Annotated in this window: 39 protein-coding genes and 1 tRNA gene; 21 read left to right on the forward strand and 19 right to left on the reverse strand. The window is 59.7% G+C overall.

Features of this window, described 5'->3' with window-relative positions:
* The 7 genes from VN623_RS10735 to VN623_RS10765 all read left to right on the forward strand — a co-directional run.
* Window positions 1-1,183: chemotaxis protein CheA (locus VN623_RS10735; protein WP_325570912.1), on the forward strand; the 1,183-nt coding region annotated here is incomplete at its 5' end.
* A 2-nt stretch (window positions 1,184-1,185) separates the two neighbouring features.
* Window positions 1,186-1,656: a chemotaxis protein CheW gene (locus tag VN623_RS10740; protein ID WP_414653207.1), complete on the forward strand. Its 471-nt coding sequence runs from the start codon at window positions 1,186-1,188 to the stop codon at window positions 1,654-1,656.
* Window positions 1,653-2,543, forward strand: a complete 891-nt coding sequence (locus tag VN623_RS10745; RefSeq protein WP_325570916.1) for a protein-glutamate O-methyltransferase CheR — start codon at window positions 1,653-1,655, stop codon at window positions 2,541-2,543. The genes VN623_RS10740 and VN623_RS10745 overlap by 4 nt, the downstream gene beginning before the upstream one ends.
* Window positions 2,540-3,589, forward strand: a complete 1,050-nt coding sequence (locus VN623_RS10750; protein WP_325570918.1) for a chemotaxis response regulator protein-glutamate methylesterase — start codon at window positions 2,540-2,542, stop codon at window positions 3,587-3,589. Before VN623_RS10745 ends, VN623_RS10750 begins: the two co-directional genes overlap by 4 nt.
* Window positions 3,590-3,599: 10 nt before the next feature.
* The gene (locus tag VN623_RS10755; RefSeq protein ID WP_325570920.1) at window positions 3,600-3,989 is read left to right on the forward strand and encodes a response regulator; all 390 of its coding nucleotides are present in this window, start codon (window positions 3,600-3,602) and stop codon (window positions 3,987-3,989) included.
* A complete protein-coding gene (locus VN623_RS10760) occupies window positions 3,986-4,534 on the forward strand; it encodes a chemotaxis protein CheD (RefSeq protein WP_325570922.1) in 549 nt (182 codons plus the stop codon). The genes VN623_RS10755 and VN623_RS10760 overlap by 4 nt, the downstream gene beginning before the upstream one ends.
* 31 nt (window positions 4,535-4,565) lie before the next feature.
* Entirely contained in the window at window positions 4,566-4,970 is a 405-nt protein-coding gene (locus VN623_RS10765; protein WP_325570924.1) for a hypothetical protein, read from the forward strand.
* Between the two features lie 7 nt (window positions 4,971-4,977).
* On the opposite strand, the gene VN623_RS10770 is transcribed toward VN623_RS10765, so the two are convergent.
* From VN623_RS10770 to VN623_RS10805, 8 genes are all read right to left on the reverse strand, one after another.
* Complete coding sequence (locus VN623_RS10770; protein WP_325570926.1) at window positions 4,978-5,538, reverse strand: hypothetical protein; 561 nt, start codon at window positions 5,536-5,538, stop codon at window positions 4,978-4,980.
* Window positions 5,535-5,981: a flagellar basal body-associated protein FliL gene (locus VN623_RS10775; protein WP_325570981.1), complete on the reverse strand. Its 447-nt coding sequence runs from the start codon at window positions 5,979-5,981 to the stop codon at window positions 5,535-5,537. Before VN623_RS10775 ends, VN623_RS10770 begins: the two co-directional genes overlap by 4 nt.
* A gap of 5 nt (window positions 5,982-5,986) precedes the next feature.
* Window positions 5,987-6,481, reverse strand: coding sequence for a hypothetical protein (locus VN623_RS10780; protein WP_325570928.1), 495 nt, complete (start codon window positions 6,479-6,481; stop codon window positions 5,987-5,989).
* 1 nt (window position 6,482) lies between these two features.
* Complete coding sequence (locus VN623_RS10785; protein ID WP_325570930.1) at window positions 6,483-6,833, reverse strand: rod-binding protein; 351 nt, start codon at window positions 6,831-6,833, stop codon at window positions 6,483-6,485.
* Window positions 6,834-6,864: 31 nt separating this feature from the next.
* Complete coding sequence (locus VN623_RS10790) at window positions 6,865-7,281, reverse strand: hypothetical protein (protein ID WP_325570932.1); 417 nt, start codon at window positions 7,279-7,281, stop codon at window positions 6,865-6,867.
* Window positions 7,274-8,038 (reverse strand): flagellar biosynthetic protein FliR, encoded by a 765-nt coding sequence (locus VN623_RS10795; protein WP_325570934.1) that lies wholly within the window; start codon window positions 8,036-8,038, stop codon window positions 7,274-7,276. The genes VN623_RS10790 and VN623_RS10795 overlap by 8 nt, the downstream gene beginning before the upstream one ends.
* A complete protein-coding gene (gene flhA, locus VN623_RS10800; protein ID WP_325570936.1) occupies window positions 8,035-10,128 on the reverse strand; it encodes a flagellar biosynthesis protein FlhA in 2,094 nt (697 codons plus the stop codon). The genes VN623_RS10795 and flhA overlap by 4 nt, the downstream gene beginning before the upstream one ends.
* 190 nt (window positions 10,129-10,318) lie before the next feature.
* Entirely contained in the window at window positions 10,319-11,671 is a 1,353-nt protein-coding gene (locus VN623_RS10805) for a UDP-glucose/GDP-mannose dehydrogenase family protein (protein WP_325570938.1), read from the reverse strand.
* A gap of 159 nt (window positions 11,672-11,830) precedes the next feature.
* On the opposite strand from VN623_RS10805, the gene VN623_RS10810 reads away from it, so the two are divergent.
* The 3 genes from VN623_RS10810 to VN623_RS10820 all read left to right on the forward strand — a co-directional run bounded on the left by VN623_RS10810 (window position 11,831) and on the right by VN623_RS10820 (window position 14,832).
* Window positions 11,831-12,547 carry a type 1 glutamine amidotransferase gene (locus VN623_RS10810; RefSeq protein WP_325570940.1) on the forward strand — a complete coding sequence of 239 codons (717 nt, stop codon included), beginning with the start codon at window positions 11,831-11,833 and terminating at the stop codon, window positions 12,545-12,547.
* Window positions 12,548-12,738: 191 nt separating this feature from the next.
* The gene (locus VN623_RS10815) at window positions 12,739-13,266 is read left to right on the forward strand and encodes a DNA starvation/stationary phase protection protein (protein WP_325570983.1); all 528 of its coding nucleotides are present in this window, start codon (window positions 12,739-12,741) and stop codon (window positions 13,264-13,266) included.
* 42 nt (window positions 13,267-13,308) lie between these two features.
* Entirely contained in the window at window positions 13,309-14,832 is a 1,524-nt protein-coding gene (locus VN623_RS10820; protein ID WP_325570942.1) for an FAD-dependent oxidoreductase, read from the forward strand.
* Between the two features lie 22 nt (window positions 14,833-14,854).
* Here VN623_RS10820 and cobF read toward each other — a convergent pair whose 3' ends face one another.
* Window positions 14,855-15,616 (reverse strand): precorrin-6A synthase (deacetylating), encoded by a 762-nt coding sequence (cobF, locus tag VN623_RS10825; RefSeq protein ID WP_325570944.1) that lies wholly within the window; start codon window positions 15,614-15,616, stop codon window positions 14,855-14,857.
* A gap of 140 nt (window positions 15,617-15,756) precedes the next feature.
* On the opposite strand from cobF, the gene VN623_RS10830 reads away from it, so the two are divergent.
* Together VN623_RS10830 and VN623_RS10835 are read left to right on the forward strand one after the other, a co-directional pair.
* On the forward strand, window positions 15,757-17,190 hold the full coding sequence (locus tag VN623_RS10830) for a DUF6513 domain-containing protein (RefSeq protein ID WP_325570946.1): 1,434 nt from the start codon (window positions 15,757-15,759) through the stop codon (window positions 17,188-17,190).
* Window positions 17,191-17,221: 31 nt separating this feature from the next.
* Window positions 17,222-17,422, forward strand: coding sequence for a hypothetical protein (locus tag VN623_RS10835; protein ID WP_325570948.1), 201 nt, complete (start codon window positions 17,222-17,224; stop codon window positions 17,420-17,422).
* A 21-nt stretch (window positions 17,423-17,443) separates the two neighbouring features.
* Here VN623_RS10835 and VN623_RS10840 read toward each other — a convergent pair whose 3' ends face one another.
* Entirely contained in the window at window positions 17,444-18,118 is a 675-nt protein-coding gene (locus VN623_RS10840) for a Crp/Fnr family transcriptional regulator (RefSeq protein ID WP_325570950.1), read from the reverse strand.
* Window positions 18,119-18,342: 224 nt separating this feature from the next.
* Here VN623_RS10840 and VN623_RS10845 point away from each other — a divergent pair, with 224 nt between their 5' ends.
* The 4 genes from VN623_RS10845 to VN623_RS10860 all read left to right on the forward strand — a co-directional run bounded on the left by VN623_RS10845 (window position 18,343) and on the right by VN623_RS10860 (window position 21,148).
* Window positions 18,343-18,711, forward strand: a complete 369-nt coding sequence (locus VN623_RS10845) for a hypothetical protein (RefSeq protein ID WP_325570951.1) — start codon at window positions 18,343-18,345, stop codon at window positions 18,709-18,711.
* Between the two features lie 615 nt (window positions 18,712-19,326).
* Window positions 19,327-19,521: a hypothetical protein gene (locus tag VN623_RS10850; protein ID WP_325570952.1), complete on the forward strand. Its 195-nt coding sequence runs from the start codon at window positions 19,327-19,329 to the stop codon at window positions 19,519-19,521.
* A gap of 247 nt (window positions 19,522-19,768) precedes the next feature.
* The gene (locus tag VN623_RS10855) at window positions 19,769-20,314 is read left to right on the forward strand and encodes a DMT family transporter (RefSeq protein WP_325570954.1); all 546 of its coding nucleotides are present in this window, start codon (window positions 19,769-19,771) and stop codon (window positions 20,312-20,314) included.
* Window positions 20,315-20,482: 168 nt separating this feature from the next.
* Window positions 20,483-21,148 (forward strand): hypothetical protein, encoded by a 666-nt coding sequence (locus VN623_RS10860; RefSeq protein ID WP_325570956.1) that lies wholly within the window; start codon window positions 20,483-20,485, stop codon window positions 21,146-21,148.
* A gap of 295 nt (window positions 21,149-21,443) precedes the next feature.
* On the opposite strand, the gene VN623_RS10865 is transcribed toward VN623_RS10860, so the two are convergent.
* Window positions 21,444-21,520: transfer RNA gene (locus tag VN623_RS10865), tRNA-Met, on the reverse strand.
* Window positions 21,521-21,862: 342 nt separating this feature from the next.
* Here VN623_RS10865 and pabB point away from each other — a divergent pair.
* The gene (gene pabB, locus VN623_RS10870; RefSeq protein ID WP_325570958.1) at window positions 21,863-23,761 is read left to right on the forward strand and encodes an aminodeoxychorismate synthase component I; all 1,899 of its coding nucleotides are present in this window, start codon (window positions 21,863-21,865) and stop codon (window positions 23,759-23,761) included.
* Window positions 23,762-24,093: 332 nt separating this feature from the next.
* Here the strand turns inward: pabB and VN623_RS10875 are convergent, their stop codons facing one another.
* Together VN623_RS10875 and VN623_RS10880 are read right to left on the reverse strand one after the other, a co-directional pair.
* Window positions 24,094-24,309, reverse strand: coding sequence for a hypothetical protein (locus tag VN623_RS10875; RefSeq protein WP_325570960.1), 216 nt, complete (start codon window positions 24,307-24,309; stop codon window positions 24,094-24,096).
* Between the two features lie 127 nt (window positions 24,310-24,436).
* Entirely contained in the window at window positions 24,437-26,248 is a 1,812-nt protein-coding gene (locus tag VN623_RS10880) for a hypothetical protein (protein ID WP_325570961.1), read from the reverse strand.
* Window positions 26,249-26,818: 570 nt separating this feature from the next.
* Here VN623_RS10880 and VN623_RS10885 point away from each other — a divergent pair.
* Window positions 26,819-27,721, forward strand: coding sequence for an alpha/beta hydrolase (locus VN623_RS10885; RefSeq protein WP_325570962.1), 903 nt, complete (start codon window positions 26,819-26,821; stop codon window positions 27,719-27,721).
* Here VN623_RS10885 and VN623_RS10890 read toward each other — a convergent pair.
* Complete coding sequence (locus VN623_RS10890) at window positions 27,690-28,364, reverse strand: DUF2147 domain-containing protein (RefSeq protein WP_325570964.1); 675 nt, start codon at window positions 28,362-28,364, stop codon at window positions 27,690-27,692. The two genes, VN623_RS10885 and VN623_RS10890, sit on opposite strands and share 32 nt — an antisense overlap.
* A gap of 295 nt (window positions 28,365-28,659) precedes the next feature.
* Between VN623_RS10890 and VN623_RS10895 the strand changes: the two genes are divergently transcribed.
* The 3 genes from VN623_RS10895 to VN623_RS10905 are packed head-to-tail and all read left to right on the forward strand — an operon-like array spanning window position 28,660 to window position 31,638.
* The gene (locus VN623_RS10895; RefSeq protein ID WP_325570966.1) at window positions 28,660-29,790 is read left to right on the forward strand and encodes an ABC transporter permease; all 1,131 of its coding nucleotides are present in this window, start codon (window positions 28,660-28,662) and stop codon (window positions 29,788-29,790) included.
* A complete protein-coding gene (locus VN623_RS10900; RefSeq protein ID WP_325570968.1) occupies window positions 29,787-30,539 on the forward strand; it encodes an ABC transporter ATP-binding protein in 753 nt (250 codons plus the stop codon). The genes VN623_RS10895 and VN623_RS10900 overlap by 4 nt, the downstream gene beginning before the upstream one ends.
* Window positions 30,532-31,638: an HlyD family secretion protein gene (locus VN623_RS10905; RefSeq protein WP_325570970.1), complete on the forward strand. Its 1,107-nt coding sequence runs from the start codon at window positions 30,532-30,534 to the stop codon at window positions 31,636-31,638. The genes VN623_RS10900 and VN623_RS10905 overlap by 8 nt, the downstream gene beginning before the upstream one ends.
* Before the next feature lie 111 nt (window positions 31,639-31,749).
* Here VN623_RS10905 and VN623_RS10910 read toward each other — a convergent pair whose 3' ends face one another.
* The 5 genes from VN623_RS10910 to VN623_RS10930 form a co-directional block, all read right to left on the reverse strand.
* Complete coding sequence (locus tag VN623_RS10910; RefSeq protein ID WP_325570972.1) at window positions 31,750-32,964, reverse strand: tellurite resistance TerB family protein; 1,215 nt, start codon at window positions 32,962-32,964, stop codon at window positions 31,750-31,752.
* Window positions 32,965-33,051: 87 nt separating this feature from the next.
* Window positions 33,052-36,195: an efflux RND transporter permease subunit gene (locus VN623_RS10915; RefSeq protein ID WP_325570974.1), complete on the reverse strand. Its 3,144-nt coding sequence runs from the start codon at window positions 36,193-36,195 to the stop codon at window positions 33,052-33,054.
* A complete protein-coding gene (locus tag VN623_RS10920) occupies window positions 36,195-37,424 on the reverse strand; it encodes an efflux RND transporter periplasmic adaptor subunit (protein ID WP_325570976.1) in 1,230 nt (409 codons plus the stop codon). Before VN623_RS10920 ends, VN623_RS10915 begins: the two co-directional genes overlap by 1 nt.
* A complete protein-coding gene (locus VN623_RS10925; protein ID WP_325570978.1) occupies window positions 37,421-38,062 on the reverse strand; it encodes a TetR/AcrR family transcriptional regulator in 642 nt (213 codons plus the stop codon). Before VN623_RS10925 ends, VN623_RS10920 begins: the two co-directional genes overlap by 4 nt.
* A gap of 305 nt (window positions 38,063-38,367) precedes the next feature.
* Window positions 38,368-40,419: a VWA domain-containing protein gene (locus VN623_RS10930; protein ID WP_325570979.1), complete on the reverse strand. Its 2,052-nt coding sequence runs from the start codon at window positions 40,417-40,419 to the stop codon at window positions 38,368-38,370.
* Window positions 40,420-40,516: the final 97 nt, after the last annotated feature.

Below are 40,516 nucleotides of genomic sequence, written 5' to 3' on the forward strand. Positions count from 1 at the left end.
CGATCGCGTCGATCGGCTGATCAACCTCGTCGGCGAACTTGTAATCAATCAGGCGATGCTGTCGCAGCGCGTGATAGAAGCGAATTTCGCAGGCTCGTCCTCGGTCGTGATCGGCCTTGAGGAACTCGAGCAACTGACGCGCGAGATCCAGGAAAGCGTGATGGCCATCCGCGCCCAGCCGGTGAAGCCACTGTTCCAGCGCATGTCACGCATGGTTCGCGAGGTAGCGGACGCCACCGGCAAGGAAGTCCGCCTGAAAACGGAAGGCGAGGCGACGGAGGTCGACAAGACGGTTGTCGAGCGCTTGGCCGAACCGTTGACGCACATGATCCGCAACGCCGTCGATCATGGAATCGAAGCGCCTGAAGTGCGTCTCGCCGCGGGCAAACCTGCCGAAGGCATGGTCCGCATGACCGCAGCGCACCGCTCCGGTCGCATCGTCATCGAAGTCTCGGACGACGGCGCCGGCATCGATCGCCCGAAGGTTCGCGCCTCGGCGATCAAAAAGGGTTTGATTGCGGCCGATGCACAGCTCTCCGACAACGACATCGACAACCTGCTGTTCCTGCCGGGCTTCTCGACCGCTGCGACGGTATCGAGCATTTCGGGCCGCGGCGTCGGCATGGATGTTGTGAAGCGCTCGATCGTGGCGCTCGGCGGGCGCATCTCGATTTCATCGCGTCCGGGCCTCGGCTCGACATTCTCGATGAGCTTGCCGCTGACGCTCGCCGTTCTCGACGGCATGGCAGTTTCGGTCGCGGGCCAGACGCTGGTCGTGCCGCTGACGGCGATCGTTGAAACATCGAAACCCAAAAAGGGCGAGATTCATTCGCTTGGCGCTGATGGCCGGGTCATGTCGATCCGCAACACGTTCGTCCCGGTCATCGACGTGGGAACGCAACTCGGATTTCGTGACGTCGCGATGGAGCCAGAGCGCGGAGTCGCAATCCTGGTCGAAACGGGCGACGGCACGCGCAACGCCTTGCTCGTCGATTCCATTCAAGATCAACGCCAGGTCGTCATCAAAAGCTTGGAAGCAAATTACGGCACCGTCGCGGGGATCGCGGCCGCCACCATCCTCGGGGACGGGCGCGTCGCGCTCATTCTCGACGTCGATGCGTTGGTAAGCGGCTTGCTCAACGATCCGCTCGCCGGCGAGCTGCGCTATGGAACGGGAGGATAGCCATCGTGCATGACATCGGACACGCAGCCAATTCCGGCGATCGGGAATTTGTTGCCTTTTGCATGGGGTCGCAAGAATTCTGCGTCGACATCATGGGCGTTCGCGAAATTCGCGGCTGGACGCCCGCCACGCCGCTGCCGCACGCGCCGCCGTACGTTCGTGGCGTCATTAATCTTCGGGGTGCCGTCCTCCCCATCATCGATCTCGCGATGCGCTTTGGCCTCGGGCTCACCGAGCCGACGCCGCGTAGCGTCATCATTGTCGTACAGGTTCATCAGCAGGTCGTCGGTCTTCTTGTGGACGCCGTGTCCGACATACTAATGACTTCTGAAGCCTCGATGCAGCCGACGCCCGATGTCGCGTCGGAAATGGCGAAGACCTTCGTCAAGGGCGTCTATGCGGTCGACGGCCGCATGATCAGCATCGTGACGCTCGATTGCGTATTGCCGGTGACGGAGAAGGCGGCCGCATGACCACTGCGGCTCACCGTTCGGCATCAAGCCGTTCGGAAATGCTCGTCACGGGTGAGTTCGCGTTTTCGGCGGCGAACTTTCGCGAGATCGCGGACCTCGTCAAGGCCGAGTCGGGAATTGACTTGGCCGAGTCGAAAGCGACTCTCGTCTATTCGCGCCTTGCGAAACGGCTGAGAGCGCTCGGAATTCCGACGTTCTCGGATTACTGCGACGCGGTTCGCGACGACGCGGCCGAGCGAAGTAGTATGATCGCGGCGCTGACGACGAACGTGACCCGCTTTTTCAGAGAGCAGCATCACTTCGAGCATTTGAGAAAAACGATCCTAGAGCCGCTCGCCGATGCGGCGCGCCGGGGAAATCGCGTCCGGCTGTGGTCGGCGGCCTGTTCGACCGGCCAGGAACCCTATTCGATGGCGCTCACCGTCCTCTCGGCCATTCCCGAGGCGGCCCAGTTGGACGTCCGCATCCTTGCGACCGATCTCAATCCGCACGTCGTCGCGCACGGCATGAAGGGTCTCTATCAGCAGGAAGAGCTGAGCGACGTTCCGCCGAATTTACGTGCGAAGTGGTTCGCGCCCGTCGCAGGGGAAGATCGCGGGGCCCTGAAAATCTCGGACGAGGTTCGCTCACTGGTGTCTTTTCGCGAGCTGAATCTCATGGGCTCATGGCCTTTCAAAGGGCCGTTCGATGCCATTTTCTGCCGCAACGTCGTCATCTACTTCGATCGCGATACGCAAAACATGATCTGGCAACGCCTGACGCGGCTGCTAGCCGACAAAGGCGCGCTCTACATAGGTCATTCCGAACGTGTTTCCGGTCCTGCATCAGCTATGCTGACTGCCGACGGCATCACCAGCTACCGCAAGAGCGGCGGTGTGCGCGCATGAAAAAGATTAGAGTTCTGGTCGTAGATGACTCTTCGACGATGCGCGGCCTGATCTCATCGGCGTTGGCGCGCGATCCCGAAATCGAGGTGGTGGGCGAAGCCGCAGATCCTTTGCAAGCGCGCCAAGCGATCAAGACACTCAATCCCGATGTCGTTACGCTCGACGTCGAAATGCCCAACATGAGCGGTCTTGAGTTTCTCGAAAAAATCATGAGGCTGAGGCCGATGCCCGTCATCATGGTATCGACACTGACGAGCCGCGGCGCCGAAGAAACGATCAAGGCGCTCGAGATCGGTGCGGTCGATTGCATCGAGAAGCCGAGACCAGGCAACGAACACAACTTTGAAGAGTTGCCGTTCAAGGTCAAGATTGCCGCTTCAGCACGCGTTCGGCCACTTCTCAGAGACGATAATCAAAAGCACGCCGCAGACGCGCGGCGGTCGCACGAGGACTATCAATCGGATGGGCGGGTACTCGCGATTGGCGCATCGACGGGAGGAGTCGAGGCTCTCATCGCGCTTTTATCGCAATTTCCGGAAAATTGCCCGCCGGCGGTCATCGCCCAGCACATGCCGCCCTCATTCACACGCAGCTTCGCCAGCCGCCTTGATAGGGTGTGCGCTGCCAAAGTGCAGGAGGCGAGCGAGGGGGTCAAACTTGCGCCCGGCCACATCTATTTGGCGCCCGGAGGATCGCAGCATCTGGAAGTTGCGGGCGGCGGAACCGATTTGCGCTGTCGTCTGAAATCGGGGGACCGGGTTAACGGCCATTGTCCCTCCGTCGACGTGCTTTTCGAATCGGTGACACGTTCGAGCAAAGGCCATGCGGTCGGCGTAATTCTCACAGGCATGGGCCGCGACGGCGCCGCAGGATTGTTATCGATGCGCAAGGCTGGAGCCAAGACATTCGGGCAAAATGAATCGACCTGCATCGTTTATGGAATGCCGAAAGCGGCATTCGATATCGGTGCGGTAGAAAAGCAGCTGCCGCTTGAGCGACTGGCGGCAGCGATCATGGCAGAAACGTCAACAAACAAGAAACACTAGGAGGCGGTCCATGCCCTCAATGCAGCAACTTACGATAATGGTGGTCGACGACACGTCGGTTAGCCGTGCGCTTCTGACGGACGGATTGGATCAGATCGGACTGAAGTCGTTCAGGGTCGCCAAGGACGGCGAAGAAGCGCTGAAGATGATGATGACGACCCCGTGCCACCTCGTCATATCGGACTTCAATATGCCGAAGATCGACGGCATCCAGCTGCTGCGTGCTTTGCGCCAGCATGCCCCGACGAGCAGGGTCGGTTTCATCCTCGTAACCGGCAAGGGCGACAAGGCCTTGATCGACGAGGGCAAGAAATGGGGCCTCAATAATTTCCTTGCTAAGCCTTTCACGGTGCCAGCCCTGAAAACGTGCATCGAGGCCGTCGTCGGGAAATTGACATGAGTGCGGTCGCGACAAAAGAAAATCGCGTCCACATCATCCAAGGTGAATTCTTCGTGGCCAGCGAACAGAACGTCATGGTCACGACGATCCTCGGATCATGTGTTGCGGCCTGCATCCGCGATCCGCTCGCCGGTGTCGGCGGTATCAATCACTTTTTGCTGCCCGGTAATACCAGCCGCGTGAAATCGGATGAAGCCGAACGCATGGGCGTTCATCTGATGGAGCTTCTTGTCAACGGCTTGCTCAAATCCGGAGCACGACGGGAACGTCTCGAGGCAAAGCTCTTTGGCGGCGCAAAAACCGTGCGGGCGCACACCGATATCGGCAAACACAATGTCGAATTTGCCGAGCGTTTCCTCCGCGACGAGGGCATCGCTCATATCGGTGGCAGCACCGGCGGCTTGCAGGGGCGCAGAATTCAGTATTGGCCGGTGTCAGGTCGGGCGCGACAAATCCTGCTCACCGGAACACTTCAGGTCGAACGGCCGGTCGTCGCTCCAGCCGCTGCCGTCGATACGCACGCCGGCGAACTCGAGTTGTTCTAGAAGCAGTCATACGTTCAAGGGAATAGGTGTCATGATCGGTACCGCAGACAACGCCAATGGTTGCAAAGCAGAGCTTGTTGCTGTTCCCGAAGTTCTCACCACGTTGGGCCATGAAGTGCGGGTGCTTTCCGACAGCGTCAATGATCTTCAAGACCTGATCGGCAATCTGGTCGTCGCCGGAGCCTTTGGAGGCTCCCAATCGCTCTATGAATTGCAGAGCCTTGATCGGCTTTCGCAAAGCCTCGATGCCGTTTCGAATTACCTAATCGGTATCTCGAAACTTGCGAAGCCGGAATGGAAGATCGACGTCTCGGAGGCCTTGAAATCGGTCAAACTTGCCGACGTCAGCGAGCGTCTGAGCGGCATCAAGAGCGAGACGTCCGATGCGCAGCAAAACGGCGCCGGCGACTTCGAAGATTTTGCATTGACCGGCTGAGTTGCCGTCAGCCGCCGACGAATTCTCTGGCGGCTGCGAGTGACGCGAAACGCCGCCGCCCGACGAGCGTATCGATCTCGATCGCCCCGTCGGCGTGTTGTAAAAGCTCGCGCCCTGCCAATTTGCCCCCGATAACCGGCTCCGGTAGCGGTGGCGGAGTCGCTGCAGCCTCATTGGTGCGTGCCGATTGGTCGAGCAGCGGCGGCACTCTGTTCGCGCGGGCGTCGGTGATGATACGTACCGAAAGACGGCGGCGTTCGATGAGCGGTAGAAGTTTCATCGCGACGGCGGAAATAAGAATGCTCTGCGCCACCGTCAGCGCCATTAGCCGGTGAATCCATATCGCAGGCGTATCGGATAGCAGCGCCAGATAGCCGGTCGTGAATATGACCGCCGACATAATGCCAAGACCGGCGAAAATTGACAGCGCCGCCATGCCGCCCCGCGCTTTCGACCCGTCGGCATCTGTGTCGGTGAAGGCGTCGTGCTCCTGACGCAGTCCGAAATCGGCCGCCGTGGCCTTGCGAAACATTTTGCCGAAAGCAAAGTCACTATCGAGCGTGGTCATTTGTTCTTCATCATGTCTTGTTTGGAAAGATAGGTCCAACTGTCGATAAACACGTCTTTGATGACGTTGCGGCCAAGCCTCTTATTGACGCCGCTCGCGATATCCGCCGTCAGCACGCGCAGCGCTTGCTTGCGACCGGCTTTCATGTCGCCCGGCGTCGTATCGTAGATGCGCTTGAAAGCTTCGTCGGCGACGAAGGGTTCCGGCTGCACCGTGCTGGCCTTCAGTTCTTCAGTAACGGCTGAGAATTGCAAGCGGGCCACGACGTATCCGAGAACCTGCCCGTCTGACATGACCGGTACGCTGACCATACGCGTCTTCATCATCTGCACATTCGCCTGGGCACCCTTATCCGGGTTCTCACTGGCGCTCTTCTTCCACGTTACGGCGCCGTAAACCCCGCCCATCGTCGACAAGCAAGCCGCGATACTTAAGATGATCATCCGGATCACGGAGCGCTCCGGTAGGGGCCGATGCTACGTGTGTACGTGCCGTCGGATTCGGCGCTCTGTATCGCGTCCGAAAGAATCGAAGCGATTTCTTTGACGGCATCCAAATGCAGCCGAATAACTCTCAGATTGCTGGCAAGTTTTTTGCGGAACGTCTCAAGCCGTGCCTTGAGATCTGCATTGACGTCCGATTTCGGCAGCCGCCGGAGCGCTTGATTGAGATCGACGAGACCTTGGCTCTTTCGATCATTCGACGCCTTGAAATCGAAATCGAGCGACTTTTGCAGGGCTGCGGTCTCTTCTTCGAGATAACCTTCGATGCGCTTGATGACGGAGAGGACCAGCGCGCGCGAGGCATCGGGATGCGGCGCAACGGAACGAGATGGCGGTGCCGTGCGCCGGGCATTGGCGGGGACGACAGCGGCAATGGGGGCTCCGTTCGCGCCGGGCGTATGAGGCGCTTTGGATATTCCCTCGAATGCAGCGACGCTCATTCTATTTCCCCTTGGTCGGTTCAGGTCTCATGATCATCTGTGCGAGGCCGATCGTGCCGGCCTTGGACAGCGACGTCGCCAAGCTATCCACAAGCATCGAGCGCCAGACCGTTCCAGACGTTCCCTTGCCGAACAACGCCTCGGAATCCTTGGGCATAAACTCATCAAGCATCTGGCGTAGGTACATCGCCTCAAATTGTTGGCCGACGTCCTTCGTCTTGCTGTCCGGCTTGCCGGAATTGGAACGATCGGCGGCGAGGTTCGCGAGCTTGCTCGGTGCCGTCTGCTCGATTGACCGGCCGGCAGCCCACGCTGCCGAATCAATACCTGAAGCGGGTAGAATCGAGGACATGGGGGTGGCTTCGCCTGGAAAAGAGATCGTCTCAGGTTGAACGCGGAGACTTACACCGGCCTTGCGCGGCTGTAGCTTCCTGAAATTCCAAGAGCGCTTCGAGTTCCGCCTGTTCGAACTTGCGGGCTTCCTCGGCACGAGCTTTTGCCAGCAACTCGGTGGCACTGCGCTTACGGCGCGCCGCCTCAGTGTATTGCCGGAGCGCGATCTCGCGTTCCCCGGCCAGCCGCTGCAGGCGACGTTCGAGACTGCCGACGCGGCCTGACAGCAACGCGACGAACTGGCCGTGAAATGCCGTCGGCTCCGCCAGGCTGGCAAGGATTTCGTCTTGAGCGGTACGCAGCTCATTCATTTCGCGCGTCAGCTCGCCGACCTTCGCCCGCTCGACCGTCTCGAGATCTTGGAAGACGTCCGCCAGACGGCGAAGTTTTTTCGAGGCTCTAGCCATTTTGTCCGAGGTTTGCGATGGCCTGCATGACGAGAGACGAGAAAATCTCCTGCATCGTACTGTCGATCTGCAAGAGAATGATGAGCCCGCCCAGAACGACGAATGGAGTCGATATAAAATATGACGGAATTTGCGGAACCATCTTGTTCAGGAAGCCGAACGCAAGGTTCACCGTCAGCGAGTAGACAACGAGCGCGGCACCGAGCTGCAATGTCAACTTGAAAGCCGTACCGAATGTCGCGACGATAGTCGCAAGGTCTGGAGGCGTGGCAAACGGCAGCCCCACCTTGAAGACGCCGTAGGAGTTTTGCAGCATGCGGATGACGTTGATGTGCTGATCGGTAATGAAGAACAAAGCAACGGCCGGCAGCGTCACGAACGCCGAAAAGGGTGTTGAGGGATCATTACTATCGATGGCGTGCGAAAAGACCGAGCCGTAGCCGGCGAAATTGGCCATGGCGATCGCCGCAAACTCAAGCGCCAGGAAAAATATCCGCACCAGAAAGCCCAGGAATAGCCCGGCCAGCGTTTCGGTGACGAGCATCGCCAGGAGGTCGCTTGCAGGTGCTCCCGCGGCAGGGCGAACCAGGTCATTGACCAGTGGCGTCAAGGCTAGCGCCACCGCGAGCGAAATGAAAAGCCGCATTTGCATCGGCACACGTTCGCTCGAAATACCCGGTAGCACCATGAAACAAGCGCCGACACGACAAAAGACGATCAATGGTATCAGGATGCTTTCGTGCGTGAACTCGGTCACGAAATGGACCCGAGTGATTGGATCTGGACGCCGCGGCTGATCTCGAGATGCGACAGCACGGGCAGAGTGCCGTAGAGTCGTTCGGTGACGGTGTGAACATAGGGCCGCGTTTCGGCCGCCGTGACCAGAACGAATTGATGGCCGGCATCCATAAGCGGCTGCACCACGCGGCTCAAATCGGCGCCGAACTGCTCGATAAGGCGCGGATCGATATCGAATTCGATGATGTCGCCCTTCGGGTCGCGCTTCAGCGCCTGATGGAAAGCGATCTCCCAACGGTTTCCTAGCCGCACGACCTTGAGATAATTGCCTTCGCTCAGATCACCGCAAATTTGTGACGCTAGGCGCATGCGGACGTGCTCGGCAATCTGCTCGGCTTTGCGCGAGAAGGGCGCGATCTCCGCTACCGCTTCCAGGATGAGATGCAGGTTACGGATCGAAATGCGCTCCGCGAGCAGCATCTTCAGAACGCCCTGAAGGCCCGAATACGAGATTTGCGCTGGGCAAATTTCATCAAGCAGCTTGCGATATTCCGGATCGAGCCGGTCGAGAAGAGCCCGCAGATCGCGGTACGACAGCAGCTGTGCAAGGCTGTTACGGATCACTTCGGCGACATGCGTCAGAAGCACCGATGTATTCTCGACGGGCACGTAGCCGTCGCGTTTCAAGGCGTTCGTAAAAATGTCCGGCACCCAAAGCGCCTTCATGCCGAACGCCGGCTCCCGCGTCTCGTCGCCGGGCGTATCGGGCTTCGGCCCGTCGCCGACGACGACGAGGACATCTCCCAGTCTGAGTTCGGCGCTGGCGACAACCGTTCCGTGCACCTTGATTTGATAGCTCTTCGAGGGAACGGACAAATCTTCCGCAAGCTTGATCTCGGGAACGACAAAGCCGTATTGCTTAGCGAACTTGCGCCGCATCTTCGCAACGCGCTGCGGCAGATCGCTGGAAGCGCGCATCAAGACCGTCGAGATCTGTTTGCCGAAGCAAATTTCGATCTCCGTCGTCTTCAATTGCTCGCGTATCGAAAGTCGCGACTGTTCTTCAGCTGAAACAAACTGGCTTTCGGTCTTCGCGGTCGCGACAGCGCGCGCCGTTGCTGCTCTCTGCCGGGTGATGCTGAAGCTTATGAAGGTCAGAATGCCCGCGATGGCGGCGAAAGGCAGCAAAGGCAGCCCCGGCGCGAGCGCGAGAACCGCCATGACGGAACCGGCAAGCAGCAGCGCCCGAGGATAATTGCCGAACTGAGAGATGATGACGCCTTCGGTCGACCCCTGCGTACCGCCCTTCGACACGAGTAGACCGGCCGCCAACGACACGATCAGCGCCGGCATTTGCGTCACGAGACCGTCGCCTACCGAGAGATTGGTGAAGGTGTCGACCGCCCGCTCGAACGGAAGGTCGTGACGCGTCACGCCTATGATAATGCCGCCGAAAATATTGACGGCCGTGATGATGAGGCCTGCGATCGCGTCGCCGCGCACGAACTTGGAGGCGCCGTCCATCGCGCCAAAGAACTGGCTCTCTTCTTCCAGCTCCCGGCGCCGGCGGATAGCTTCCTTCTCGTCTATGGCGCCCGAAGACAAATCGGCGTCGACGGCCATCTGCTTGCCGGGCAATGAATCGAGCGTGAAGCGCGCACCAACTTCTGCGATACGCGTCGCGCCCTTCGTGATGACGACGAAGTTGACGGTGACGAGAATGATGAAGACGATAATGCCGATGACGAAATCGCCGCCCATAACGAACTGCGCAAAACCTGCGATGACATGACCGGCGGCCGTTGGCCCTTCGGCGCCCTGGGATAGAATAAGGCGCGTCGTGGCGACGTTCAGCGACAGCCGAAGCAGCGTCGCGATCAGAAGCACTGTCGGAAAGGCAGAGAATTCGAGCGGGCGTCGTATCCACAACGCGACCATCAGAATGACCATCGAAAGCGCGATCGAGAACGCCAAGCCGAGGTCGATGAGAAACGCGGGCAGCGGCAGGAACAGGATCATCAGGATCCCGACCACGCCGATGGCAAGGCCAGCATCCCGTTGAACAAAAAGCATCTCGACGGCGCCGTCAGCGGCCTTCGTTGCAGCCATAAAAAGCATTCCCCGCGCGCAATATTTCGGGGAGCTTGCTATTCGAAGCTTGCGCGAGGTATTCGCACGGCGCCGGTAATGACGTTATGCACACCGCCGCGGCCAATCGGCCTCGGGGTCTGGGGCGATGCATACGAGTCCGGTATCGGCAACTCAGTGCGTGGCCGGTTTCGCGATTAAAGCCGCACCATCAATTTTTAAGCCGGGAACGAGGGTTATCGGCATTCTTGGAAGCGAGCTTGCCCCGGCCCATACCCTGATAGCTGAGGCCCAATTCGAGCGCCGCTTCCGGATCGAGAACATTCCTGAGGTCGACCACGGCATTGCCCGCCATGGTGGCCTTGACAGCCTCGAGGTCGAGCGCCCGGAATTCGTTCCACTCGGTTAGGATGACGAGCACGTCGGCGTCGCGTGCCGCCTCTTGCGCGCCTTCGCACCAAATAACGCCGGGAAGCAAGGGCTCGGCCTGCTGACGTCCCTGTGGGTCGCAGGCTCGGACCGTTGCCCCGCGCTCCTGCAGCATCGGCACGATGACGAGGCTCGGCGCGTCGCGCATATCGTCGGTATTGGGCTTGAACGTAACCCCTAGCACCGCGATCGTTTTGTCGCGGACGGACCCGCCGGCGGCGGCCTCGATCCGCACGGCCATCGCCAGCTTGCGCTCGTGATTGACGCGCTCGACCTGCTCAATGATCGAAACCGGAGATTTCGCCTCGCGCGCGGTCCGGATGAGAGCCGATACATCCTTGGGAAAACACGAGCCGCCGTAGCCGGGGCCGGGATGGAGGAACTTGTCGCCGATGCGCCGGTCCTTGCCGATCGCCGAGGCCACCTCTTGCACATCGGCACCGATCGATTCGCAAAGATCCGCAATTTCATTGATGAAGCTGATCTTGAGCGCCAGAAATGCATTGGCGGCATACTTGGCTAGCTCGGCAGACTCCCGATCGACGAACATCACGGTCGAACCGCGCAGCGCCAGTGGCTTATAGAGCCGCTCCATCACTTCCCGTGCCCGCGCCTGGTCGCAACCGACGAGTACGCGATCGGGATGCGTGAAATCCTGAATGGCCGATCCCTCACGCAGGAATTCGGGGTTCGAACAGATCGCGACGTCGGCATCCGGCCGCTTGATCTTGAGACGGCGCTCGATCTCGCGGCTGGTGCCCACCGGCACCGTCGACTTCGTCGTCACGACCGTGAAGCCGTCGAAATGTGGCGCGGCTTCTTCAACGGCCGAGAACACGTAGGAGAGATCGGCATATCCATCGCCGCGTCGCATCGGCGTGCCGACCGCGAGGAAGACGACATCGGCACCCGCGACGGCCGGACCAAGCTCGCCCGTGAACGTCAGGCGGCCGGCTGTCATGTTGCGTTCCATCAGCGCGTCGAGGCCGGGTTCGTAGATCGGCGAGCGACCGGCTTTGAGTTCAGCCGAACGGTTCTCGTCCTTGTCGACGCACGTCACCGTCCAGCCGAACTCCGAAAAGCAGGCCGCCGAAACGAGCCCGACATAGCCCGCCCCGATCATGCAAATCTTCATGTTCATCCCCTCGGCGGCGTGAAAAATCAGATCGTATGCACGACGTTAGCGGTCACTTTCAATTCTTTTCTCGCCCGCTGCCGGCAAGCCACGCCGCATAGCGCTTTCTGTTTGGCTGTGCGACATGTTACGGCCGAATTAGCATTCAGTGAGGGCCGTGTGCGCTTTCTTGTCTTGCAGCATATCGCTTGCGAACATCCCGGCATATTCCGCAAATTTCTTGCAGCTGACGGCATCACCTGGGACGCCGTGTGGCTTGATGCCGGCCATACCATTCCACCGCTTGAACCTTATGACGCACTTTGGGTGATGGGTGGACCGATGGACGTCTGGGATGTTGAGGATCACCCGTGGCTGATCGAGGAAAAGCGCGCCATTCGCCGCTGGGTCAGGGAACTCGACCGGCCCTTTCTCGGTCTATGCCTTGGTCACCAGCTGCTCGCCGATGCATTGGCGGGAACCTGTGGGCCGCAGCGACCATCTGAGATTGGTATTCTCGATGTTGCGTTGACGCCCGAGGCGGCTCGGGATCCCGTCTTCGCCGGGCTACCGGAGGAATTCAAAGTGCTGCAATGGCATTCGGTAAAAGTGGCACAGCCGCCGGATGACGCAATCGTTCTGGCGCGATCCGACGCTTGCAGCTGCCAGGCGATGCGCGCCGGAAGACGTGCCTGGAGCATGCAATATCACGTCGAGATCGAACCGGACACGATCGCGGAATGGGGGAAAGTTCCGGCTTATGCCGAGGCTCTGGAGCGTACGCATGGCGCTGGGGCTCTCGACAGAATGGCGGAAGCCGCCGCCCCGCACATGCGACGCTTCGAAGAAAATGCCGAAAAGCTCTACCGCAATTTTATGCAGCAGGTGCGAAGCTAGATCGGCAAGAGCGTTAACTGTTCCATCATCACCGCTTCGCGCACCAACGATCTCTCGATTAGCGAAAATGTGAACATACGCTCTCTTGGATAAGGAATAAATGCTCGATAGATCGGCGCGTCTTTAGTCACCATCCGCAGCACTAACGCTCCAACACTTTCCCGTAGCAAATTGCCTAAGGAATGACACTCATGAAAACCGATACCGTCAAGGCGCGTCGTAAGGCGGCGCTCGATACACCGGCGCACTTCTCCGACAACGCCGTCAAGGATCTCTCCGGCGCGCTCACCACATTGCTCGCCGACTTTTTTGCGCTTTACGTGAAGACGAAGAATTTCCACTGGCATGTGTCGGGTCCGAACTTCCGCGACTATCACCTTATGCTTGACGAGCAAGGTGCGGAGATATTCGGAGCGACCGACGCGATTGCCGAGCGCGTGCGCAAAATCGGCGGCGTAACCATCCGGTCGATCGGCCAGATTGGCCGCCAGACGCGGATCTTGGACAATGATGCCGAGTATGTCACCCCAGACGATATGTTGGCCGAATTGAGAGACGACAATCTGCAATTGGTCGGCGCCATGCGCGAGGTCCACGATCTTTGCGACGAGCACGGCGACATCGCGACCGCGAGCCTGTTGGAAAACTGGATTGATGAAGCTGAAAAGCGGGTCTGGTTCCTTTTTGAAACGACGCGGCGTTCGCCAGCGGGTGCATGAACGAGCGACGACGATAGACGCATGCCAACATTGGAGCCTTGAATGTCTGGAAACGAGCAAGAGCTGGCCGGCCCCGATTTGGCGAGCGGCGTCGCCACATCGGACCTGGCCGATGGAGCCAGCCTGCTCGGACACGTCGACGGCGAAGCCGTTTTGCTCGTAAGGCGCGGTTCGGAGCTTTTTGCGATCGGCGCGACGTGCACGCATTATAACGGGCCGTTGGCTGAAGGCCTGATCGTCGATGATACGGTTCGTTGTCCTTGGCATCACGCCTGTTTCAGTCTTCGCACGGGAGAGGCATTGCGCGCCCCGGCGCTGAACCCCGTCTCGTGTTGGCGCGTCGAAGAAAGCGACTCGACAATCTACGTTCGCGATAAGCTTCCGGAGCCGAAGCCGCCCAAGCATGAGATACCGGACGGGCCGCTGAAGTCCGTCGTTATCATTGGCGGCGGCGCTGCCGGAAATGCGGCCGCAGAGATGCTCCGCCGGCACGGCTTCGGTGGCACCGTGACGATTCTGAGCGCCGATAACGCGTTGCCCTATGACCGGCCCAATCTATCGAAGGATTATCTCGCAGGCACGGCCTCAGAGGACTGGATTCCGCTGCGCACGGCGGATTTTTACGCGGAGCAAAAGATCGACGTGCGGCTGGGCGCGCGCGTCGCGTCGATCGATCCCGTCGAACGGGCCGTCGCGCTGTCGGACGGCAGCCGCATCGCATTCGATGCGCTTCTGATCGCGACCGGAGCCGATCCCGTGCACCTGGATATTCCGGGCGCCAACCTGCCACACGTCCATTATCTGCGCACGTTCGACGATAGTCGCGATCTGATCGCCAAAGCCGCGAGTGCAAAGCGGGTCGTAGTCATCGGCGCAAGCTTTATCGGCCTCGAAACGGCAGCATCGCTGCGCACGCGGGGCATCGAGGTTCACGTCGTCGGGCCGCAATCACGCCCACTCGAGCGCGTTCTCGGCCCCGAACTCGGCGACATGGTCAAGAGCATCCACGAAGAGCACGGCGTCATATTCCATCTCGGCACGTCAGTGTCTGCGATCGAGAAAGATGCTGTGATACTGAAGTCGGGAGAGCGTCTCGCCGCCGATCTCATTGTCGCCGGCATCGGGGTGCGCCCGGATCTAGGGCTGGCCAAAGACGCGGGGCTCACAATCGATAATGGGATCGTCGTCAATCAGTATCTCCAGACGAGCGTCCCCGGCATCTATGCGGCGGGCGATATCGCGCGCTGGCCAGATCCCCACAGCGGCGCTCCGATCCGCGTCGAACACTGGGTCGTCGCCGAGCGGCAAGGCCAAACCGCCGCGATCAATATCCTCGGCGGCAGCGCCCCCTTCGATGCCGCGCCGTTCTTCTGGAGCCAGCACTACGACGTGACGGTCTCATACGTCGGCCACGCCCAAGGTTGGGACAAAGTGGAAATCGACGGCGATCCGGCCGGCCGAGACTGCAAGGTGACGTACTATCAGAACAGCCGCAAATTGGCGGTCGCCACCGTATCGCGGGATCTCGAAAGCCTACGCGCCGAGGCCGAGTTGGAGCGCGCGTGATCGGCTGCGTGCCGAACCCGCGTCATTGTGGAGCTACGCGACGCAGTAGATACGTATCCATGATCCAGCCCTTGCGCGTCCGCTGCTCGCTTCGAACGCGCTCGATCTCGTCAATGCATTCGCTGAGCTTGCCGGAGATTAAAATTTCGTCGGGCGTACCGAGGTAGGCGCCCCAGTAGATGTCAACGTTCTCGTTGGACAGCGTACGGAGCGCGGTGCCGTTGTCGAGCATCACAACGGCACTATCAACGTCTTGCGCCAATCCCTCCGAGAGTTTGCGCCCCGTCGTGATATGGATCGGTTGCCCGATTTCGTTCAACGCAATGCGATGACGCGCGGCCAATGCCTGGACGCTGGTGATCCCGGGAATTATTTCGTAGTCGAACTCCAGCATCCCATCCGCGAGGATGTGTTGGATCACGCGCAGCGTGCTGTCGTAGAGCGCCGGATCGCCCCAAATGAGAAACGCACCGCATTCGTCATCCTTCAGCTCGTTGGCGATGAGCGCGCTGAAGATGCCGGCCTTCTGGCGGTGCCAGGAGTGAACGCCGGACGTGTATTCAGCTCCCGTGTCGCGTTCGGGACTCAGAACTTTGACGACCCTGTAGGAGGGATCTTCGATATAGCGCTCGCAGATTGTCTTTCGAAGATTGACCAGGTCATCCTTTTCCCGCCCCTTGTCGAGGATGAAGAAGACGTCGACCTCATTCATTGCCTTGATGGCTTGCATCGTCACGTAGTCGGGGTTGCCCGCGCCGATCCCGATGATAAACACTCTTCTCATTCGCGACGGTCTCCTGATTGGCGGCAGCGGCAGCGCCGTTAAGCACGCTCTTTCGCTGGCAGGCCTCTTCTAGGCGTTGCACCGCGAACGGTTCAATGCAAACTCACGATCAAGCCGAACTTTGAAAGGAATCGCCGGACGTGGCCAAGCGCATCGTACTCGTTACCGGATCGCTGGCGGAACCACGCGTAAAGCGCATCGCCGAGGAACTCAACGGCGATGATATGGAACCCGTGGTTGCCAACGTCGGTGTCAAGGTGGCCGCACTGATGACGGCGGATATCGTCGAACGCCGGCTGAAACTTCCGGCTGGCGCCGACCGCGTAATCATGCCGGGTCGATTCCGTGGCGATCTCGATCGGCTGTCGGATTTTTTTGGCACCCGGTTCGAGCGCGGCCCCGAAGAAATTGCCGACCTTCCCGAATATCTGGGTCATGCCAAGCAGCAGGTCGATCTCTCCGAGTATGATGTTACCATCTTCGCCGAAATCATCGACGCGACGCTGATGACTCCCGCGCAGATTGTCGAACGCGCCCGGATGATGCGCGCCGACGGAGCCGACATTATCGACCTCGGATGTCTTCCCGATAGCCCGTTTCCGCATTTGGAAGAGTCCATCGCTGCGCTCCATTCCGATGGCTTCAAGGTCAGCGTCGATTCGTTCAATGCGGAAGAACTGTCGCGTGCCACGCGGGCGGGCGCCGACTATTTACTCAGTCTTTCGGAAAAGACGATTGGTATCGCCGATGAGGGGCCGGCAATCCCTGTGCTGGTATCGGCGGGTGCGGCTGATGCCGCTTCTCTCGATCGCGCCATCGATATCATGATTGCGAAAGGAAAGCCGTTCTACGCCGATCCCATTCTTGACCCTATCCACTATGGCTTCGCCGCCTCCATTGCGCGCTACGTCGATCTGAGGTCGCGTCGTCCCGACGTTCCAATTCTGATGGGGATCGGTAACCTCACGGAGCTTACGGACGCCGATACGACCGGCATCAACGCGCTGTTAATGGGACTTTGCTCGGAGCTCCACATCACTGCGGTGCTGGCTGTGCAGGTCAGTCCGCATTGCCGAACGGCCATCAAGGAATTCGATCGGGCACGCCGCGAGTATTTTGCAGCCCGTAAGGCCAACGCCTTGCCGCAAGGCTTCGGCATGGGATTGATGGCGCTTCGGGATCGCAGAGGATTTGCTTCGACGCCGGAGGAAATCAAAACGCTCGCCGCCCAGATTCGAGACGCTAATTATCGCATCGAAGTGGCCGAAGATGGCGTTCATATTTACAATCGGAATGGCCATCACGTATCGGACGATCCATTCGAACTCTTTCCGCACCTCGACACGCGATCCGACGCCGGGCACGCCTTCTACCTCGGCGTCGAGACCGCACGTGCCGAGATCGCCTACAGGCTCGGCAAGCGTTACGCCCAGGACGAACCGTTATCGTTCGGCGTCGTAGCTGAAACGAAAGGCGCGGCCGACGAGGCGCACCTCTTGAATTTCAAGGAAGCCGGTTCGACATTTTCAAAGCGCGCCAAGGCTCCGGAGCCCAAAGAGTCCAAGGAGCCTTGAATTCGGATCGAGTTCTGAAAAAGGAGCTTTTATGCCCAACGCCGCAGATCTGATTGAGATCGACAAACGCATTGCCATCGTCAGGGACAACCTCAGGGAACTCGTGGAGGAGGCTGCAGCCTTCACCGGCGCTGCCGACGAAGATCGCACCTCCGGTCGGATTGCCGACCAGGAAGCTCAGCTTGCTAGCCTCCTGAAGCAACGCGAAGCGTTGGCCAAGAGAGAGCCGTAGTCGGCTCATCACTATGGCCAGCTAAGCGGTGGCGGCCAATTTCTCTAGTCCGGGGACATCAAGAATGCGCAACCCCAAATCCGACACGTCCACGAAACCGCTGCGCTGAAGGCTGAGCAGCACGGTCGTGAGCGTATCGACGCTGATCTGGAGCTGGTCGGCCACGAAGCCCGATGAAAAGTCATCAGCAATGATCGTTGCCTCGCGGCCTTCGGAAATCTCTATGCTGGAGATTGCCAGCAGATAATTCGCTACTCTTTCAAGCGGCGGCAGCAGATCACCTTCCAGCGATCTGTTCCGGAAATAATCGAATTCGCGTTCGCCGGCATCAGCGAGCTTGAAAAACAATTTATTGTCGTTTTGCAGCGCGCGATCGAGGTCTGCATCGGTAATGACGCTGACGTTACTCTCAACCATGGCCTTTGCCGTACTCACATGCGTCGGCGAGTGACCTAGCCCAATGATGTCGCCGGCAAATGCAAACTCGATAATCTCGTGCTCGCCATCGGCCGGTCGCATATAGTGGCAAATCGCACCGCTTTCGACGCGATAAAGTCGACGCTGTTCGCCAGGTTCGAAAAGTATAGCACCCGTTGCCAGGTGCCGAGGATATTGGACTGAAAAATTTGAAACGCTATCAGCCGCTTTAAATCCGAGACCGTGGCTGGTAGCTTGGTGGGAATTGGCGCTTTGCATGGCTTATACTCTGAACTGTGCTATGCGGCCTGCCGCCATTGTGCGCCCCAATCGAGACACAATTCCATAGATTTCCGCAGCGGCGACGATGAGTTGACGATAAAACTACTGTGACGGATGGAATGTTCCCAGCGGTGATTACGGGGATTGTTAATTTTTTGTTTACCCGAAGCACCTCGAAATCAGCGCCATAGCTGTCTCTTTGACAGGGGGGCCTGAATTCCGTGACTTTTCTTCGACTTTCGGCAGTCGCCATCGTGTTCGCAGCAGCGGTGTTTAGCTTCTCGCAAGACGGCACGGCCCAGAGCTACAACACCGTGTCGATCACGATCGAGCCCGACTGGACCGGCGGCGGGTACATGGGACTTGGCGGCGGCTTGGTGAAGTCCTTCGTGAAGCGTGCCGAGGACAAGCACGTCGCCGACGACGACAAGCCTGACACCTCTCGGCATCGGCTGCGCCGTGCCCGTGCAACTCACGCAAGTCGTGCGCCCGCAATGAGTAACGTGACGCCTATCGCAATTGTTGCGCGGACGCTCGACCACACCGGCTACAATATCAGCGGCGTCGGTTGGCAGGCGGAAGCACGCTAACGTCATTCGCAATGCCCGATTTTGCGATCCCAAACAGGCCTTCTTCGCCGCGCTCGCTACGATTTGATCTGTAGCTTTTGCTCAGCCGCAAAAAATGAATTCGAGGGAACGAACCCTCCAAAACGCTGGTTTACCCAACAGCGCCCGATGAGAGGTGCTGACCTACTACCCTGTAGCGGGCGTCGGTTCCATATCGTCAGATTGGGATTGGCGCCCGTCCCTTTTCCCCTTCCGGCGAAGAAAAGAATTCGGATGCCTGAAACGAAAAGAGAGCGGCACTTTTGGCCGCTCTCTTTCGAGCTTATCGCTCCGACAGAACCATATGGGGACGGCGCGGTTCTGCCACCGCCGATACCACCTCGGGGGAGAGGTGATCCCGTAAATCCGGGAACAACAACTACGCGGCACGACTGCTGGTGTCGGCATAGTCCAAGCAATCTGATTTGGGCCCCGGAATGCAAGTCGCTCGCCGCCACGACGCGGCGTTCTCGTGGGTCGATGTGACACCATGGCATCAATTCTCGACAGCAGCCTGTGCGGCGCCGGCGAGAATCCTTGAAATTGCCGCGCTGATTGTACCTGTGATCGGAACGAACAAACCGCAGGAATCCCGCCATGATCATGGAAACCGCCCCGGACCCGGCAACGCTTGTGCTGGTCATGAAACTCCGCGAGGCGTTGAAATACGCGGACACCGAGCTTCAGCGACGGTGCGTGATTTCGACTAAAATCAGTGAAGCGCTCGCCGGAGCCGATGCATATCTGGCGCAGGCCCTTGTGGTACTACCGGCGAAAAGCGCCTCCCCATAATCCCCCGATTGCGGGGAGGCGCACAGGCAGCCAAGCTGCAGCATGCAGCCGTGCCGCCTGTTATCCGAAATATTGCGAAGTGCCGTCCCTACAGCATGGTTCGATTACGGCCAATGCGCGGCGCGGCATGAGATTATGAATGTCACCGACGAAGCGAGTCCCCGTTTGAAACGACGTGAGCCGAAGCGCTCGTCGTGAAGAAGAGCTTAGAACTGCAACGCCCTAATCGCCCTTTGGAACATCGTAGATGAACCTCAAGAGCCTTCCGGAACCGGCAATGAGCGAGAGGAAAGTCAGCTTGATGACAAACGTCCTATTCATCCTGATCGCCTTTGCGGCCGGGGTCGCATTATCTGTGCAGGCGGCTGTCAATGGGCAATTGGCCGTCGCGATGGGAGACAATACATTTGCCGCCGCGTTCTATTCATTCCTGACCGGAACGATCGTGCTGACCGTAATCGCCGTAGCGCACGGCAATTTAATAAGCGCTCTATCGGTTATCCCCGATCAACCCTGGGTGTATCTCATCGGAGGATTGTTAGGGGCAGCCGCAATTTCCGGCACGATTCTGCTCGCGCCTCGGATCGGATTGGCGAACCTGCTCGCTTTGGTGATCGCCGGACAATTGCTGACGTCCCTGGTGATCGACAATTTCGGGATATTGGGAGTTGTCACGCGATCAATCTCTCCGATCAAGGCCACGGGTGCATTGGTAATGATCTCCGGTGTGCTCCTGACCCTTTTTGGTGACCGGATTTTGGCGATTTTGAGCGCGGGCCAGGGCCATTCCTGAAGTCGGCTGCGCCGCTGGCGCTTCCGGTGCCGACCTTTGGATCGGCCAGATATCTCCTCACTTCTGGCCAGGCTCGTCGCTTAGTGCAACGGCAGTTGTTGACGCAACGGTCACGTTCCTGCCGCCGTTATCGGCTGAAATCCCTTGGGGAGCGAAGGGGAGCAAGCCATGGAACCGAAGGCTTTTGTAATTCTATTCACCGCCGCATTGGCGATTGTGCTGCCAAGTGAAACAAAATACGAAGCGGCCATTGCTGCCGCGCCTGCCGGTCCCGATCAAACGGTGCCGCTTCCGGAGTTTGTGTCGTTGACGAACCGGAGTGAATTTTTACTGGCTTCGCAGGGCACCGCTTTCGTATCGCCGGACTCGCGCCAAGCCGCCGAGGCGTTGAGCAGCAAGTTCACCGGGAATTCCGAAACTGTTCGTGTGGCTGTTACGACGGACCCGATAGCGACTGCTGCGCTGAACCCACAAAACGATCCCAAGTCGCATGTCCAGCTTGTCGCCTTCGCCGATACCGGAGCGCTGATCGCGCCTGACCCCAAAGGATGGCAGGAGCACCCGAAGCAGGCGAAACTGAAACCAACAGTTCGAAAGCGTACGGCGGTGGCGAAACCAGCGGCGAAGGTCAGGGCTAGAAGTAAGCAGCCAAGTAAGAGCGCACGCTCAAAACTGGCAGCGCAAGGTAACGCGCACCAGCGTCAGAACCGGCATGGTTTGCCAATGGCACGCAAGAAACTATCGGTGGGTTCAAATGATGCCGACCGCAGAACCGATCCCGGCCAACGTGTCGGCTTTCTTGGCCTGTTCGCCAACCCGATGCCTTGGGAATGAGCAGCGGCAACCTGACGACCAAAGGTCCTAAGTCAGCCCACGCTATTGCGTTCGCGCTTGGCCGCCTTAGCCGCGCGTTTCGCGGCGTTCTTCACCTTGCGTTGTTTGCTGGTGATGCGTTTCCGGCGCAGGTCCGACATCGTGGGCATAAAAATATCCTCCGTTTGCTCGCACTATAGAACTAATCGTCCGAGCTTCGAATCGAGCCAAAGCAATTTGCAGGACTATTCCGCTTAGCCGCAGAGCACCAACTCGCGCGTCACGTTCAAAATAAGCGGTGTCTTGGGCTTTTAGTTGGTTGCGGGGGCTGGATTTGAACCAACGACCTTCAGGTTATGAGCCTGACGAGCTACCGGGCTGCTCCACCCCGCGTCACCAAGAATGTGTCCGGCCAATTTCTGGCAAGACGTCGTCCGGATAAACAAGGCCGCTCGTCTCCGAGCGGCCCGTGCAGCGCCGTATAGCACAAAAAACCGGGGTGGGAAGCACGCACTTGAGATTTTCCTCCGTCGCACGCAAACGAGCGTCGTCTGAGGCGGTGCATCACGCCACGCAGCGCGTCGATGCGCAACCCGATCGGAATTGTTCCGGTTGCATTTGTCGCGCCCGGACAAGCGGCGCCACCCTGCATAGAAAGGATGCGGCTCCTAGGGCGATGAACGTGCGGCGACTGGGACCGGTGGAAATCGTCGTCGTGCCACGATAGAAGCAGGCATGAATTCTCGAACATCCGAACCCGTCGCCTCCGCCACACCCGATCCCGCCCCGAGCGAGACGACCGCTCACAAATCACCAGCCCTTGCAGAAGGCTTCGTCCTACTCGACGACAGTACGAGTCTCGAAGCCGTGTCGCAGCTTTTCGAGCATCCGGTTGAAATCATCCGCGCTGACGAGCCGGCAGATGTCGAGCGCGCGCTTGCTGCACTGGCGTCCGGGTTGTCGCGCGGCCTCCACGCCGCCGGCTTCTTCGCTTATGAGCTTGGCTATCTCCTGGAGCCGAAACTTGCGCCCCTGCTGCCCGCCAATCGCAAAGTCCCGCTCCTCTGGTTTGGGCTCTACACGGGTCCGCGCGAACTGACCGGTGCCGAAGTCCAAGGCTGGTTGACCGAAGAGGCGATCGGCAATCCCGCACTCGGCGAGCTTGGACATAGCTGGGATAGCGTCTCCTACCTGAAGAGGTTCGAAAAAGTTGCGAGCAACATCAGAAGCGGCGACATCTACCAGCTCAATCTGACGTTCAAGGCGAAGTTCAAACTCAACGGCTCGCCGCTCGCTCTCTATCGCGACGTGCGCCTTAAGCAGCGCGTGGCGTACGGCGGTCTCGTCGATACGGGCGATGCGACGATCCTTTCCGCGTCGCCTGAACTTTTCATCGAGCAGCGTGGCAGAGCTATTGAGACCCGGCCGATGAAGGGTACGGCGCCTCGGGCCGGCACGCTCGAAGCCGACGCTGAAGCGAGCCACGCGCTTTCGACCGACGTCAAGAACCGCGCCGAAAATCTGATGATCGTTGACCTGATGCGCAACGATCTTGGCCGCATCGCAGATCCCGGATCGGTAAACGTCACCGATCTCTTTACGATCGAGACGTTCAAGACTTTGCATCAGATGACTTCCGGCGTTCGCGCCCGGCTGAAGGACGGTATTGGCGTCGTCGATATCCTGAAGGCGATCTTTCCTCCGGGCTCCGTGACAGGCGCGCCGAAAATCCGGGCGATGGAGCTTATCCGCGAACTCGAGACCGAACCGCGCGGCGTCTACTGCGGCGCCATCGGCCGCTTTTCGCCGAATGGATCGGCGTTGTTCAATGTCGCAATTAGAACGGCCGTTATCGATCGCAATGGGGCCGGAGAAATGGGCATCGGCTCCGGCATCGTGTACGATTCCGACGGCGTCAAAGAGTACGCCGAATGTCTTCTGAAAATGAAATTTCTGACCGACCCCGTGCGGCGTTTCGAATTGATCGAAACGATGCTGTATGAGCCTGACGCCGGTATTTGGCTACGAGGCTACCATCTCGCGCGCCTGGCGGCGTCGGCGACATATTTCGGCTTTGCATTCGACGCCGTGAAAGTGCGTGACGCCATCGACGCGGCGATTGCGGCAAGACCGGCTGAACGGTTGCGGGTGCGTCTGCTGCTCGACGAAGACGGCGGCGTTTCCGTCACTGCAACGGCGCAGCCCGCGCCCTCCGCCGATGCGATGATGCGGTACGTCATATCCGACACCCGCCTCAACAGCGCTGATCTTTTCCTCTACCACAAGACGACGCGCCGCGAACTTTATGACCGCGAATGGCAGCACTATTCAAATACGCTCGGCGCCGATGAAGTCATCTATCTGAACGAGACGGGCGAGCTTTGCGAGGGCAGCCGGACGACGATATTCGTCGAGCGCGGCGGTAAGCTCGTGACGCCGCGGCTTTCCGCCGGCGTTCTTCCCGGTACGCTCAGGGCCGCGCTGCTCGATCAAGCGCGCGTCGAAGAGGGCCGGTTGACGGTCGATGATTTGAATAGGTCGGACGCAATTTTTCTCGGCAACTCAGTGCGAGGCCTCGTGCGAGCCGAGCCGCTTGTTCCCCGGCTGGCGATCGACGACGGGCACCAGGACTGACCGATCCAAGACCGGTAAATTGGTAACGGGGCTAAATGTCTTGATGGTCACCGACGCCTTGTCGTGCGCTGTGATCGCGATTGCGAACAGGGCCGCGAGCGTCAACACGACCGCCGTTATAATGGCTTTCGAAGAATGGCGGGCCCGGCGCGCAAATGTCTGTGGCAGTTCGTTCGGCATACCGTGATCGATACTGAGCGGCATGCCGTTGCTCCATTCCGCGGGATGCCGCGCGACACGAGCGCACATCGTCAACGAATCTTGATTAAGATCAAGCGCGCATTTTGCATGCGTTGTCCGTGTCGCGCCGCGGCAAAGATATCTCGCCGGCGCTACAAGCCCGGCACCATGCATCCAAGCATCAGAACGGCGTAGGACGCCAGCAGCGCCCAGAGTTCGTTGCCCTTCAGTCCCGGTATCTCGGCGCCGAAGTATTCCGACATCAAGACGATCACGGCAAGAATAACCGAAAGCATGAAAGTGATGATGCTCGGCGCCTTTAATCCCATGTCGCGTACTCCCTCCTCGCTTCTGAATCGAACGCGCATGTTCGCCCCCTTTGGCCTACGGTTCATCGCTCATTTCGCGAATCCTTATAGCAGGCATCGAGCATGCCTAGACACACGGCCAGTGTTTGGGTGTGGACAGTTGCAGCTTGGTGTCAGCAGGCCGCAGCTAGGCCCCTGGAACGGGCGCCGGGGGCCTGGTTCTCGGCCGGAACAGACGACTGATCCAGGCTAGAAAAATCAATATCGTGAGGCCCGTAAGCGCTACGCTCCACGGGTGCTTATCCCAGAGTAGCAGCGGCGCCACGCGACCCTGCCCGACCAGCTTTGCATCCTCAATGAACTCCCGCGGCGAGAGCCTGCTCGCCGGTTCGAGCATCATGTCGGCTGCCGCGGCCTGATCGTTGCTGGCGATGATCCGTTCGCGGACGCTTCCGGTTGCCAAAATCTGCATTTTGGCCGGGTCCGCAGCCACGGCTTTGAGAACCTTGTCACGTGGTCCCGGCTGCAAACCTCTCAAATAGCCCGCCAGAGCCTTGAGTTCGTCTCCGGACAGGGCTTTCAGCAGCGCGTTGAGGTCGTCCGAAGTGAGGTTGAACAACGTGTCGCGCGCTTCCGGCGGCAAGCTCGCGATCCTGACGATGGCCGTGCGATTGTTGAGCGCCAATATCCTGTCGAGGGACGCGCGGGTCAGGTCGCCGGGTGCGACGCGCCGATGCAACTCGTAGTTCACGACGCTGTCGAGGCGGTCTCCGGCGAGCGCCATCCAATCAAGGGCGGTAGCGACAGATTTCGTGTCTCTCGCGATCTCGAGGCCGTTCGTCGGCATTGAGTGTACGGCCGTGTTAAGCGACCCGTCCTGAAGGCGCTTGAGAATAGACCCTTGGCCTTCCGAGGCGACGAGGAGCGACACGACCTCATCGAGGCGCGGCAGCGCTTCCGGTTTGACCCCATCCAGAAATTTGCGGAACTCACCATTCTGCTCGGCAATCTGGAGCACCAGGGCGTGAGCCCGCCTGAACGTTTGCCAGACCTCGATGACGTGATCCGCAGCCGCCGACGCGATGTCTTTGACGTGATCGTTCATTTGCTCTGCGAGCATGCTGGCCAGTTCCTCGCGCACCTTTTCCTTGGTCGCCGGTGATTTCATCTCGGTCGCGATGATCGGTAGAACGCCATTGCGGAACTCCCAGATATCTTTGGCGATCAGCACTAGGCCGACGCCGCCGGCGACGACCGAGACGAGGCGCGACAGGACGCTGCCGACGATGCGTTGCCCCACCCGCGTCGCAAGATTTGCGAGCTGGCGGCGTACGATCAGGATTGTCGCGCCGGCGAGGCCCCCAGTGGTTTCCTTCAGAACCGAGCCGGCCGAAACGTCGATCGAGCCCCGCTTCGGATCAATCGCGACATCCTTACCGGCATCGCCGGCGAGTGCGTTTGCGATGGCGACGCCATAGCGTGGACCGATGAATGCTTTCAGGCAGTCGAGCAGCGGCCCGGTGGCGTCCGAGCTCGCAAGTTCGATGGTTTTGCCGACGTCCCTGGCGACGCCGGTGGCAAGGCTTTCAATGGCGGCTTTAACCGCATCCGAGCGGTAGACGCGCTCGGCCACCGCGGTTGCGAGCTCCTGCGACTTCTCCGCATTGGCCAGAGACTTGAGCCGATCCGACCAACTCGTCTCGTTCGTGACCTCCTGGACCGCGATGTCGACCTGCGTGTCGATGATCTGGTCGAGGTTATTCTCTCGCCACTGATCAGCGACAAGCGCCTTGTAATCGATAGTCTTGGTGCCATTTGTGATCGCGTCGGTGGCGATCGTGACGACCGCGGCTCTGAGACCGGCATCGTCTCGCGCCTGGCAGGCTTCGTAATCGGCGCGGCTGATAGCTTCCGCCGCGGACGCCGGCAGCGCCACTTGGCTCGTTACGATGGCAATGACGACGAGCAGTGAAATGGCCAAACGCACCGAAGCGATCACTTGAATCCAGTCCTTGGCCGTCGCCGGTCGAGCGGCTGCGTGGCGCTTTCATCTGCGGCAAGTATAATCAGCTGATTGCGCGCGAACAGTGTCTAGCGCGGCGTGCGGTCACGCCATTACCGGCTTTTCATCGCTTGGCCGTGCTGCGGCGCAAAAGCGGCGAACACCTAGCGGTATGCCGGCGCATAACTTGTGGGCAACCCCAAGGACCGCGGGTGGTCTTCACGTAAAAACCCAACCCCGAGATGCTTATCTATTACGAAGCCATAACTGGCTACGGTGTTCAACTTTTTTCGCTGCAATGCAGCAGAACGAAGTCCCTGAATTCTAAAGCGGGCCGCTCGGTTGCACTGCGGCATAGGGTCCAATTTTTACCAATCTGCCGGCACTCAAGTTCAAAAGGTCTGGTCATATCAGCGGCTTCGTAATACCTTCACAAACTAAATCTTAAGTGCGGGAAATTCACAATACCCATGGATCTATGGCGACGCGACAAAGTTGCGTTGGCATCCGTTGCGATCGCGTCGTAAGAGCGGTCGCGTGGTGTAACAGCGAGTGCATCGTTAGATAATGAAAAATACTTCGAAATTTAAGGCGCCGCGCGGCAGTCTCTTTGTTCCCGGCGGCCCATCTGGCGTGTTGCTGATTCACTCGCTCGGGGGCTCTCCTCTTGAATTGAAAGCGGTCGCGCATGCGCTTTCGCGCAAAGGCTTGACCGTTTATTGCCCCGTGGTTCCGGGCATGACCTTCGGAACCGACGTTTCGGGTCTTTCGACATGGCAGGATTGGTACAAATCGATCGCAGCCGCCTTCGATGACCTGAGGGGCATGTGCGAAACGGTCGTTATCGGTGGGTCCTCGGCAGGATCAATACTGGCGCTCCGGCTTGCCGCCTATCGGCAGGATCAGGCAGCGGGCCTCCTGCTTTACGCACCGACCCTTGCGGTCAATGGCTGGGCCATTCCGAAGATGTTGAAACTTTTCCACTGTGTCACCGACAAGTGGACGGCGCGTCTCTTCAAATTCCGCACACCGGCTCCCTACGGCATCAAAGATGAACGTGTTCGCAACTTCGCACTTGAGGCGATGCGTGGCGGCGACTTGATGCCGGCGGATGTTACCGCGCGCGGCGGCGGCACGGTCTACGAGTTCTTCTCACTCGTGAGAAATGTGCGCCCAATGCTATCGATGGTGAAGCTGCACACGCTGATCTTTCATCCGCGCCATGACGACCAAAGCGACATCAAGAATACGATGGCTCTGCAGCGCAAGCTCGGCGGAATGGTCGAGGTGTCGGTTCTCGACGACAGCTACCACTTGGTGACGCTCGATCGCCAGCGCGGCTACGTTGTTGAGCGGACCTTGGAGTTCGTCGACCGGCTGTTGGCCCGCCAGGCCGACAAGGTTGCGGAGGGCGTAGTGGTCGGAAAATCTACTTCGACTAGTTCGAAGCAACAGGGGGCCGCGGAGTAGAGGCACTTACGGGATTGGTTGGCTTGCGCGCCGGTTTCACGTTCGAGGCGCCAAGCTTGGCCGCAGCAGGAGCGGACTTCTTCTTTTTCCCGGCTGCACTAGCGGTCGTCTTGTTACCCTGGGGCGCCACTTTGTCGGGTGCCGACGCAGCGTCGGGGGCACAGGACGGCAGGTCTTCCGGAGCCCTAGTCCAGATAAGCGATTTGCCGAGGAATCTCATTCCCGCGTAGCCCGTGACTTTCAAAGTGTTGGCATTCAAAAGATCGAGAGCCGCGCTATATGATTTACCGACCTTCGGGTCATAAACCCAGCCGTTGTCGAATCCACCTTCCGACATCTGCTGGAGATCGCCGAGAACAGGAAGACCGCAAATCGGCCGGCGCCGCATCGAAGGTTCGGGATTATTCTTATCGGTCAGCGCTTCGCCTTTGACATTCACCGGCTCCTTGAGCCACACGATTTTGCCGCAGAGCGTGTCGCCGCAAATGTCGATTTTGACAGCGCCTCTGCCGGTATCGTCGTACCAGATGCCGACTTCGGGTGGCGTTGCGCCCGCTGGTGCGACGGAGATCGCGAAGCCTGCCACGATAGCCGCGGCGCGAAGCGCCGGACCTGAATACTTCGCAATGTTGATGTGCTGCATGACAATAAACCGCAGATGAGGGATTAACTTTTATTCTGCTACGTCTCGAAAACGGCGAAACATTGGAGCTTAATTGCTAATCGGTGTTTAGGGCTTGCATGCGACTGCATTGTGCTTAATTCCGCCTTCATTGGTTGGCGCGGGCATTGCTTCAGGTTTCGAGGTAGCACCTGCTAATCAACAACACTATACGACCCTGCAGACGGCATGCCCAACTGATAAGATATAGACGCTGTCGCACCAGGCGCAGAGCGAATGCCCCGTCCATAACATTTCGAAAGATCCGACAGGCACCATGATTTTCACCCTCGCGCTCCGCAACTTACTGCATGATCGTGTTCGCCTGGCGGTTACGCTGATCGGCATTCTTTTCTCGATCGTTCTCGTCGCTGTGCAGCTCGGGCTCTATCTCGGGTCGAGCCGAATGATCACGGCTAACATCGCGCACTCTGACGCCGATCTCTTCATTACGGCTTATGGAGCGAAGAGTTTCGAAGATGGTGGAATACTGTTAAGCGACCGCGAGCGCCATCAGGCTTTGGCAGCCGCTGGCGTGCAAAGCGTGGTGCCCCTCGTCGTGGCGTTCGCCGAATGGCGTAAACCATCGGGCGGCTCGTCTCGCGTCGTTGTCGTCGGCTCCGACAGCGAAGACAAGGGCCTCGTTCCGTGGTCTCTCAGCGAGGGAACGCTCGAGGATATCAAGGCTCCGGACGCCATCGCGGTCGATCGCAGCTATCTAGGTGAATTGGGCGTCAACGGTATCGGCGACACGGCGCAAGTCGCATCGGGCAGAGTGAAGATCCGTGCGCTTACCGAAGGCATTCGCTCGTTCACCCAGTCACCCTATGCATACACGACCCTCAACCGCGCTCGTCAGTTATTGGGTGTTGACGACGACAAAACGACCTTCCTGCTTGTGAAACTCGCCCCGGGCGCCGACATAGCTAAGGTGAAGGCTGATTTAAGCCAGCGGCTAGAAAGCGCTGACGTTCTGACGAAGGACGAGTTCGAGAGCCGCAGCCTGAAGCAGTGGCTGTTCCGGACCGGTGCGGGCTTGGCCCTGATTGGTGGCGCCATTCTCGGCAGCCTCGTCGGAACCGTCATCGTCGCCCAGACGCTGTATTCGAGCACAAAAGACCATATTCACGAATTCGCGACCTTACGTGCCCTCGGCTCGTCAAAAGGTTACATTCATAAGGTCATCCTGGCTCAGGCCGGGTTGAGTGCCGTCATGGGTTACCTGTTGGGAATGATGATTGCACTTCTCATTCTCTACGCCAGTCGCAATTCGTCATTGCCGTTGGTAATGACGCCGGGATTGGCATTCTGGCTCTTCGCGTTGACGCTGTTCATGTGCGCAATCTCGGCGCTGTCGGCCATCGTCAAGGTCACTAAAATCGATCCGGCTACGGTGTTTGCGCGATGACCACATCTCCCGTCCTTCGGGGCGACAATATCGTCAAGGAACTCGGCTCTGGTGCCGGTTTGGTGATGGCGCTCAAGGGCGTGTCGCTTGAACTTGTCCCCGGCGAGCTGACGCTGCTGATGGGCCCGTCGGGCTCCGGCAAGACGACGCTGCTGTCGATCCTCGGCTGTATCATGAAGCCGACATCCGGCACGATCCATATGGCCGGCATGTCCGTCGAAGGTCTTTCCGCCGAAGAGCTTGCGAAAGTGCGCCGCGACCACATCGGCTTCATCTTCCAGTCCTACAACCTGTTTCCAACGCTGAGCGCTCTCGAAAACGTGCGCATCGCTCTCGACGTCCGGGGCATCAAGGGCTTCGCCGCGACGAGCCGCTCGGAAGAGGTTCTACGCGAAGTTGGCCTCGGCCACCGCCTGACCAACTATCCCCGCAATCTGTCGGGTGGTGAACAGCAGCGCGTCGCGGTCGCCCGCGCCATTGCGAGCTCGCCGTCGATCGTCCTTGCGGACGAGCCGACCGCCGCTCTCGATGGTGAGAATGGCCACGCCGTCATGGCGCTTCTCGCAAGAATTGCCAAGGAACAGAATCGCAGCGTGCTTGCCGTTACGCACGACCCGCGAACCTTGGGCTATGCCGACCGCGTCGTGCGGATCGAAGACGGCAAGATCGTCGGCGAGGAACGCCGGCCGGAAGGCATCAATGCCCCCGAAATTACCGATTTGACCAAGAGGCGAAAGCTGCATGCTTAAGAAGATTGATCCCGCCATCTCGACCATATTGGTCGGGGGTGCGTTGGCGCTTGCTATGGGATTCGGCGTCAACCTGCTGTCGAAGGGTGGCTCGCTCAACACCCTGACCGGTGCCGCCCACGCTGAGACGCCGCCGCCCATCGCCGCCCAGTGGGCAGCCTCGGCAACCGGACGCGTCGAGCCGAAGAACGGCGAGATCCGGCTAGCCAGCGAGGTCCCCGGCAAGATCGTCGAAGTCCTTGCCGATACCAACGATCAGGTCAAAGCCGGCGATCCTCTGCTGCGGATCGACGATAGAGACTATTATGTCAAAATCGCCGCTGCCGCCGCTGAAGCGGGCGTGCGCGAGCGCGAACGCTCTGAAGAGCAAGTAACGGGGCTTGCCGTCGACCGGCGCAACGCCGAAGACGCTGTCTTCAAGGCCAACGAAGATCTGTTTGCCGCGCACGAAGCTTTCGATGCCGCGTACCGTGCCATGAAGACGGGATCAGGCAACGCCGACGCAGTGGAAGCTGCGCGCAAGACCCTTGCGACTCGGCGGGAGGCCGCCGCCAGCGCGACGAAGAAGCTGGCAGAGGTCGATGCCAAACCCGACATGCCTTTGCCGATGCGGCTCGAGTCGTCGCTGGCGCTGGCGCGAGCCGATCTGAGATCGGCAGAACTGGCCCTTGAGCGGACCCGCGTGCGTGCTCCGGCCGATGGTACCGTTCTTAATGTGCTGGCAAAGGTCGGCGAGACGGCCGTTCCGTCGCCTGACAGCGCCGTTGTGGTGTTCGGCGATCTGTCGAGCCTCCAGCTTCGCGCCGAAGTCGAAGAGCGCGACGCTGCCAAGGTTCATGTCGGCCAGCGGGTGGTCGTGAAAGCCGACGCCTTCCCGGATAAGACGTTCGAAGGTTCTGTGACGTCCATCTCGCAGTCGCTTGGTGCGCCACGCATCGCGACGCGTGGCCCGCGCAGGCCGAACGACGTCGAAGTCGTCGAAGTGATGGTTGCTCTCGACGGACATCCGCCGCTGTTCACTGGCATGCGGGTCGATACATTCTTCAAGCTTGGCGATCAGGCGTCGACCGCTTCTGCCGGCTCTGAGAAGACAAACTAGGCCGCGAAGCTTTTTCGTCGGCCACGTTGAAATACCGAAGGGCGCCCGGATTATTCAGGCGCCCTTTTTGTTTGCGCTCCTCAAACGAAACGCCGGCACGCGAACGCGACGTCAGGCGGCGGCACTCGCGGCGGTCGCATCGATGTGTGCCGCGAGCTTCGGATCGATATTAAGTGCCTGAGCGAGGGAAGTCAGAAATTGCTTTTCGGCAGGCGAATCGACCGTAACGGCAATGCGCGCGGCCGTATAAACTTGCACGGCTTCCTGCGGCGACGTGATGGAACGAGCTAAGTCTTGAACCGAGGGTGGGTTGTTCAATTCGTTCGCAAGAAACGCCTCGGCCTCGCTATCGACTCCCGCCTGCTTCAGGCCGCCGATAATATTATCGTGCTCCGCGGCATCGATGCGGCCGTCGGCAGCCGCTGCGGCGATCATCGCCTGGATGTAGTGGGCGGCAGCATCGTTCGTAACCGCCGCTGGTTCGAAGCCTGAACCGGCTGGAGCCGCTTCGGGCGATGTCGCTCCGGTGATCAAGGGTCTGCCGGCCTGATAATTTTGTACGGCCTTGTAGGCGAGGCCACCAATCATGGCCAGCGCGCCGATCCGCACCGCATTTGCCGCTAGCGAGCGGCCGGCACGTGTGCCGAGCACCAAGCCGCCGAGGCCACCGGCAGCCGTACCAGCCGCGAATGGGCTGTTTTGCACGATGGCTTTGAGCTTCGCCAAGAGTTCGTCGGTGTCGGCATTCCCAGTCACGCGACCCAACGCATCGCTGGCGCCCGTCGCCTCTCCGATGCGCGTCGCACCTTCTTTCACGCCTTGAGTTGCTTGCGTGAATATCTTGCCCAGTACGTCGGTGATGCTGCCGCCGTCCGTCACCGACCCGCCGGCCTGCCCGAGCTTGTCTTTGATCTGTGCGAGGATGTCGCCGAGATCGGGACCGGCGTCCTGGCCCGGACCGGCGCTGGTCCCGGGTGCCCCCTGACGCGGCGCCGAAGACGGAAACGACGTCTGCGAAGGTTGGCCGAGCTTGCGGGCGAGTTCCCCAAAGATGTCGCCAAGACCCTTGCCTGGATCTCCGCTGCCGCCGCTTGGCGGGGTTCCGGATGGCGACTGGCCTTGAGGCTGACTGAGGGTTTTGCCGATCTCGCTCAGGATGTCGCCGAGGCTGCCACTACCGCCGCCTTGCGCGCCGCCTCGACCGGCGCCGTTGTCTTTCAGAATTTCGTTGAGAATGTCTGCAAAGCCACCGCCCGATTGTTGCGGTGACTGCGAGGGCGCTGCCCCACGCACAATACTTTCAAGTATGGATTTTGCGTCGAACATGGCGAAGTCCTCTTGTTACGACAGCTGCCGAAACGTAGTCACGGCACATGTCATCCACAATCGCCCGGTCGATATTTGCTTTCTTTTTTATTCCGCGGCGAGCGGCAGAGGGCGACGCTTGGCGGAATTTGGGTGTTTACCAAATTGAGAGGCGATAGGCAGCGCTTCCTCCGGTTCGTCTCTTGGTCCGACGAAGCGGCCAAAAATACGCTGCATCAGGTATCCGACGTCATCCATGACCGTGAAGAACGACGGTACAAAGACCAGCGACAACAGGGTTGAAACGAGAAGGCCGCCGATCACCGCGATTGCCATCGGAGCTCGAAATTCGCCGCCGTCCCCGAGCGCAAATGCGCTGGGAAGCATGCCGGCAGCCATTGCAAGCGTCGTCATGATGATCGGCCGTGCCCGCTTGCGGCCAGCATCGATGATCGCCTCGCGGCGTTCGACGCCCCGGGCAATTTCCTCGATCGCGAAATCGACGAGCATGATCGCGTTCTTGGTCACGATGCCCATCAGCATCAACAGGCCGATATAAACAGGCATGCTGATCGGATTGTCGGTGACAAGCAGGCTCAGTGCGACGCCGCCAAACGACAGCGGCAACGACAAGAGAATTGTAACGGGCTGAAACACGCTGCCGAACAGCAGGATTAGCAGCCCGAGTACGATTAGGACACCGGTCCCCATCGCCCCGATAAAGCCGTTTGCCACTTCGTCCTGGATTTCCGCGTCACCTGAGGGCTGCAGCGAAACGGACGGCGGCAGCTTCTGCGCCTCTATAACCTTGAGGAAGCGTTCGCGCGCCACGCTGAGCGGCACGCCACGATCGAGATCGACGCCCACCACGGCGCGTCGCTCACGGTCGAAGCGGGTGATCGAGGCCGGGCCGCGGCCGAATTCGACTGAGGCAACCGCCGTGAGCGGGATGGATTTGCCTGCCGCGTTAGTGACGCGCAGTTGCTCGATCTGCTTCATCTCGGTTCGCGTCTTCTCATCGAGCTGCACGCGGATCGGAATCTGGCGGTCGCCGACGGTAAATTTTGCGAGGTTGAAATCGGCGTCACCGATGGTCGCAACTCGAATGGTCTCGGAGATCTGATCCGGCGCAACGCCAAGCCGCGCGGCTTCATCGAGGTGCGGCACGACGCGGATCTCGGGCCGTTCGGTCGAACCCGCCGCGGCAACGTTGCGGAAGCCCGGAACCTGACGCAAGGCGTCCTCGACCTTGCCGATTGCGGCGTTCAAGTCTTCGCCGCTGCGCGACAGCATGGAGAATGACAGCTCGCGTTCGCCACGCTCGTTCACGTACCAGGCGCGGCTGTCCGGAATGTCGGAAAGCTTCGCAGCTATGATGGTTTTCAGCTGCTTCTGCGTCAGCTTTCTGTCCGTCTTCGGCACGAGCTTGACGAAGAGCGCGGCGCGCCGGACCTCGAGCTGTCCGGTGGGGCTCGTGCCGCCAAGCACGAAGACCTGCGAGACTTCGGGTATGGCCCGCAACGACTTCACCATTTGGTCCGTCTTGCTCAGGGTATCGTCAAGCTGTGTGCCGGGCGGCAGCTCGACCGAGACGACGACGCGCGACGTATCCTCATCGGGAAGAAAGCCGGTCGGCAGCAGCGTCGTCGCGTAGATGGCAGCCGAGAACAGCGCGACGCCGCTGATGAGCGTTGCATAACGCCAGCGCAGGGTCGCCGCCAGAAAGCGCGTATAGAAGCGCATCAGCGCCCCATCGACATGCGCTTTTTCCGGAATGGGCCGCATCAGGTAAGCCGCCATCATCGGTGTGATGAGGCGAGCGACGAGCAGCGAAAAGAGCACCGCGACGGCAACGGTCATGCCGAACTGCTTGAAGTACTGTCCTGCGATGCCGCCCATGAACGAAACCGGCGCAAAGATCGCAACGATCGTCAGGGTGATGGCGATGACGGCTAAGCCGATCTCGTCGGCGGCCTCGAGAGCGGCACGATATGGCGATTTGCCCATGTGCATATGGCGCACGATATTCTCAATCTCGACGATCGCATCGTCGACGAGAATGCCAGTCGCGAGCGTAATGCCGAGCAGGCTGACGAGGTTCAGGGAAAATCCGAAAGCGCTCATCGCCCAGAAGGTCGGGATGGCAGCCAGCGGTAACGCTATGGCCGAGATCAGTGTCGCGCGCATGTTGCGCAGGAACAAAAGCACGACCAGCACGGCGAGCGCCGCGCCTTCGATCAGTGCTTCCATGGCAGCAACGTAGTTGCCGCGCGTATAGGCGACGGCATCGTCGATCTTCGTCAGCTTTACATCCGGGTACTTGGTCTCGAGCTCCTTGAGGGTCTTGTCCACCGCATCGGCAACCGAAAGCTCGCTCGTTCCTTTCATGCGGAAAATCGAGAACGACACGACAGGCTGGCCGTTGAGCCGGCCGAACGACCGCTGTTCGCTCGCGTCATCGACGACGCGACCGAGATTCTTGAGGCGCACCTCGCGGCCGCCGCCGAGAATGATTTTGGCGTCTGCCAGCGCACTGACCTGCCGGGCTCCCGCCAGCATGCGGATCGCCTGCTCCTGGCCGCCGACCTCGCCGCGGCCGGAGCCGAGATCGACATTGGTCGCGCGGACTTGGCTGTTCACTTGCGCGGCCGTGATGCCGTAAGCCAAAAGCTTTTCGGGATCGAGATTGACGCGTATCTCGCGATCGACGCCGCCATAGCGTTCGACACGCCCGACGCCCTTCGTCGCCTGCAGACGTCGCTTGATGACATCATCGACGTGCCACGAGAGCTGTTCGAGCGTCATGCCTGGCGATGTGGCCGCATAGGTCAGGATCGCCTGGCCTTCGACGTCGATGCGCTGGATAACCGGCTCATCGATCGTGCGCGGCAAATCTCCGCGTTTCGTCGCGATCGCATCCTTGACGTCATTCAGGGCCCGGTCGAGATCGGTTTCAAGCCGGAATTCCAACACCGTCGTCGACGTGCCGTCCGTCAGCGTCGAGGTAATGTGCTTCACGCCGGAGATATTTGCGACGGCGTCCTCGACGACCTTCGTGACTTGCGTTTCGAGTTCGGCCGGTGCCGCGCCCGATTGCGTGATCATGACCGATACGATCGGAATATCGATGTTCGGAAACCGTGTGACGGGAAGCTGTTTGAAGCTCAAGAGGCCGAGCAGCATCAGCACCGCGAACAAAACGATCGCGGGGACGGGACGGCGGATCGACCATGCCGAGACGTTGATGCGCATTATTTCGCCTCGCTCAGCGCCGCTTCCGGCACGACCGGGCGAACGACATCGCCGTCGCGCAGGAACGTGCCGGCGCGCGTCACGACGACATCGCCTTCTTTAAGACCGTCCTTCACTTCGATGAAGTCTCCGGCGGTGAGCCCGACCGGAACGATGCGTTGCTCGATCTTGTTGCCGTTGACGACGACCTGGACGGAAATCGCGTCCTGCTCGAACGTGACCGCTGATGAGGGCACGGCGAGGCCACGGCTGCGCGCCGTCTCAATGCGCCCTTCCGCGAACGAACCGATGCGCAGTACCGGGTTGGCACCAAGAAAGATTTTGACGCGGCCCAATCGCGTCGTCTTGTCAACTTCCGGCGACACCAGCCGCACTCTGCCGTTGAAATCACCGTATCCCGGAACCGTAACGACAGCCTTCTGATCGACCTTGACGTTTTTCAATTCGGTTTCGACGATCTCGGCGTCGAGTTCGATTTCACCGTCCTCGATGATCCGGAACATCGGCTCGCCGATGGCCGACGCCATCGCACCGATCCGCGCCGTCCGGCGGCTGATAATGCCATCCTTGGGTGCGGTCACATCGGTATTGCTTCGACGCCACATGATTTCGCGACGCTGCGCTGTCACCTGCGCCTTGTCGGCCTCGGCAGCCGTCAATCCGTCACGCGCCGCGACCAACTGTGCAGCGGTCGTGCCCGCAGCGCTTTCGCGCTGATCATAGGTAGCGCCCGAGAGATAGCCCGACTTCTTCAGCGGCTCGGCGCGCACGAGCTGAGCCTGGGCTTCTTTCGCCTGGGCTTCGGCTTGCACGATTTGGCTTTTAGCTTGCGCGATCGCCGCGTTCGAGTGCGCAAGATTGGCTTCGTTTTGAGCGAGCTGCGCGTCGATCTGTTCGGAGACGAGACGGGCCAGAACCTGGCCTTTCTTGACGTGATCGCCCTCGTCCGCGAGCAATTCGCGCACTCGCAGGCCCTCGATTTCGGGCGAAACAAGAATTTCCTCGCGCGGCACGAGCGAGCCTGACACCGCGGCAGTCTGGACGAAATCTTCCGTCGTGACTTTCGAAACCGTTATTGTCGGCGCCGCGATGGGCTTGGCCGCCTCCAGCCGCTGCGCCTGGATGGCGGCCGTATGTTTCTTCTCGATGAAAATGTAGCCGGCGCCCGCCGCGACACCGGCGACCATCAAGCCCATCATGAGGCTTTTGATGATTTTCCTGACGTTCATCGGCGCGCCTCTTTGGCAGGTGTCGCTTTGCCGTCGGAGGCACGTTCCGTCGGATTGAGCAGAGTGCCGATCAAATCGATTAGTACCGGCAAGACGGCGCGCATTTCTGCGTTAGGCTCGATGGCGCGCCGCCAAAACATGCCGTCGCCGAGCACGTTGAAGACTTTTGCGAGCGTCGGAATGTCGACACGGGGCGCGATGCGGCCCTCATCCTTGAGACGCCGAAAGAGCGCCTCGAAACTGTCGCTGCAGTACTTGTCGACACTCATGAAGATATCGGCGATGCGCGGATTGCGCGTCGATTCAACCCCCATCTCGACGACGAACCGCTGTTTGTCGGGAGATTCATCGACGAAGTAGTGCTCGCCAATGGCGGCCAGCGCGTCGAGAAAATTTGGAGCCGAAGCGAGATGAGCGAACCGCTCGGCGAACTCAGCGCGATCGCGCTCGCAGAGACCGGCGATCAACGCTTCCTTGCTGTCGAAATAGACGTAGAGCGCCCCGGGACTGACACCCGCCTCGCGGCAGATCGTGTGTATCGTCGTCGCGTGGAAGCCCCCGCGTGCGAAGCAGGTAAGCGCCGCGTCGAGTATGTGCTCGCGCCGGGCGCGCTGCGTGTCTGGTTTCAATTTCGGCATTTGGAGCGGCGATCTGAAATGAATTGGTCATGAAAACCGAACGAGCGTTCTGTTTGTCCGAAGATTGCGGTGAGGTCAAGGCGAACAGTTGTTCGTTTTGCAAAATCCGTCTGTTCCCCAGGGAACAGTTGCAAGACGGACGCAAATCAGGCGCGACAAACCGTAAATGTTTGTTTTTATGAGAAAATTCCCGCCGTTATCGGGAACGCCGGATAAATTAAAACCGTGGTCGATGGCGGCGGCAAAACACAAAAGAGGAGCAGTTGGTCCCGCAACCAACCGCTCCTCTCCCATCCGCTCGGCCCTCAGGGCCGCGCAGATTTCGCAAGCCTCACGAGGTTTATGAATTCGGCGCGATAGCCATAAGGGTCATCGCCGCGAGCACTCTGTGCGAGGGCAATGACGTCGTCATAGGTGTAGCCATTAACGTAAGGCGCTCCTCTCACGATATCGCCAAATGCCGCAACGGCGACTGAAAAGCGAACGTCCTGCGGAACGTCGGTGATCGTAGGTTTTGACAGTTCATCAGTGATCGGCAGCGAGATAAGTTGCGATGTCGTTTCGTTCGGCTTTTTGTAACGCAGCTTCAGGTATCCGAGTTCCGCGGTATCTGAACGGCCGCCGGAAGATGTGGCCGCAGCCGGGCTCGGCGACGCGGCGGCAGTTTCCGCCGTCGCCTTCGCGTATCGCAAATCATCGACGAGACGCGGCGCCCCTACAGGCGTCACTTCGTAGATCGCCGTCACGGCGTGCCCCGATCCGATGTCTCCCGCATCGACTTGATCGTTGTTGAAATCCTCTCGCTTCAGCGCCCGCGTTTCGTAGCCAACGAGACGGTATTCCGCGACCCGCGCCGGGTTCCATTCGATCTGAGCTTTGACGTCCTTGGCGATCGTGAAGAGCGACGACGAGGCTTCATCGACCAGAACTTTGCGCGCTTCATTCAATGTATCGACATAAGCCGCCGTGCCGTTGCCGTTCTGCGCCAGCGACTGCATCAACGCGTCGTTGTGGTTGCCTTGGCCGACGCCGAGGACCGACAGGAACACACCGCTGTTGCGCTTGCGTTCGATGTAGCTCGTCAGCTGATCGCGATCGGTAATGCCGACATTGAAGTCGCCATCGGTCGCAAGAATGATGCGGTTGACGGCACTCTTGTCGAAGCCGGCTTCGGCGAGACGGTAGGCGTCTGCGATGCCGCCTGCGCCGTTCGTAGAGCCACCCGCTTCGAGTTTGTCGATGGCAGCGAAGATCTTCTGCTTATCCGAAATCTTCGTCGGCTCCAGCGCGATGCCGGACCCCGACGCGTAGGTCACGATGCCGACGGTGTCGTCCGGCTGCAGCTGATCGACCAGAAGCCTGAGAGCATTCTTGACGAGCGGCAGACGATCCTCAGGCCCCATCGAGCCCGAGACGTCCATAAGGAACACGAGATTGGCGCGCGGACGCTCGGCGCGTTTCAGATCGTAGCCCTTGATCGCGATATGCACGAGCTTGTCCGTCGGCTTCCACGGCGACGGCATTACCGTCACAGTCGGTTTGAACGGCGGATCGGCCGATTCCGGTGCTGGATAGGAATACGGGAAGTAGTTGATCAATTCCTCGACCCGCACGGCCTCCTTCGGTGGCAAGTGCCCGGAATTAAGCGCCCGCCGCATGAACGAATAAGATGCGGTGTCGACGTCGATCGAGAACGTGGAAACCGGTTCGGTAGCGGCCTGCTTGACTGGGTTCACGTCGGGCGCGTTGAAGACGTCACGCTCCTCATCGCTTGGGCGCGCCTTTGACGCCTCAGGCGGCTCAACCGACGCCAAGGAATTTGGCATCCCGAGATTGGACTGGCCAAATTTGAGCTGGCGAGCTGGGAGATTTGAAAGTTCGTCTCTCGCCGCCTTTCCGGCATCGAAGCCGGCGATGCCGTTCGGCAAACCTGCCGGCGCCGGAGACGGTGCCGCTAAGTGCGAAGGAGGTGGCGGCGGGGGAACCGCTGCAGGCTTGGCCAATAAACCGTCTAGCGCCAGGTTCGCGGCGCTGGACGCGGAGCCCAGTTTATCGCCTCGTCCATCGAGACTTTGGACGGACGGTTGGGCCTCGGTCTTCTCCTGGAAATCGGCGTTGTCCGGAAAAGGCTTGCTGTCGAGCTTGGCTGCCGGCGTCAGCCGCTCCTGCTTTTTTTCCTCCGACGGCTGCTTGCCCAACTGCGCCGGCACTGCCGCGACGGCGGTTGGCTTCGGCGCCGGCCAATCGGGAGATCGCGTTCGCTCGTCTTGGTACGTCTTTAAGGCAATTGGCGCGGCGATGACCAGCACGGCGAGCGACGCTGCAACGGCCATGTTTTGATGTGATGCAAGACCCATGAAAAAACTCCGCGTTTGGCTTGTCGTCCGCATGGGACGATCAGAACCGGCGCTTCCTTGGGTTGCATTTTCAAATTGCACATTGGCATCTGACACG

Source organism: Hyphomicrobium sp. (assembly GCF_035572195.1).
Lineage (GTDB): Bacteria > Pseudomonadota > Alphaproteobacteria > Rhizobiales > Hyphomicrobiaceae > Hyphomicrobium_B.

Bases quoted from the DNA above. Each gene is read 5' to 3' on its own strand.
- cobF (WP_325570944.1), bottom strand. From the start codon at position 15,616: ATGAGAAGAGTGTTTATCATCGGGATCGGCGCGGGCAACCCCGACTAC.
- VN623_RS10905 (WP_325570970.1), top strand. From the start codon at position 30,532: ATGCTTAAGAAGATTGATCCCGCCATCTCGACCATATTGGTCGGGGGT.
- VN623_RS10790 (WP_325570932.1), bottom strand. From the start codon at position 7,281: ATGGCTAGAGCCTCGAAAAAACTTCGCCGTCTGGCGGACGTCTTCCAA.
- VN623_RS10780 (WP_325570928.1), bottom strand. From the start codon at position 6,481: ATGAGCGTCGCTGCATTCGAGGGAATATCCAAAGCGCCTCATACGCCC.
- VN623_RS10875 (WP_325570960.1), bottom strand. From the start codon at position 24,309: ATGCGCGTTCGATTCAGAAGCGAGGAGGGAGTACGCGACATGGGATTA.
- VN623_RS10835 (WP_325570948.1), top strand. From the start codon at position 17,222: ATGCCCAACGCCGCAGATCTGATTGAGATCGACAAACGCATTGCCATC.
- VN623_RS10890 (WP_325570964.1), bottom strand. From the start codon at position 28,364: ATGCAGCACATCAACATTGCGAAGTATTCAGGTCCGGCGCTTCGCGCC.
- VN623_RS10840 (WP_325570950.1), bottom strand. From the start codon at position 18,118: ATGCAAAGCGCCAATTCCCACCAAGCTACCAGCCACGGTCTCGGATTT.
- VN623_RS10900 (WP_325570968.1), top strand. From the start codon at position 29,787: ATGACCACATCTCCCGTCCTTCGGGGCGACAATATCGTCAAGGAACTC.
- flhA (WP_325570936.1), bottom strand. From the start codon at position 10,128: ATGGCTGCAACGAAGGCCGCTGACGGCGCCGTCGAGATGCTTTTTGTT.
- VN623_RS10765 (WP_325570924.1), top strand. From the start codon at position 4,566: ATGATCGGTACCGCAGACAACGCCAATGGTTGCAAAGCAGAGCTTGTT.
- VN623_RS10750 (WP_325570918.1), top strand. From the start codon at position 2,540: ATGAAAAAGATTAGAGTTCTGGTCGTAGATGACTCTTCGACGATGCGC.
- VN623_RS10805 (WP_325570938.1), bottom strand. From the start codon at position 11,671: ATGAAGATTTGCATGATCGGGGCGGGCTATGTCGGGCTCGTTTCGGCG.
- VN623_RS10745 (WP_325570916.1), top strand. From the start codon at position 1,653: ATGACCACTGCGGCTCACCGTTCGGCATCAAGCCGTTCGGAAATGCTC.
- VN623_RS10920 (WP_325570976.1), bottom strand. From the start codon at position 37,424: ATGAACGTCAGGAAAATCATCAAAAGCCTCATGATGGGCTTGATGGTC.
- VN623_RS10885 (WP_325570962.1), top strand. From the start codon at position 26,819: ATGAAAAATACTTCGAAATTTAAGGCGCCGCGCGGCAGTCTCTTTGTT.
- VN623_RS10770 (WP_325570926.1), bottom strand. From the start codon at position 5,538: ATGACCACGCTCGATAGTGACTTTGCTTTCGGCAAAATGTTTCGCAAG.
- VN623_RS10820 (WP_325570942.1), top strand. From the start codon at position 13,309: ATGTCTGGAAACGAGCAAGAGCTGGCCGGCCCCGATTTGGCGAGCGGC.
- VN623_RS10925 (WP_325570978.1), bottom strand. From the start codon at position 38,062: ATGCCGAAATTGAAACCAGACACGCAGCGCGCCCGGCGCGAGCACATA.
- VN623_RS10850 (WP_325570952.1), top strand. From the start codon at position 19,327: ATGATCATGGAAACCGCCCCGGACCCGGCAACGCTTGTGCTGGTCATG.
- VN623_RS10910 (WP_325570972.1), bottom strand. From the start codon at position 32,964: ATGTTCGACGCAAAATCCATACTTGAAAGTATTGTGCGTGGGGCAGCG.
- VN623_RS10760 (WP_325570922.1), top strand. From the start codon at position 3,986: ATGAGTGCGGTCGCGACAAAAGAAAATCGCGTCCACATCATCCAAGGT.
- VN623_RS10860 (WP_325570956.1), top strand. From the start codon at position 20,483: ATGGAACCGAAGGCTTTTGTAATTCTATTCACCGCCGCATTGGCGATT.
- VN623_RS10895 (WP_325570966.1), top strand. From the start codon at position 28,660: ATGATTTTCACCCTCGCGCTCCGCAACTTACTGCATGATCGTGTTCGC.
- VN623_RS10815 (WP_325570983.1), top strand. From the start codon at position 12,739: ATGAAAACCGATACCGTCAAGGCGCGTCGTAAGGCGGCGCTCGATACA.
- VN623_RS10855 (WP_325570954.1), top strand. From the start codon at position 19,769: ATGAACCTCAAGAGCCTTCCGGAACCGGCAATGAGCGAGAGGAAAGTC.
- VN623_RS10775 (WP_325570981.1), bottom strand. From the start codon at position 5,981: ATGATCATCTTAAGTATCGCGGCTTGCTTGTCGACGATGGGCGGGGTT.
- pabB (WP_325570958.1), top strand. From the start codon at position 21,863: ATGAATTCTCGAACATCCGAACCCGTCGCCTCCGCCACACCCGATCCC.
- VN623_RS10915 (WP_325570974.1), bottom strand. From the start codon at position 36,195: ATGCGCATCAACGTCTCGGCATGGTCGATCCGCCGTCCCGTCCCCGCG.
- VN623_RS10930 (WP_325570979.1), bottom strand. From the start codon at position 40,419: ATGGGTCTTGCATCACATCAAAACATGGCCGTTGCAGCGTCGCTCGCC.
- VN623_RS10755 (WP_325570920.1), top strand. From the start codon at position 3,600: ATGCCCTCAATGCAGCAACTTACGATAATGGTGGTCGACGACACGTCG.
- VN623_RS10785 (WP_325570930.1), bottom strand. From the start codon at position 6,833: ATGTCCTCGATTCTACCCGCTTCAGGTATTGATTCGGCAGCGTGGGCT.